This is a genomic window from Bradyrhizobium sp. Kon69 (assembly GCF_055807515.1).
Genome location: NZ_JBVVOS010000031.1, coordinates 54,732 through 95,803 on the forward strand (window position 1 = coordinate 54,732; position 41,072 = coordinate 95,803).

The 41,072-nt window shown below is 64.7% G+C and carries 47 protein-coding genes (1 of these 47 only partly in view); 24 read left to right on the top strand and 23 right to left on the bottom strand.

Going from position 1 to position 41,072, the window contains the following annotated elements:
• A protein-coding gene (locus AC0L3U_RS32075; RefSeq protein WP_473287044.1) for a DMT family transporter crosses the window boundary here: on the top strand, positions 1 to 340 show its 3' portion. Its footprint begins 5 nt before the window's first position; the window shows 340 of its 345 coding nt (coding positions 6-345); its start codon lies beyond the left edge, outside the window; its stop codon occupies positions 338 to 340.
• Positions 341 to 407: 67 nt separating this feature from the next.
• Here the strand turns inward: AC0L3U_RS32075 and AC0L3U_RS32080 are convergent, their stop codons facing one another.
• Complete coding sequence (locus tag AC0L3U_RS32080; protein WP_473364390.1) at positions 408 to 722, bottom strand: hypothetical protein; 315 nt, start codon at positions 720 to 722, stop codon at positions 408 to 410.
• Positions 723 to 807: 85 nt separating this feature from the next.
• Positions 808 to 987 carry a hypothetical protein gene (locus AC0L3U_RS32085; protein WP_027517643.1) on the bottom strand — a complete coding sequence of 60 codons (180 nt, stop codon included), beginning with the start codon at positions 985 to 987 and terminating at the stop codon, positions 808 to 810.
• A gap of 138 nt (positions 988 to 1,125) precedes the next feature.
• On the opposite strand from AC0L3U_RS32085, the gene AC0L3U_RS32090 reads away from it, so the two are divergent.
• Complete coding sequence (locus AC0L3U_RS32090) at positions 1,126 to 1,404, top strand: DUF3551 domain-containing protein (protein WP_473364391.1); 279 nt, start codon at positions 1,126 to 1,128, stop codon at positions 1,402 to 1,404.
• Between the two features lie 19 nt (positions 1,405 to 1,423).
• Here AC0L3U_RS32090 and AC0L3U_RS32095 read toward each other — a convergent pair whose 3' ends face one another.
• The 3 genes from AC0L3U_RS32095 to AC0L3U_RS32105 all read right to left on the bottom strand — a co-directional run bounded on the left by AC0L3U_RS32095 (position 1,424) and on the right by AC0L3U_RS32105 (position 4,948).
• On the bottom strand, positions 1,424 to 1,702 hold the full coding sequence (locus AC0L3U_RS32095) for a hypothetical protein (protein ID WP_456764566.1): 279 nt from the start codon (positions 1,700 to 1,702) through the stop codon (positions 1,424 to 1,426).
• Positions 1,703 to 1,876: 174 nt separating this feature from the next.
• Positions 1,877 to 2,860, bottom strand: coding sequence for an SH3 domain-containing protein (locus AC0L3U_RS32100; protein WP_473364392.1), 984 nt, complete (start codon positions 2,858 to 2,860; stop codon positions 1,877 to 1,879).
• Positions 2,861 to 3,025: 165 nt separating this feature from the next.
• Positions 3,026 to 4,948, bottom strand: a complete 1,923-nt coding sequence (locus AC0L3U_RS32105; RefSeq protein ID WP_473364393.1) for an FAD-binding monooxygenase — start codon at positions 4,946 to 4,948, stop codon at positions 3,026 to 3,028.
• A 104-nt stretch (positions 4,949 to 5,052) separates the two neighbouring features.
• On the opposite strand from AC0L3U_RS32105, the gene AC0L3U_RS32110 reads away from it, so the two are divergent.
• Positions 5,053 to 5,517 carry a MarR family winged helix-turn-helix transcriptional regulator gene (locus tag AC0L3U_RS32110; protein WP_473364394.1) on the top strand — a complete coding sequence of 155 codons (465 nt, stop codon included), beginning with the start codon at positions 5,053 to 5,055 and terminating at the stop codon, positions 5,515 to 5,517.
• Between the two features lie 122 nt (positions 5,518 to 5,639).
• The gene (locus tag AC0L3U_RS32115) at positions 5,640 to 6,068 is read left to right on the top strand and encodes a COG4315 family predicted lipoprotein (RefSeq protein WP_473364395.1); all 429 of its coding nucleotides are present in this window, start codon (positions 5,640 to 5,642) and stop codon (positions 6,066 to 6,068) included.
• Positions 6,069 to 6,075: 7 nt separating this feature from the next.
• On the opposite strand, the gene AC0L3U_RS32120 is transcribed toward AC0L3U_RS32115, so the two are convergent.
• On the bottom strand, positions 6,076 to 6,672 hold the full coding sequence (locus AC0L3U_RS32120; RefSeq protein WP_473364396.1) for a L,D-transpeptidase: 597 nt from the start codon (positions 6,670 to 6,672) through the stop codon (positions 6,076 to 6,078).
• A 374-nt stretch (positions 6,673 to 7,046) separates the two neighbouring features.
• On the opposite strand from AC0L3U_RS32120, the gene AC0L3U_RS32125 reads away from it, so the two are divergent.
• The 4 genes from AC0L3U_RS32125 (at position 7,047) to AC0L3U_RS32140 (ending at position 9,513) form a co-directional block, all read left to right on the top strand.
• Entirely contained in the window at positions 7,047 to 8,066 is a 1,020-nt protein-coding gene (locus tag AC0L3U_RS32125) for a hypothetical protein (RefSeq protein WP_473364397.1), read from the top strand.
• A gap of 373 nt (positions 8,067 to 8,439) precedes the next feature.
• Entirely contained in the window at positions 8,440 to 8,670 is a 231-nt protein-coding gene (locus AC0L3U_RS32130) for a DUF6894 family protein (protein ID WP_007591727.1), read from the top strand.
• A gap of 92 nt (positions 8,671 to 8,762) precedes the next feature.
• Complete coding sequence (locus AC0L3U_RS32135; protein WP_106943383.1) at positions 8,763 to 9,152, top strand: hypothetical protein; 390 nt, start codon at positions 8,763 to 8,765, stop codon at positions 9,150 to 9,152.
• A 109-nt stretch (positions 9,153 to 9,261) separates the two neighbouring features.
• Positions 9,262 to 9,513 carry a hypothetical protein gene (locus tag AC0L3U_RS32140; protein WP_473364398.1) on the top strand — a complete coding sequence of 84 codons (252 nt, stop codon included), beginning with the start codon at positions 9,262 to 9,264 and terminating at the stop codon, positions 9,511 to 9,513.
• A gap of 13 nt (positions 9,514 to 9,526) precedes the next feature.
• On the opposite strand, the gene AC0L3U_RS32145 is transcribed toward AC0L3U_RS32140, so the two are convergent.
• The 5 genes from AC0L3U_RS32145 to AC0L3U_RS32165 form a co-directional block, all read right to left on the bottom strand.
• Positions 9,527 to 9,712 (bottom strand): hypothetical protein, encoded by a 186-nt coding sequence (locus AC0L3U_RS32145; protein WP_027517632.1) that lies wholly within the window; start codon positions 9,710 to 9,712, stop codon positions 9,527 to 9,529.
• Positions 9,713 to 9,883: 171 nt separating this feature from the next.
• Positions 9,884 to 10,165, bottom strand: coding sequence for a cell division topological specificity factor MinE (gene minE, locus AC0L3U_RS32150; protein WP_007609560.1), 282 nt, complete (start codon positions 10,163 to 10,165; stop codon positions 9,884 to 9,886).
• Positions 10,162 to 10,977 carry a septum site-determining protein MinD gene (gene minD, locus AC0L3U_RS32155; RefSeq protein ID WP_007591740.1) on the bottom strand — a complete coding sequence of 272 codons (816 nt, stop codon included), beginning with the start codon at positions 10,975 to 10,977 and terminating at the stop codon, positions 10,162 to 10,164. The genes minE and minD overlap by 4 nt, the downstream gene beginning before the upstream one ends.
• Positions 10,978 to 10,996: 19 nt before the next feature.
• Entirely contained in the window at positions 10,997 to 11,695 is a 699-nt protein-coding gene (gene minC, locus AC0L3U_RS32160) for a septum site-determining protein MinC (protein WP_027569772.1), read from the bottom strand.
• Positions 11,696 to 11,980: 285 nt separating this feature from the next.
• On the bottom strand, positions 11,981 to 12,997 hold the full coding sequence (locus AC0L3U_RS32165) for an ABC transporter substrate-binding protein (RefSeq protein ID WP_473364399.1): 1,017 nt from the start codon (positions 12,995 to 12,997) through the stop codon (positions 11,981 to 11,983).
• 100 nt (positions 12,998 to 13,097) lie between these two features.
• Here AC0L3U_RS32165 and AC0L3U_RS32170 point away from each other — a divergent pair, with 100 nt between their 5' ends.
• From AC0L3U_RS32170 to AC0L3U_RS32195, 6 genes are all read left to right on the top strand, one after another.
• Entirely contained in the window at positions 13,098 to 13,745 is a 648-nt protein-coding gene (locus tag AC0L3U_RS32170) for a TetR/AcrR family transcriptional regulator (RefSeq protein WP_007609554.1), read from the top strand.
• An 84-nt stretch (positions 13,746 to 13,829) separates the two neighbouring features.
• Positions 13,830 to 14,600 (top strand): ABC transporter permease, encoded by a 771-nt coding sequence (locus tag AC0L3U_RS32175; protein WP_473364400.1) that lies wholly within the window; start codon positions 13,830 to 13,832, stop codon positions 14,598 to 14,600.
• Positions 14,601 to 14,630: 30 nt separating this feature from the next.
• Complete coding sequence (locus AC0L3U_RS32180) at positions 14,631 to 15,668, top strand: NAD-dependent epimerase/dehydratase family protein (RefSeq protein WP_473364401.1); 1,038 nt, start codon at positions 14,631 to 14,633, stop codon at positions 15,666 to 15,668.
• The gene (locus AC0L3U_RS32185; RefSeq protein ID WP_473287062.1) at positions 15,655 to 16,476 is read left to right on the top strand and encodes a GNAT family N-acetyltransferase; all 822 of its coding nucleotides are present in this window, start codon (positions 15,655 to 15,657) and stop codon (positions 16,474 to 16,476) included. The genes AC0L3U_RS32180 and AC0L3U_RS32185 overlap by 14 nt, the downstream gene beginning before the upstream one ends.
• A 6-nt stretch (positions 16,477 to 16,482) precedes the next feature.
• Positions 16,483 to 17,538 carry a dihydrodipicolinate synthase family protein gene (locus tag AC0L3U_RS32190; protein WP_473364402.1) on the top strand — a complete coding sequence of 352 codons (1,056 nt, stop codon included), beginning with the start codon at positions 16,483 to 16,485 and terminating at the stop codon, positions 17,536 to 17,538.
• A complete protein-coding gene (locus tag AC0L3U_RS32195; protein WP_473364403.1) occupies positions 17,526 to 18,308 on the top strand; it encodes an ABC transporter ATP-binding protein in 783 nt (260 codons plus the stop codon). Before AC0L3U_RS32190 ends, AC0L3U_RS32195 begins: the two co-directional genes overlap by 13 nt.
• 9 nt (positions 18,309 to 18,317) lie before the next feature.
• Here AC0L3U_RS32195 and AC0L3U_RS32200 read toward each other — a convergent pair whose 3' ends face one another.
• From AC0L3U_RS32200 to AC0L3U_RS32215, 4 genes are all read right to left on the bottom strand, one after another.
• Positions 18,318 to 19,757, bottom strand: coding sequence for a YadA family autotransporter adhesin (locus AC0L3U_RS32200; protein ID WP_473364404.1), 1,440 nt, complete (start codon positions 19,755 to 19,757; stop codon positions 18,318 to 18,320).
• 208 nt (positions 19,758 to 19,965) lie between these two features.
• Positions 19,966 to 21,054: a TRAP transporter substrate-binding protein gene (locus tag AC0L3U_RS32205; RefSeq protein ID WP_473364405.1), complete on the bottom strand. Its 1,089-nt coding sequence runs from the start codon at positions 21,052 to 21,054 to the stop codon at positions 19,966 to 19,968.
• A gap of 157 nt (positions 21,055 to 21,211) precedes the next feature.
• On the bottom strand, positions 21,212 to 21,469 hold the full coding sequence (locus tag AC0L3U_RS32210; protein WP_275171839.1) for a hypothetical protein: 258 nt from the start codon (positions 21,467 to 21,469) through the stop codon (positions 21,212 to 21,214).
• 95 nt (positions 21,470 to 21,564) lie between these two features.
• Positions 21,565 to 22,515, bottom strand: a complete 951-nt coding sequence (locus tag AC0L3U_RS32215) for a DUF2778 domain-containing protein (protein WP_473364406.1) — start codon at positions 22,513 to 22,515, stop codon at positions 21,565 to 21,567.
• A 222-nt stretch (positions 22,516 to 22,737) separates the two neighbouring features.
• Between AC0L3U_RS32215 and AC0L3U_RS32220 the strand changes: the two genes are divergently transcribed.
• Together AC0L3U_RS32220 and AC0L3U_RS32225 are read left to right on the top strand one after the other, a co-directional pair.
• A complete protein-coding gene (locus AC0L3U_RS32220; protein ID WP_473364407.1) occupies positions 22,738 to 23,178 on the top strand; it encodes a DUF1810 domain-containing protein in 441 nt (146 codons plus the stop codon).
• 96 nt (positions 23,179 to 23,274) lie between these two features.
• Positions 23,275 to 25,356 (top strand): methyl-accepting chemotaxis protein, encoded by a 2,082-nt coding sequence (locus AC0L3U_RS32225; protein WP_473364408.1) that lies wholly within the window; start codon positions 23,275 to 23,277, stop codon positions 25,354 to 25,356.
• Positions 25,357 to 25,463: 107 nt separating this feature from the next.
• On the opposite strand, the gene AC0L3U_RS32230 is transcribed toward AC0L3U_RS32225, so the two are convergent.
• The 3 genes from AC0L3U_RS32230 to AC0L3U_RS32240 form a co-directional block, all read right to left on the bottom strand.
• Complete coding sequence (locus tag AC0L3U_RS32230; RefSeq protein WP_085353019.1) at positions 25,464 to 26,054, bottom strand: NADPH-dependent FMN reductase; 591 nt, start codon at positions 26,052 to 26,054, stop codon at positions 25,464 to 25,466.
• A 54-nt stretch (positions 26,055 to 26,108) separates the two neighbouring features.
• On the bottom strand, positions 26,109 to 26,312 hold the full coding sequence (locus AC0L3U_RS32235) for a hypothetical protein (protein ID WP_007591770.1): 204 nt from the start codon (positions 26,310 to 26,312) through the stop codon (positions 26,109 to 26,111).
• Positions 26,313 to 26,445: 133 nt separating this feature from the next.
• Complete coding sequence (locus tag AC0L3U_RS32240; RefSeq protein ID WP_027517616.1) at positions 26,446 to 27,123, bottom strand: nitroreductase; 678 nt, start codon at positions 27,121 to 27,123, stop codon at positions 26,446 to 26,448.
• A 131-nt stretch (positions 27,124 to 27,254) separates the two neighbouring features.
• Here AC0L3U_RS32240 and AC0L3U_RS32245 point away from each other — a divergent pair, with 131 nt between their 5' ends.
• Positions 27,255 to 28,217: an alpha/beta hydrolase gene (locus AC0L3U_RS32245; protein ID WP_473364409.1), complete on the top strand. Its 963-nt coding sequence runs from the start codon at positions 27,255 to 27,257 to the stop codon at positions 28,215 to 28,217.
• A gap of 46 nt (positions 28,218 to 28,263) precedes the next feature.
• Here AC0L3U_RS32245 and AC0L3U_RS32250 read toward each other — a convergent pair whose 3' ends face one another.
• On the bottom strand, positions 28,264 to 28,635 hold the full coding sequence (locus AC0L3U_RS32250; protein ID WP_473364410.1) for a nuclear transport factor 2 family protein: 372 nt from the start codon (positions 28,633 to 28,635) through the stop codon (positions 28,264 to 28,266).
• Between the two features lie 188 nt (positions 28,636 to 28,823).
• Between AC0L3U_RS32250 and AC0L3U_RS32255 the strand changes: the two genes are divergently transcribed.
• Positions 28,824 to 29,282 carry a TetR/AcrR family transcriptional regulator gene (locus tag AC0L3U_RS32255; protein WP_473364411.1) on the top strand — a complete coding sequence of 153 codons (459 nt, stop codon included), beginning with the start codon at positions 28,824 to 28,826 and terminating at the stop codon, positions 29,280 to 29,282.
• Between the two features lie 25 nt (positions 29,283 to 29,307).
• On the opposite strand, the gene AC0L3U_RS32260 is transcribed toward AC0L3U_RS32255, so the two are convergent.
• The gene (locus tag AC0L3U_RS32260; protein ID WP_473364412.1) at positions 29,308 to 29,772 is read right to left on the bottom strand and encodes a cupin domain-containing protein; all 465 of its coding nucleotides are present in this window, start codon (positions 29,770 to 29,772) and stop codon (positions 29,308 to 29,310) included.
• Positions 29,773 to 29,976: 204 nt separating this feature from the next.
• On the opposite strand from AC0L3U_RS32260, the gene AC0L3U_RS32265 reads away from it, so the two are divergent.
• Both AC0L3U_RS32265 and AC0L3U_RS32270 read left to right on the top strand, forming a co-directional pair.
• Positions 29,977 to 30,225 carry a hypothetical protein gene (locus AC0L3U_RS32265; protein WP_456764594.1) on the top strand — a complete coding sequence of 83 codons (249 nt, stop codon included), beginning with the start codon at positions 29,977 to 29,979 and terminating at the stop codon, positions 30,223 to 30,225.
• Between the two features lie 223 nt (positions 30,226 to 30,448).
• Positions 30,449 to 31,540, top strand: a complete 1,092-nt coding sequence (locus tag AC0L3U_RS32270; protein ID WP_473364413.1) for a type II asparaginase — start codon at positions 30,449 to 30,451, stop codon at positions 31,538 to 31,540.
• 14 nt (positions 31,541 to 31,554) lie between these two features.
• Here AC0L3U_RS32270 and AC0L3U_RS32275 read toward each other — a convergent pair whose 3' ends face one another.
• Positions 31,555 to 32,430 carry an MBL fold metallo-hydrolase gene (locus AC0L3U_RS32275; RefSeq protein WP_473364414.1) on the bottom strand — a complete coding sequence of 292 codons (876 nt, stop codon included), beginning with the start codon at positions 32,428 to 32,430 and terminating at the stop codon, positions 31,555 to 31,557.
• A 126-nt stretch (positions 32,431 to 32,556) separates the two neighbouring features.
• Here AC0L3U_RS32275 and AC0L3U_RS32280 point away from each other — a divergent pair, with 126 nt between their 5' ends.
• Entirely contained in the window at positions 32,557 to 33,540 is a 984-nt protein-coding gene (locus AC0L3U_RS32280; protein WP_473364415.1) for a glycerophosphodiester phosphodiesterase family protein, read from the top strand.
• On the opposite strand, the gene AC0L3U_RS32285 is transcribed toward AC0L3U_RS32280, so the two are convergent.
• Positions 33,537 to 35,159 carry an ABC-F family ATP-binding cassette domain-containing protein gene (locus tag AC0L3U_RS32285; RefSeq protein WP_473364416.1) on the bottom strand — a complete coding sequence of 541 codons (1,623 nt, stop codon included), beginning with the start codon at positions 35,157 to 35,159 and terminating at the stop codon, positions 33,537 to 33,539. The genes AC0L3U_RS32280 and AC0L3U_RS32285 overlap by 4 nt on opposite strands.
• Positions 35,160 to 35,280: 121 nt before the next feature.
• Positions 35,281 to 36,888, bottom strand: coding sequence for a multicopper oxidase family protein (locus AC0L3U_RS32290; RefSeq protein ID WP_473364417.1), 1,608 nt, complete (start codon positions 36,886 to 36,888; stop codon positions 35,281 to 35,283).
• A gap of 235 nt (positions 36,889 to 37,123) precedes the next feature.
• On the opposite strand from AC0L3U_RS32290, the gene AC0L3U_RS32295 reads away from it, so the two are divergent.
• From AC0L3U_RS32295 to AC0L3U_RS32305, 3 genes are read left to right on the top strand one after another with little or no spacing between them, the layout of a single operon-like run.
• Positions 37,124 to 39,895: a xanthine dehydrogenase family protein molybdopterin-binding subunit gene (locus AC0L3U_RS32295; protein WP_473364418.1), complete on the top strand. Its 2,772-nt coding sequence runs from the start codon at positions 37,124 to 37,126 to the stop codon at positions 39,893 to 39,895.
• Positions 39,892 to 40,416 (top strand): (2Fe-2S)-binding protein, encoded by a 525-nt coding sequence (locus tag AC0L3U_RS32300; RefSeq protein WP_473364419.1) that lies wholly within the window; start codon positions 39,892 to 39,894, stop codon positions 40,414 to 40,416. The genes AC0L3U_RS32295 and AC0L3U_RS32300 overlap by 4 nt, the downstream gene beginning before the upstream one ends.
• 8 nt (positions 40,417 to 40,424) lie before the next feature.
• Positions 40,425 to 41,042 carry an Isoquinoline 1-oxidoreductase subunit gene (locus AC0L3U_RS32305; protein ID WP_473364420.1) on the top strand — a complete coding sequence of 206 codons (618 nt, stop codon included), beginning with the start codon at positions 40,425 to 40,427 and terminating at the stop codon, positions 41,040 to 41,042.
• The last annotated feature ends 30 nt before the right edge of the window (positions 41,043 to 41,072 follow it).

Sequence of the window (41,072 nt, forward strand, 5' to 3'; positions counted from 1 at the left end):
TTCCGCCTTCAATGCCTACGCAGCGCTTGCCTTCGCTATCGTCCTCGAGGTCACGGCGTCCGCCTTCCTCCAGCAATCCATGCAGTTCACGCGGCTGTGGCCGACACTGGCGATGGTGCTGTTCTATGTCGCCTCGTTCTACGCGCTGTCGGTCGCGATCCGGGTCATACCCCTGAGCATCGCCTATGCGATCTGGGGCGGGGTCGGCATCATCCTGACTGCAACGGTCTCCTTCGTGCTGTTTCGCCAGATGCTCGACGCTGCGGCCTTCGTCGGCATCGCGCTGATCGTGTCCGGAGTGGTGGTCATCAACCTGTTCTCGGCGACCACGGTGCATTGATGCCGGCAAGCACGGTGTCACCGGCAAGGTCTTGCTTCGCGACGCCCTGCCAGTGGCCGGCTCACGCCTACTGGCTTTGCGACGGTTTGGGATTACGCGGCCCGGATCGCTTCGCGCCAGGCTTGGCCGCAGCTCGCGGCGGCGCTGTATCGACCGATTCCAGATAGGCGGCAAGCGCCTTCGCTGTGTCCGAACTGGTTGCGTAATGGTCCTTCAGGAACCAGGACAGCGTCAGGTTGAAGCGCCCCTTGGCAAGGCCGCGCGGGCTGCGATGGCAGGTCGCGCATCCATCGGCGAAGAGCTTTTGCGGCGACTTACCGGCATCGAGATTTTGTGCGGCGGCAAATGTCGCTGTCAGGACGGCCGCGGCTGCAAGACTCATCGTTGGAAGAGTCATCAGGGGCGCGATCAGGTCGCGCCCCGGTCGAAAGTGCGAAATCAATGTCGTCCCCTGCCCGGTCTTGCGGTCAGGCCGCCAATAGCTGATCGAATTCGGGCGGCGCGTAGGCCTTGCCGTCCTGGTCGGTGATGACGACCTTCCACCCCTCGCTTGCCCAAACCTTCGCCTTCGCCACGATGAGCAAACGGCTCTCGCGGGCAAAACTGCACTTCTCGTTATCGCGTTCTGCGATCATCTTGTAGGCCAATGCGCATCCCCTTAGCGTTGCCCGCACCCACTCTCGTCGTGGCAGCGGGCTTTGGCCGCAATTCGCCGGGAGCGTGGCATTTTGGTGCCATCCGCGGCAGCATTGTGCCTGGTTCCGGCCGAACGATGGAGGTTGATCGTGCGTCGCATCATGAATGCGATTCTGCTTGTCGCGGGCTTGATTGGTCCGGGCCTGCTTGGCTCGGCGCCCACAGCGGCGCAGACCTACGATCCGCGCCATCCCGTCTGCATCGAGATCTACACCATCGACGGCCGCAGCATCGATTGCAGCTTTGCGACGATCGCGCAGTGCGCTGCGACCGCCTCCGGGCAATCCGCCCAGTGCTACGCCAATCCCTATGCCACGCAGAGCCGGCAGCTGAGCCCGGTTCCGTCGCCGCCGCGACGAAGCCGATAGCATCAGGTCTGCGCTCCGATCAGTGGACGCGAATGATGTGGGGGCGGCCAAGATCGATCAGCCCCTGCACCGCCGAGAGGCGGTCGTCGAGGGCTGCGATGGTCAGCAACAGATTGTTGCGGCGTTCGTCGAGAAGGCCCATCTCGGCGCCGGAGAGTTTGGTGCTCGATCGCTCCTTGTGAATCACCTCGAGAGATTGGCGCAATCCGGCAATCAGGCCGGACAGCTGCTTGGCTTCCCTGGTCATCGACCGCTTCGCGACATTGTGGCGGCGCGTCTCCGCCTGGTTCTGTCTCATCGTCGTCATCCTCCCGTGCCCCGCTGCCCCGAGTGGAATGCTTACAGCTTTGAGTAGACATCTTACGATCGATGAAATCTGCCCGCGAAGAACCTTCTTAAATTGTATGGGCAGGGAACCCGCTCCGGCCTCAGCAGAAAGCCCGGCGCGAGGGCCGGGCTTTCGTTGGCAACCCTAGTGCTTCTGGTGCCCGGCGCCGGGACCGCCGGCCGGCGCACCGCCGCCGTGCGGCGCGGCGTTGATGTGAGGTGCGCCGCCGCCACCCCCATGAGGCATGGCAGGCGCAGCCGCGCGCGGCGCCGGCATTTGGGCATGAGCGTTCATCGGCGAGCCGTGGCTCAAATTGGGTTGGGCCACATGCGGCATCGTGGGTCGGCTTACAGGAGCGGCTGATACACGCGGCGCCTCATGCGGGCGCGCCATCGGCTGCGCACGCACAGCCGCGCGCTGTGCGGCCTGCTCGTGCATCATGCGGGCTTGTGCATCGTGCGGATTGCGGCCCTGAAGATTGGTCCGCTCATGCGCGAGGTCGCTTCGTCCCGCACGGCTCCGGTCCGTCGCAATAGCACTCTCGTGCCTGGCTATCGCGGCGTCGTGCCGTGAAGTTGTGGCATCACGTCCGGAGACCGCAGCCGCGCCCTTCGCATTTTCCCTGACATTCGCACCGTTGCGCCCGAGTGCGACCGCCGCATCGCGCGTTGCCGCGCGGCCGATGCGAGCCGCGCGCGGGTCGATTGTCATCCGCATCGCGTCGCGCTGATGCGAAGTCCAGTAGCTATTCCAGTGGGCATGCCGCCGATACCAGGGCCGCCCCTGATAATAGCTCGACCAGTACGAGGTCAGCACGAAGGGGACGATCGGCACGTCGATCTCGTCGACATAGTCGGGGAGATAGACGTAGTGATTGCGGTAGAGATATTCGAGATACTGCGACGACACCCAGCCGCGGTCATCCGAGAAGCTCACGTCGCACCAGGCATTGCCGCGCAGGCAACCATGGATGTCGACGCGGGCGCCCTCGGGGATGCGATCGACCAGCGGAAAGCCCGGACCCGGCCCGGCCCGCAGGCCGGTCGAGACGGTGACCATGCCCGGTGCGGCCAGCGCGGCCGTCGGGGCAAGCAGCAATGCGGCTAACAACACGCTTCGGAATTTCATGGCGTAGTCCTCCTCTTTCGAGTCGGAACGCGCCAGCGGAACGGGCGTTCCGCGTACGAAGGCCTCATCCGTCAAAAGATCGAGACGGATGCCGCGCGCGGTTCAATATTCATTCGCCGTTCATCGGCACCGCGCGCACGCGAGAGAGTGTGCGCCGCCGTCCCGTCAGTTTACTTGCTGCATAAAACCGTCGAAGTACGCAGCAAGCGCAGCAAAATCATCGAGCGGCAGCACGGTCGCGACATACTGATCCGGCCGCACGACGACCATGCAGCCCGCCTTGCGATCGATACCGCGCATGGTGAAAACGTCTTGACCATTCTTGAGGTCCGGACAGAACATCTTCTCGTAGTCGATCAGGCCGTACCGGCCCTTGCGTGGAAGCAGCAGCACGGGCATCGCCTCCATGGCGAGCTCGCGATGATCCTGCTGGAAGATTGCCCGCAGATCGATCACGCTGTCGATGTCGGCGGCCGCCGGCGTGTAACGCCGGACCGGCGACTCCCGCGCCTCGGAGAGAAAATGGCACAAGGCGCGAATGGCCGAGGCGGCTGCTGCCGGATCTTCAGCGCCGGAGAAAGCGTAGATGCGGAAGCGGCCATCCGCCGGCGCAGCGTGACCGAGATGCACCGGCTTGGCATCCGCAAGCCGGATCACCGGTGCGGAATGAAAGCGCGTGCCGATGCCGAAGCCTTGCGCGAGACGCTGGTGCGACGTCGCTCCGGTCAGAACGGACGGGCGATAATGCGTGGCCGTGCCCGCGGTGTAGCGACCGTGCCTGACGAAATAGTCCTGCGTCCTGGCGGCATCGGCGCCGCCGGCCTTGGCGGCGGACGCAAGAATCCCAGCCCATTCGCGGTCGAAGTCGATCAGCTCTTTCGCAACGGCCTGGCGCTCTGCCGAATAGGAATGCAGCAGGCTCGGCGCGGACTGCTTCCGCAAAACGGCAGCGAGCTTCCAGCCGAGATTGAAGGCGTCCTGCATCGAGACGTTCATGCCCTGCCCCGCCTTCGGGCTGTGGGTGTGGCAGGCATCGCCGGCGATGAAGATCCGCGGCAGACGCGTAGCGATCTCGGTCTCCGGCACGTCGTCGAACTTGTCGGTCAGTCGTTGGCCGATCTCGTACACCGACCACCACGCGATCTCCTTCACATCGAGCGTATGCGGCTTCAGGATCCGCTGCGCCTTCGCGATCACGTCATCGGCGGTGATGTTGCGATTGGCGACGCGCTCGCCGATGTCGAGCTTGGCGAGCTCGACATAGAGGCGGACCATGTAGCCGCCCTCGCGCGGAATGATTAGCAGGCTGCCGTCCTTCGCCGACTGGATCAGGGCCTTGAAGCGGATGTCCCGAAAATCGGTCACCGCCAGCACGTCCATCACGCCCCAGGCACGATTGGCGGAATCGCCGAGCAACTCGCGGCCGATCGATTTGCGCACCATGCTGCGGGCGCCGTCGCAGCCGACGACATAGCGCGCCTTGATCGTCTCCACCTTGCCCTCGTTCTCGGCATCGCCCCGTTCGAGCCGCGCCGTCACGGCATGGTCGGCGGGCCCTGCGGCCGGATCGACCTGAAGCTCGAGCAGGCGCCGGCTGTAATGGGGCTCGAGCCTGGCCGGCGCCTTGCGCATGACGTCGAGGAAGCCGTCATGGATGCGCGCCTGGTTGAGGATGACGTGCGGGAATTCCGACAAACCGTCCTCGACGTCCTGCACCCGGCCGCTGCGGACGATATGTTCCGGCATCCGCTCGTCCGGCTTCCAGAAAGTCGTCTCGTTCACCCAACAGGCTTCCTTCAGGACGCGCTCGCTGAATCCGAAGGCGTGAAACATCTCCATGGTGCGGCAGGCGATGCCGTCGGCCTGCCCGACCAGCAAGCGGTCCGGCTTCTGCTCGACGATGCAGGTCTTGATGTCGGCAAACTGCGCAAGCTGGGCCGCGAGCGTCAGGCCCGCAGGGCCACAACCGACGATGAGGACGTCGACCTCGTCAGGCACAGCGCCCGTTACGCCCGACGCAAGAATGCGCGCGGCGGGATCGGCGATTTCGGGGTCGCCCGGCTGAAATCCATTGAGATGGAATTGCATGAGCACCTCTCCCGGAAACGTTCTGTTTGGATATTGCTCAGTATGCTGACTATCAGTATACTTGTCAACGACCCCGGCCGTCCCGCCCCCAACGGAGAAATTCGGTGAAAGACAACAACGACATGCCCGGACATCTGGCGCGCCGATTCCAGCAGATCGCGGTCGCGGTGTTTCTGGCCGAAGTCGGGGATGCCGGCTTCGACCTTACCCCGGTGCAATACGCCGCGCTCGCAACCATCAAGGCCAATCCGGGACTCGACCAGGTGACGCTCGCGGGATTGATCGCCTACGACCGCACCACCATCACCGGCGTGATCGACCGCCTCGTGCAGAAGGGGCTCGCGGAGCGCCGCGCCTCGCGCCGCGACCGTCGTGCCCGCGAACTCGGGATCACCGACGAAGGCCGCCGCACGCTGCGCAAGATCACGCCGGCCGTCGAATCCGCGCAACGCATCATGCTGCGCGGCCTCAGCGCGAAGGAAGGTGAGGATCTGATGCGCCTTCTGCACAAGGCCATCGCCGCCGGCAACGAGCTCAGCCGCGCCCCGCTGCGCGGAGTGCAGGCCTAATCCCCCGTAATTCTACCCGTCATTGTCGCAGATCCGCGAAACCAGGAACTAACCTTCGGCTGTTAGGCTCGGCCGCATTCGGCGTTTAACGCGCGATTAACTTTGCCGGTCTGGAGTTTCGGATGTTCAGGTTCCTCATTGCGGCGGCGGCCATCGCACTCTCGTCCGCTCCGTCGCTGGCGAACGGCCATGGCGGCGGCGATGCCCCTCCTCCGCCGAAGCCCGCGACGTCACCGGCGAAGGTCATCCTGACCAAACAGGGCCCCACGCTCGTCGACCTCAACGGCATGACGCTCTATTATTACGAGCGCGATACCACCGGCAAGACGTCGAACTGCAACGGGAAATGCGTCGAGAGCTGGGTGCCGCTGTCCGCAACGGCCGATGCCAAGGCGATCGGCGATTTCACCGTGATCAACCGCAACGACGGCAGCAAGATGTGGGCCTATCGCTATCGTCCGCTCTACACCTCGCCGGCCGACAAGGCGCCGGGCGAGGCCAACGGCAATGCCACGACGCTGCAATGGCGTATTGCCCGTCCCGAGAATTAGGGCGACGTCACCCGCGCCAGCTGGGCCGCGCCTCGACCTGCGCGTTCTGTCCGGGCGGCAGCACCACGACCGTTGAATTGAGCTTCACCCGGTCATAGAGATCGATCACGTCCTCGTTGCGCATCCGGATGCATCCGGACGAGATCGCCTGCCCAATATATTCCGGCTGGTTGGTGCCGTGGATGCGGTAGAGCGTGTCCTTGTTGCCGGCATAGAGATAGATGCCCCGCGCGCCGAGCGGATTGGCGGGACCGCCGGGCACGCGCGCCGGATAGGGTCCGAGCCGCGCCTGAATGTCCGCCGTTGGAACCCAGTCCGGCCATTCTGCTAGACGGCCGACCCGCGCGACCCCGGAAAACGCCATGGCTTCCTCGCCGACCGCAACGCCGTAGCGGATCGCCTTGCCGTCGGGCAGCACGAAATAGAGATAGCGCGCATCGGTATCGACCAGGATCGTGCCCGGCTGCTCCTTGCGCGGATAATCGACGATATGACGGAGATATTGCTCGGGCACGTTCGCCTGCGCGTAAGGCGTATGCGCCAGCAACTGCCGGTCCCGCGGCGTCATGCTCGCATCTGTCGATGGCGAAAGCGTTGTCTGCATGCAGCCGCCTAACGGAAGCATGGCAAGGACGAATAGAACGAATAAGGATCTTGGCACCGCCGGCCCCGATAGCGATAGCAGCACCCCCAGCAACGCCAGATGCTGCCAAAATCGTGCTGAAAACAAGGCATTGCGGAACAATTGCGCGTGTTTGATCGACCGGGTTCCATCACCACAAACGGCGCAAGAGCGTCGCACAGTCTCCATCCCCTCGCCTTGCTTTGGTCAAACCCGGCTGGACTCGTGCGTCGTGGCTTGGCCTCGGGGAATTGGATGGCCTCACCTCACGGATCTGCTCGCGCGAATGCGGACGGCCAACACTTCAACTACTCAACACCTGGGCTTCAAAACACCCGGACTTCAAAGGAGCTGCGATGCTCGCGACGCTGAACTCTCGGCAAATCGTCGATGAGATCGTGAAGGACACGGTCACGAACAACGACCCGCACGACGCGGTGCAGATTTCGCCTGACATTGTGCTGGCCTCGCGGCCTCTCAGCGTCGCGCCCGCGCTCGCGCCTGAGATCAAGAGCCGACCGGAACCCAAGATAGATCCGGCGTTCACGCTGAAGTCCAGAATGGATCCGGAGCCGAAGTTCAGTCCCGTCCGCGAGCCGCAGGCGGCAGCGCCCTCGGTCGACACCGCGGTGCACGTCGCGCCCGGTGATGGTCTCAGCCGGCAGAAGCGCTCCTCGGCCGGAAAATGGCTGCGCGGTGCGTTCGTCACGATGCTGTTTGCGGGCGGAAGCGCGGCCGCCACTGTCGCCTGGGAAAAACATGGCGACACCGCAAAACAGATGCTCGCCGAATGGACGCCGGCATTGGCGTCGCTACTGCCGTCGACCTCGCAGACGGCACCGGTCGCCGCCGCGCAGGCCGCGCCGCCTGCCGACCAGACCGCAACGGATCAAGCCGCGACAGATCAAGCAACCGATCAATCGACGACTCCGCCCGCAACCCAGGTTGCAGCAGCAGTGCCCACGGCAACACAATCCGATCCTGCGTCATCAGTGCAGTCGATGACGCGCGATCTCGCCGCGATGGCGCAACAGATCGAGCAGCTCAAGGCCAACATCGCCGAATTGAAGGCCGGGCAGGAGCAGATGGCACGCGAGATGGCGAAGCCGCCCGCGCCGAAGCCGGTGGCCGATGCGAAGCCGCGCGTCGATCCGCGCGCGCAAATGTCGGCGCTGCCGCCGCGACCCGCGGCGCCGCCGGTTCGCAAGCCCAAGCCGGTCGTGTCGCACACCTACATGCCGGCTTATTCGCCCGCGCCGCTCGCTCCGCCGCCGCCTTCGCAGGCTGCCGCAGTCCCACCGCCAGCTGCCGTGACGACGCAAGCCGTTGCCGACGACGACGGACCTGTCGTACGCCCGCCAATGCCGCTGCGCTGAACTATCGTCACGCGACGACACGAAAGCGTCGTGCCAGCGATGCTGTCCGAGTCGATGTGATGCGTTGACTCCGGGTGACTACGGGAAGCGGCGCTTCGATCGTTTTCGATCAAGAGAAAAGGCCGTCGGGATTTATGCCGGCGGCCTTCTCTTGCAGCTGCCGGTTCCCGGAGCCCGGTTCTGCTGCAATTCCATGCCTCATGATCACGCCGACATATTTAATAAAATCTTAACACGCTTGAATGCTGCACATCATTTCTGCGCCATAAGCACAGAGATTGCGCGCGCCGTTCATTCGATAAACATCGACTCAGTGGTACCATCGCTCATGTGTTGAAAGCCGAAGCTCAATTCGTCACACCGGGGAATTCGGATGCCTTACTATTCCTTTGATCTCGTGGTTGGTGAAGAGTTCAAGAACCAGGGCGGCATCATCCTCGAAGACATCGAGGTCGCCTCCGATCGCGCCGTTCAACTGGCCACCGAGCTGTCGCAGGTGAAGCCCGAGTTGCAAAGCAAGGGCTGCGCTGTGCGCGTCACCGACCGCGATCACAAAGAGGTCTATCGCACGCCGCTCGATCCGGTGCCGGCCTGGCGGCGCTAGCCCGCCGGCCGTCTTTGCAGCCGCACGCTATCCCCATTGCGGAGCGGCGCGCCAGCCGCTAGCCTTCCCAAAAATCCGGGGAGGTACCAAGGATGCGCACTGGTTTTCTGATGACGGCCCTGTTGCTGCTGGCGGCGCCGGCCCAAGCGGCCGACCATCCACGTTCGACCTATGTCACGCTGGTCTTGCAGGCCTTCGCCGCCAAGGTCGAATGTCCGGGCACGGATGTCGCCTACCAGGATCTGGTGCAGAAGGCGGAGCAGATGCAGCTGCCCGAAGGTACCACCGAGAAGGTCCGCAAGGCGATCGCCTGGATGCACACCGGCGGCAAGATGGGCGAGAAGCAGGACGACGATCTGATGGCCGAGGTCGCAGTGGCCACCCAGGCGACCGACCTCAACCAACGCCGCCTCGGCATGCCCAGCTGGTGCGAGGCCCAGAAGACCAACCTCGCCGGCCTGATCCGCAGCAAGGGCGGCTAGCGTTGTTCGCGGCGTTAAGCACGCCGCGCCGGAACTTTTGCTTCGGCCAATAATCGTCACAATCCTCGCCAGCATGCGGCTCTCTTCGAAACTCGAACAGGGGAGCCCCATGCGGATCAACCATGTCCTTTTCGCCGTCGCGTTTGCCGTCGCCACGATCTTGACCGCGCCCGTGCTGGCGAAGAATTCAGACGCCCAGAAGGGCGAGGACAAGTCGACCTCGTCCTCTTCGTGCAGCGCTTATCAGCAGGCGCCGGACGGCTCGTGGGAGCCGCTGCCCTGTAAGGAAACGGGCGAGCACTCCCAGCCGCAGACGCAGCATCGTACGTCGCCGCAGGGCGCCGACCGCGGGGAGCGTTGAACGCGCAGGAGTATCAGCTCTGGTGCGGACCGCGGATGATCTTCATCGCGTCGGCGAGGTGACGCCACTCTTTGGCCTCATCGGCCTCGCCGCGGCCCTCGCAAGCCCTGGCCTGTTCCGCGGCCTTCGCGATCGCCGCAAAACCGTGCTGTTCCAACATCTGGCGCGCGACGGTGTGGACCTGGACCTCGGTCATCATGGGCGTTCTCCCGTTTGGCGAAACCGCGGTGCATCGCGCCGCCGCGGGTTGTTCACAACGATTGAGCCCCGGACCTCGTTCCGTTCACGTCAGCACGCAAAAGGCGGCCCGCTATGCCCAGCGGACCGCCTTCTCACCCACCCCAAATTCGAAGCGTCGCGGCCGAAATCCCTACCCGGCCGCCGCGCGCCTGCGCTCGAAATCATTGGGCACCTCGATATCGACCTCGAGGGTCGAGACCTCGTCGCCGCGATCGAGCCGGACGATGACCTTGGTCGGGTCCAGCGTGACGTGCCTGGAGACGACCGCGAGAATTTCCTCACGCAGCACACCGAGCAGATCGGGCTGGCCGCGCAGTCCGCGTTCATGAGCAAGCAGGATCTGCAACCGTTCGCGCGCGACGGGTGCAGAGGCCTTGTTGCCGCGGAGAAGCCGAAGCAAACCCATGCTCATGCGGCCCTCCTTCGCAGCAGGCGGTCCATGAAGCCCTTGCGCTCGGTCGGCACCTGCATCGGCACGGTGTCGCCGCACAGCCGCCGCGCCGCGTCGATATAGGCCCGCGCCGGAGCACCTTCAGCGTTCGACAGCGTCACCGGCGTGCCGACATTGGAGGCGCGCAGCACGTCCTGGCTCTCCGGGATGATGCCGAGCAAGGGTGTTGCAAGAATTTCGAGGATGTCCTCGATGGTCAGCATCTCGCCGCGCGCGGCGCGCGAGGGATCATAGCGGGTGATGAGGATGTGCTTCTCGACCCGCTCGCCCTTCTCGGCCCGCACCGTCTTGGAATCGAGCATGCCGATGATGCGATCTGAATCGCGCACCGAGGAGACTTCGGGATTGGTGACGATCACGGCTTCGTCGGCAAAGCGCATCGCCATGGAGGCGCCACGCTCGATGCCGGCCGGGCTGTCGCAGATCACCCAGTCGAAACGGCTGCGCAGATCGTCGATGACCTTGCCCACGCCCTCTTCGGTCAGCGCGTCCTTGTCGCGGGTTTGCGAGGCCGGCAGCAGCCAGAGGTTCTCCAGCCGCTTGTCCTTGATCAGCGCCTGCGGCAGCTTTGCGACACCCTGCACCACGTTGATGAGGTCGAACACAACGCGGCGTTCGGCGCCCATCACGAGGTCGAGGTTGCGCAAGCCGACGTCGAAATCGACGACCACGACCTTTTCACCACGTTGCGCGAGCGCAGCTCCCAGCGCGGCGGTCGTCGTGGTCTTGCCGACGCCCCCCTTGCCTGACGTCACGACCAGTACCTTGGCCATCTCTCAAATCTCCTTCTGGTCAGTTCAGCGCGGTAATTCGCATGGTGTTGCCCTGCAGCCAGGCCTGAGCCGGCTTGCCGCGCAGGGCCGCGTCGATATCGTCGGCGGTCTGGTAAAAACCATCGATTGCAAGCAGTTCGGCCTCGATCTTCTGACAATAGATGCGTGCGCTCGTGTGACCGTTCACGCCCGCCATGGCACGGCCGCGCAGCGCGCCGTAGATGTGAATGGAGCCGCCGGCAACGACCTCGGCGCCGGAGCCAACAGACCCCAAAATGGTGACGTCGCCTTCGGGAAAGATCACGGTCTGGCCGGAGCGCACGGGGCTTTCGAGCAGCAGCGAAGTCGGCTTGGTCTCGACCTTTGCCTCAACCTTCTTGGGCGCACTCGGCTCGACCACGCAGCTCCGCCCGCCCGACAGCAGCGGCGGCATCATGGGGGTCAGCCGACCCTCCTCCACGCCCTCGATCCCGAGCACGCGGATGTTGCGGTCCTGAAGGCTGGTGAGCAGATGGCCGATGCCGGACTGGCTGAGATCGACCGAGGACAGGTCGATCACCACGGGGCGGCCGGCGAAGAAGCCGGGCGAGCGCGCGATGGTGGTGTCGATCTCCTGCAGCCAGTCCTGGATGGGAACCGTCGGCACGAACACGAAGGCCACATAGGAGCGCCCGCGCAGGCGAACCATTTGGCGTTGAGGTTTTACTGCAGCCTCCATAGCGGCCGACTCGTTCCCTGTTATTGAATGGTTAACGATGCCGCCGATATGGTTAATGGCCGGTTAATTTCTCCGTGGGGTTACGTGGAGTGGTGGGCGTCGGGCCGTGGCTCTCGGCGACGGGCAGCCGCCCCGATCTCCAGTGTCGTCCTGGCGAAAGCCAGGACCCATACCGCGGAATCCATCGATGCGGAGGGTGGGAGTACCGAACCACGAGTCTTCGCCAAACCGCGCCCTGGGGTAATGGGTTCTGGCTTTCGCCAGGACGACAATAAGGAAGCCCCCCTACTTCTTCACCTTGCTCGCATCCATCTTGATGGCGGGATCGAGCATCTTGGTCGTGAACGCCGTCGTGACGTCGAACGGCTTCTCCATGCCGAGATAGGTCTGGACCAGATCGTAGTCCTTCTTCATCCGCTCGCCGTCGATCCAGCCGAGCGCCTTCGTCGTCGTGAATTCGTCCGTCATCAGGAATTTGATGCGCTCCCACTGGCGCTCCTGGTTCTCCTTGTCGAGACCGGAGACTTGGTCGAGCAGCGCCTTCAGGCAGGGCGCGGCGTCGGCGACGCAAGTCGCGAACGCCTTCTGCGTGACGCGGACGAACTCCTCGACCAGCTTCGGATTCTTCTGCAGATAGCCGCCGTTGACGATCAGCGAATTGCCGTAAGGATTGAGCCCGATGTCCTTCCAGTTGACGTAGCCGAGATCGCTCCCGAACTCGATCACCTTCAAATCGTGCTCGTTGTAGAAGTCGCTGATGATGTCGACGGTATGGCTCTTCAGCGCGGCGATCTTCGCCGTCGGCCCGACATTGACGAAGCCGACGGAGTCGGGGGCAAGCCCTGCAGCCTTGGCGAAGGCCGGCCACATCACGCGCGAGGCGTCTCCGGGCGGATTGCCGATCTTGTGGCCGGCAAACTCCTTCACCCCGTTCACGCCGTAGCTCTTCAGCCAGTAGAAGGTCTGGCCGGTGTTGGCGTAGACGCTCATCACGGCAACAGCGTCGGCGCCCTTGCTCTTCGCCACCAGCATGGTGGCGAGATCGGCGACGCCGAAGGGCGAACCGCCGGAGCCGACCTTGGCGGCGGAGACGCCGGAGCCCTTGCCGACCTCAATGGTCAGATCGATGCCCGCCTTCTCGTACCAGCCTTGCGCCTTGGCGTAATAATAGGGCGAGTGATCGGCCGTCGGCGCCCAGTTCAGGATCAGGTTGACCGCCTCGCCCGCGGTCGCGGGCACGACTGGTGATCCGAGCATCAGGGCCACAGCCAGAGCCGAGCCCGCCGCCTGCAAACGCTTCATCGCATCTCTCCTCGTTGCCCGCGACCGGCTTGTCGCTCTCCCCCTGTGAGGATACCAATGCAACAAGGCCGCCCTCAACTTGTCAACTGTTTGGTTGGAAATGCCCGCAAAACGTTCAGGCGACACCGTGCCGCAGCGGCGCGACCCGGTCGCCACCCGCAAGAAGCTGCTCACCGCGGCGCGCGAGGAGTTCGCCCGGCACGGCTTTGCCGGCGCCCGCGTCGACGAGATCGCGGAGCGCGCCGGCGTCAACAAGCAGCTCGTCTACCATTATTTCGGCGACAAGGACGCGCTCTATCTTGCCGTGCTCGAATGGGTTTACGCCGATATCCGCGAACAGGAGCGCCAGCTCAATCTCGAAGGCCTGCCGCCTGAAAAGGCGATCCGGAAGCTGATCGAGGCCTCGTTCGATTACCTGGCGGCAAACCCCGATTTCATCGTGCTTCTGAACGACGAGAACCGCGGCGGTGCCCGCCACGTCCGTGGCTCGACGCGGCTGGAGGCGATGCATTCGCCGCTGGTGAAGAGCGTGTCCCACATCCTTCACGAGGGCGTCCGCGCCGGCATGTTCCGCAAGGGGATCGACCCGATCCAGCTCTATATCTCCATCGCGGGCCTCAGCTATTTCTATCTCTCGAACACGCCGACGCTGTCGGCGATCTTCGGCAAGGACCTGTCGAGCCGGGCCGCGCGCCGTGCCCGCCGCCGGCATGTCGCCGATCTCGTGCTGCATTCGCTCCGACCGTAATCAACCAACTGGTTGAAACTTCCCTCAAGGACGGTTAGGCTTGAGACCAGGCGGCAAGGTGGCCGCTGGCACAGGGAGCAACCGGTGACAGGAGACGGCGCCCGCAATACGCGCAGCTTTGCGATCGTCCTGATCGTGCACCTCGCCGTGCTCCTGCTCTGGCAGGTCCTGGTCGATGCCTTCCACGTGCCAAAGTTCATCCTGCCCTCGCCGCTCGCGACAATCCAGACGCTGGGAACCGCGAGTTACGCCTGGGGCGCCAATACGCTGGTGACGGCGATCGAGATCCTCGGCGGCTTTGCGCTCGGCGCATTCGTCGGCGTGGCGCTGGCCGTCATCTTCAGCTGGGCGCCGCTGATCAGCCTCGTGCTGCTGCCGCTGTTCGTGACGCTGAATATGATTCCGAAGGTCGCGCTCGGCCCGCTCCTCATCGTCTGGTTCTCCTACGGCATCGTGCCGAACATCCTGATCGCCTTCAGCATCTGTTTCTTTCCGATCCTGCTCACCACCGCGCGTGGCTTGCGCGAGGTCGAGCCGGATCTGCTCGATCTCGTCAAATCGCTGCGCGGCTCGCGCTGGACGCTGTTCCGCAAGATCCAGCTGCCGGGATCGCTGCCTTACATTTTCTCCGGCATGAAGGTCGGCGCCATCCTCGCGGTCGCCGGCGCCATCGTCGGCGAGTTCATCGCCTCCGAGCGCGGGCTCGGCTACCTCATGATCCAGGTGCAGTCGTCGCTCGACACGCCCGCGATGGTGATGGCTGTCGTGCTGCTGACGCTGCTCGGCGTCGCGCTTTACGGCTTCGTGCTCGTCCTCGAACGCATGTTCGTGGTCGGTGACGCAACACCGACTTGAACGGCAAAGCCAAGACCAAGGACCACAACCATGCTCCTGACCCGCCAGACACTGCCGAAGACCATCCCTGATATCGCTGCGCTCGACGATCTGCTGTGCCAGCCGACCCAGGCATTGGTCGACGACCTCGCCAGGGTTGACGGCGACATCATGATCCTCGGCGTCGCCGGCAAGATGGGGCCGACGCTGGCGGGGCTTGCCAAAGCCGCAGCGCCCGATCGCCGCGTCATCGGCGTCGCCCGCTTCAGCGACGCCAGCGTCAAGGACTGGCTGCACGCGCGTGGCGTCGAGACCATCAATTGCGACCTGATGGACGAGACCGCGATTGAGGCGCTGCCGAAGGCGCCCAACATCGTCTTCATGGCTGGCCGCAAATTCGGCGCGGAGGGCGACCTCTCGCTGACCTGGGCGATGAATGCGCACGTGCCAGCACTGGTCGCGCAGGCCTTCCCATCATCGCGGATCGTGGCGTTCTCAACCGGCTGCATCTATCCTTTCGTCCCCGTCGACGGCAAAGGCTCGCGCGAGGACATGGCGCCCAATCCGCCCGGCGAGTACGCCCAGTCCTGCGTCGGCCGCGAGCGCATGTTCGAATATTTTTCGCGCAAGTTCGGAACGCCCGGGCGGCTGTTCCGCCTCAACTACGCGATCGACATGCGCTATGGCGTGCTCCACGACATCGCATCGAAAGTGCTCACGGGCACGCCAATCGACGTCAGCATTGGCCATGTCAATTTCATCTGGCAGGGCGATGCCTCGTCCCAGGCGCTGCGCTGCCTCGCGCATTGCACGGCGCCGACCTCGCCGATCAATGTCAGCGGCCACGAGATTTTGGCGGTGCGCGACCTCGCAGCGAGATTCGGCGCGAGGTTCGGCCGCGCGCCGGTGCTGACAGGAAACGAACAGCCGACGGCGTGGCTGACCGACACGTCCAAGGCCGTCGAGCTGTTCGGCCTGCCGGTCGTCGACACCGAGCAGCTGATCGCCTGGACCGCGGATTGGGTGTCCCGCGCCATGCCGAGCCTCGGCAAGCCCACCAAATACGAGGTGCGCGATGGACGCTACTGACGATCCGGCCATCATCAAGCTCGGCGCCGACGATGCGATCGCCGGGCTCGTGCTGTCGACGGAAGCACACTGGAACCAGACCGAGGAGGACTGGCGCATCTTCCTGCACGATGGAATCGTATTCGGCATTCGCGACGGCAGACGGCTGGTGGCAACCGCGGCCCTGCTGCCCTACTCCAGCAAAAACGCCTGGATCAGCATGGTGCTGGTATCAGGCACCCATCGCCGTCGCGGCCTGGCAACGCGCCTCGTCGATGCCTGCCTCGAAACTGCCCGCAGGAACGGCCTGACGAGCTGGCTCGACGCAACACCCGACGGTGCTGCCGTCTATGGACCGCTCGGGTTCACGCCGACGCTGCAATTGCGCCGTCTCAAGCTGGTGAAATCCGCGTTCGCGTCCGCGCAGCCACCTTCATCCGCGACGCTCGACGCGCTCCGCGCGCGTGACCGGCGCGCTACGGGCCTCGATCGAACCGCCCTGCTCTCCAACTTCGCTCAGCGTCCCGGCTCACGCATCGTTTCCGCGAACGGCGCCATCGCGCTGGTTCGCGACGGACGCACCGCGCGCCATATCGGTCCGCTGTTTGCCGACGACACGGCAGCCGCGCTGGCCCTGGTCGATGCCATCGCGCGATCGGAGACCGGGCCGCTGCTGCTCGACGCCGTCGCGTCGCACGCCGCGTTCCCTGAAGGATTGACCGCATCGGGCTGGAGCATCGAACGGCCGTTCCAGCGCATGCGGTTCGGCCCCGCCATAGCCACGGGTGAGGACATGCCATTCGCCGTTGCCGGCCCTGAATTCGGATAGGACATCATGCACCACAGCCAGATCAACAGCGAGATCCGCAAGCTGATCGCCGACGGCACCGTGCTGCCGGCGCATCCCCTCGCGCTCACCGCCGAGCGCCAGCTCGACAAGAAGCATCAGCGCGCGCTGACGCGCTATTACGTCGACGCCGGCTCCGGCGGCCTTGCGGTCGGCGTGCATACCACGCAGTTCGCGATCCGCGATGTCGGCCTCTATCGTCCCGTGCTCGAGCTCGCCGCCGAGACCGCGGCGAACTGGACCAAGCGTCCGCTGGCGCTGGTCGCGGGCCTCGCCGGTCCGACCAGGCAGGCGACCACCGAATCCCGCACCGCGCGCGACATCGGCTATCACGCAGGGCTCCTCAGCCTCGCTGCAATGAAGAGCGCGTCGGAAGACGAGATCATCGCACATTGCACAGCGGTCGCAGCCGAAATTCCGCTGGTCGGCTTCTATCTTCAGCCGGCAGTCGGCGGCGTGGTCCTGTCGAGCCGGTTCTGGCAGCGCTTTGCCTCGATCGACAATGTCATCGCGATCAAGATCGCGCCGTTCAACCGCTACCGGACCCTTGATGTTCTGCGCGGCGTCGCGGCAGCCGGCGCACTCGACCGCGTCGCGCTTTACACAGGCAATGACGACCACATCCTGCTCGATTTGATGCTGCCGTTCGACCTCCGCGACAACGGCGTCACCACGCGGACCTACTTCAAGGGCGGTCTGCTCGGCCATTGGTCGGTGTGGACGGCGAGCGCGATCAAACAGTTCGAGCGCTGCAAGGCGGCACGGCACAAGGACAGCGTCCCGGCCGAACTGCTCGCGCTCGATGCCCGCGTCACCGATTGCAACAGCGCCTTCTTCGACGTTGCCAACGATTTTCACGGTTGCATCGCCGGCTGCCATGAGGTGCTGCGACGGCAGGGCCTGATGCAGGGTCTGTGGTGCCTCGATCCGAACGAGGGCCTCAGCCCCGGCCAGAAGGACGAGATCGATCGCGTGTACCGCGAGCACTCCGACCTCAGCGACGACGCGTTCGTGGCCGCAAACTTGAACAAATGGCTGGCATGAGCTCAGACCCCTTCATCAGCCTGCAAGGCGTCCGCAAGGTCTATCGCAGCGGCGGCGCCGAATTCCTGGCGGTGTCCGACGTCACCATGGACGTGCAGGAGGGTGAGCTTGTCTCGCTGGTCGGCCCGTCCGGCTGCGGCAAGACCACCGTGATGAAGATCTTGGCCGGCCTGCACGACGCCGACGGTGGCACGGTGAAGATCGGCAATGCCAAAAGCCCGTTCGATCCGACCCGCGACATCGGCATGGTGTTCCAGCAGGCGCTGCTGCTGAAATGGCGGACCATCCTGGACAACGTGCTGCTGCCGGCGGAGATCGTCGGTCTTCCCATGAAGGCCGCGCGCGAGCGGGCGCGCGATCTGCTCAATCTGGTGGGACTTGCCGGCTACGAGCAGAAATATCCGCGAGAGCTGTCCGGCGGCATGCAGCAGCGCACCGCCATTGCGCGCGCCTTCATTCACGACCCGAAACTGATCCTGATGGACGAGCCGTTCGGCGCGCTCGACGCCTTGACGCGCGAGCAGATGAATTTGGAGATGCTGCGGATCTGGCACGAGAGCGGCAAGACCATCATCTTCATCACGCACTCGATTCAGGAGGCCGTGTTCCTGTCCTCGCACTGCGCCGTGCTGACGGCCGGTCCGGCAAAGATGGCCGATTATTTCCCGATCGACCTGCCCTTCCCGCGGGATCTGCCGCTGAAGACGACGGACGCGTTCGGTGCCTATGCGCGGCGCATCTATGCCAAGCTGGGTCTCGGCTCGGCGTGAGGTGAACGCTCAAAACTCCCCGCCGACGCCGACATAGGCGGTGTGCTCGGTGCCGCCGCCGTTGCCATAGCCGCCCACGACGGTGAGGGGCATGGTGGTGTTGAGGCGATGTGCGAAACCAGCACCGAAACCGCCTTCGCCGTGAAACGCCGAGCCGCGCACCTGCCAGGTGGTCTTGCCCGGCGCGGACGGCATCGGCGCGCTGGCGGCTGCAACCGCGGCGGCGATGCCGCGTCGCGCCTCGGTCAGATTGTTGCCGATCTGCGCCTGGAGCGAACCAATCTGCGACTGAAATCCGGCGGTGATGCCGGTGAGCTGGCTCATGTTGACCGCGTCGGTCGGCGCGACGCCGGCGGCGACATTGGTCAGGCGCCGCTCGTTGCCAGACGTACCGAACGACACGGTATTGGCCAGCGTTGCGGTCGAGCCTGCGCCGATCGCGACGGAATTGGCCCCAGATGCGGTCGCATTCATACCGAGCGCCAGCGAATTGGTGCCGTCCGCCCGTGAACTGTTGCCGAGCGCGGTGCCGCCGGTGACGGCCACGGCCGAAGCGCCGAGCGCGGTGGCGTTGGTCGCACCTGCATTGCTCGAATTTCCGACCGCGACGGTCCCCTCGCCGTTGGCGGAGCTGAAAGCACCCACCGCCACCGTAACGTTGCCAATGGCATTGCTGTTGTTGCCGAGCGCGGTCGCGAAATTGCCTGTGGCGGTGCTGGTTTCACCGATGGCCACGGCGTTGCTGCCGGTCGCGGTGCTGCCTTGACCGTAGGCCGTGGCAGCGGCGCCATTCGCCTTGCTGTTGGTGCCGGTCGCGGTCGCGAACTGGCCGCTGGCGTTGCTGTTCTGGCCTGTCGCCGTCGCAAAGTCGCCGTTGGCCAGGCTGCCGGCGCCGGTCGCGGTTGTGTTGTTGCCGAGGGCGTTGCTGCCCTCGCCCGTTGCGGTCGCTGCGGTGCCAAACGCGCTACTGTGGGCGCCCGTCGCCGTGGCGGTTGCCCCGCTTGCGAAGGCGTTGCCGCCGAACGCCGCGGCATTCGCACCAATGGCGCTGGAGTGCGTACCAGTCGCCGTGGCGCCGGTGCCAGTTGCGGTGGCGTTGTCACCGAAGGCGCTCGCCGATATTCCGGTTGCAGCGGTGCCGATGCCGATCGCGGTTGCATTATCGCCGATCGCCTTGGACACGGTGCCCACGGCAAGCGCGGTTTCGCCGGTTGCAGTGGACAAGGCGCCATAGGCGGTGGCGAACGTGCCCTCCGTCGTCGCCGTCTGGCCTACCGCCGTCGCCTCGCCGGATGGCCCGTTGATGACGCCGCCGCCGGCCGCGTAGTCGGCGGCCAGCGCGGAACCGGCGTGGAGGAATGTGGTTGCAAGGAGGATAGCCAGGCAGGACGCGATCGGGCGAAGGTTGCTCCTGCCAGCGGTTCCGCCAATGCTGTTCAGTAAGGTCATTTTCGACTCCATTCCCTGCTTCAACAAGGTCTGGAGGAACGGCCAAAATCCCACATCAACCGTTAGGTTGAAGAAGCATGGACGGCATCATCCCACCATCGGTTTTCGGCGGTATGTTGCAGGAATGCATCGTCATCAGTCTGACGCAACGACGGGCGGCCGGAGGTGGGCGCAAAGCAATCCGGCCGCCCGTCGCGGTGGCCTGAGATCAGCCCTTGCGCATCTTGCCGAGCAGATAATTGTCGTAAAAATTCTCCGCGATCTGCGTGTAGAACAGCAGCTCTTTCATATAGGCGTCGTGGCTTTCCTTGGTGCGCTTGAACAGGTCGCTCTTGGTGGCGAGCTCGTTCAGATGGTCCTGGGTCGCGGCATAGCAGGCCTCCAGAACCGGCTGCGGAAACGCCTTCAGCTCCGCGCCATTGGCGATCAGCCGCTTCAGCGCCGCCGGATTGACGCTGTCGTATTTCTCGAGCATCCAGGCGCCCGCCGCCGAGGCGGCCTGGTTGACGATCGCCTGGTACTGCTTGGGCAGCGACGCCCACTTCTCGTCGTTGACGATCATGTGCAGCATGGCGCCGCCTTCCCACCAGCCGGGGAAGTAATAGTATTTTGCGACCTTCTGGAAGCCGAGCTTTTCGTCGTCATAGGGACCGACGAATTCGACCGCGTCGATCGTGCCCTTCTCCAGCGCCGGATAGATGTCACCGCCCGCGATCTGCTGCGGGACCACACCGAGGCGCGCCAGCACATGGCCGCCCATGCCGGCGATGCGGAATTTCAGACCCTTGAGATCGTCGACGGTCTTGATCTCCTTGCGGAACCAGCCGCCCATCTGGGTGCCGGAATTGCCGCAGAGGATGGCATGCGCCTTGAACGGCTTCAGCGCCTCGTTGGTCAAATCGGCGCCGCCGCCGAAATGCCACCAGGACTCCTGATGGCGATGGTTCATGCCGAACGGCGCGCCGGTCGCATAGGCCAGCGCCGGCTCCTTGCCGATGTAGAAATAGAGCGGGGTCTGCGCCATATCGACAGAGGCTGTGCTGACGGCATCGAGCGCCTGCAGGCCGGGGACGAGCTCGCCGGCCGCAAAGGTCTGGATCTGGAATTTGTTGTCGGTGGCCTCGGCAACATATTTCGCAAACGTCTGCGCGGTGCCGTAGATGGTGTCGAGCGACTTCGGGAAGCTCGAGGTCAGGCGCCATCTGATCTCGGGCGCGCTCTGCGCGATCGCAGGTGCAGCAACCAGCGTCGTCGCGCCGGCAACCGCGCCGCCCTTGAGGAATGTACGGCGTTTCATGATGGGTCTCTCCCTGAACTATGTTTCAACGTATCGGCTTGAGCGCGATCTTCGCGAAGCTATTGCCGTTCCTATAGCGGAGTTCAAGTCGTGAGCGGTAGCCCGGATGGAGCGCAGCGCAATCCGGGACTCTTCCCAAATATCTGCCGTGTCGCTCTCAGAGCAGCTTTGCGCTCACGAACAGCGCGCGCACGGCGTTTGTCGCCTGCACGACGAGCATCGCGTTCTCGGCGGCGCCTTCGAGCGCCGCGACCGCGTCTTCGTGCAGCGAGCGGAATTCCATCCACTCGACCGATTTGAAGTTGGTGAGGAATTGATAGGCCTGGCCGACGGTCGCGATCGCCAGCGTGTCGCCGTTCAGCTTGATCTTGAACGTCGTGCGCAGCGGGGTCTCGGAATTTTGCGGATCACTCACTTTGCGGATCACTCATGGGCTGCTTCTGGACGATGACGGCTTAACGAAGGGAAAACGGCAGCCCCGCCGTGGCAGGCAAATATCAGGAGCAGATATCAGGACTCGGTGCTCGCGCGCTGCGAGGCGGTCGCCGATGGGGTCAGCCTGGGCACCACGACCAGACGGTTGAACTCACCGTTGTCGTAGGCCTTCATGAACCGATCATAGTCCTTGATCGACACGCAGCCGTTGGAGTCGCCACGGGGCCCGAGCATGTAATTGTGGGTGAGCAGGCCGACGCGGCCGAGCGCGCTGGTGCCCTCGGTGGGAGTCAAGCGCAGTGCGCGGACGCCGTGAAACAGTTTTTCGCGCGGCTTCAGGTCGTAGGTCGCGGGCGGGGTCGCGCCAACCATGCGCTGGTCGACGTGCTCCGGATCGTCCATCAGCGCGCCCATTCCGGAATGCGCTTCCAGCGCGAGGCCGCTCGGCAGGTAAAGCGCCTTGGCCGAGATGTCGTAGACCGCGGTGCGCGAATCGTAACCGAGCGCGGCGAGATCCGGCGCCTTGCCGAACAGGCCGCTGTCGGGCGTCAGCGAGGCTAGCCTGATCTTGTCGGTGAATTTTTCGAAGAAGTTGCGGTTGTCGATCCTGGGATTGGTCTCGGCATAAGCCTGGCTCGAGGCTATCTGGGCGGAGATGTCGGCCTGGGGCGGGCGCGAGCGCGGCATCGGGATGGCGTCAGCACGCTGCGATTGTCTCGTCTCCTCCGACATGTGCCGGTCGTCGTCGGTCAGGGTCGAGCGCCAGTCGTCGCCCTGGAGCTTCTGGGCAAGCATCGCCTTGGCGTCGCGCAATTTGAGCTGGACTGCACTCACCGCGGAGCGCTCCAGCGTCCGCAGGCCGAGCTCGCGGGCGGGCGGACTGCTGGAAGCGGAAGCGAAACGATCGTCGAATGAAGGCGCATTGGCCGGCGGCAGCGCGGCGGTGACCAGCGAGGCCGAACCGCCGATGTCCGCGACCCAGGCGGCGGCGCCCAGCGCCAGCGCGACGGCGGCCAGAGACAGCAATATCGTCTCGGCTCGCCCAATACGGCGGCGCGACAATAGCCTCTCGGCTTGTGCCCGGTCGGAAACCATCAGCTCCCCAAAATCGATCCCCGGGGGGACCCACCCCCACCCGGAGATTCTATACCAGCTACCACATTGGGAGCCAAAAGTTAGGCATAATCGCGGCCGGCAGGGGTCTGGCAAGGCTCCGGCAAGCCATTCCGGGGTATCCTAAGGTATCTTATGACCGATCCGTTCGACCTCCAACGCTTTGTCCGGGCCCAGGACCCGGTCTACCGCGACATCCAGGGGGAGCTGACCCGGGGCCGAAAGCAGAGCCACTGGATGTGGTTCGTCTTTCCCCAGGTCGCCGGCCTCGGCTTCAGCGCCATGTCGCAGCGCTATGCCATCGGCTCCCGCGCTGAGGCCAAGGCCTATCTCGCCCACCCCATCCTCGGTCCGCGCCTGATCGAATGCACCCGCCTCGTGCTCGCTGTCGAGGGCCGGACCATCAACGCCATCCTCGGCGCGCCCGATGACGCCAAATTCCGCTCGTCGATGACGCTGTTCGACGCGGTGTCCGATGAGCCCGTTTTCGACGAGGCGCTCGCCCGGTATTTTTCGGGCGGGCGCGATCAGGCAACGCTCGATATCCTCGCCGCCCTCGACCGCAAGGCTAGGTGACCGCGACTGCTGGCGGCCACCAGCGTAAACCCGGGATTAACATCGCCTGCCTATTGTCCGTGCAATAATTTCCCGCGCCAGTTGCCGGATAGACTCATGAAAATCGGTACGCTCCTGACCACCGCCATCGTCTCGCTCTCGACCGTGGGCGGCGGCCTCGCCGTCTACGTCGCCGTAACGAAATACCAGACGATGGAGCGGATCACCGAAGCCCAGGGGCGGCTCGCGATCGTTCGCGCCGTCAGCGACATCCCGCGCTACCTCAATCCCGAGCGCGGCTTTTCCACCAACATCCTCTATGGCCCTCCCGCCGTCGACCCGGCGCTGCTTGCCGAGCAGGGCAAGCTGCGCAAGCAGACCGACGCCGCCCGCGACACGATGAACGCGTTGCGCAAGGACCTGCCCGGCCCATTCGACGACGGCAACACCACCGGCGGCAACATCGACGCCATCAATTCGAAATTCACGTCGCTGCGCGAGGCCATCGACAAGGCGATGTCGGGCCCACCGGACGCGCGCAAGGACGCGGCCAAGAAAATCGTCGCCGACAACGCCGTGCTCAACGCCAGCGTGACTGCGCTGCTCAACGAGCAGGTCCGCCGCATGGCGATCCTCAACGGCGATGCCTACCGGCAGGCCAGCTACGCCAACATCGCGATGACCTTGCGCGACGTGGGCGGCTTCAACTCCAGCCTGCACAAGAATCTCGTCGGCGGCAAGAAACCGGCGACCGACACCGAGAAGGCCGAGATCAGCCGCTCGCAGGGCCGCAACGATCAGATCGTGATGTCGCTGCTGGAGTTGCGCGGCAATCCCGCAACGCCGGCGAACATCGCCGCCGCGCTGGAGAAATTCAACGCGATCTACATCGAAGAGTTCGGCCGCGAGCTCAAGCTGGTGAAGGAGGGTGCGGTCAGCGGCAAGTACGAACACGACATGGACACCTATTACACCGCCACGCAGCGGGGCCTCAGCACCATCATCGAGGTCCGCGACGCCTTCTACGACAACGCCGAGCAGATTCTCGCCGGTGCCTCCACTGCGGCCCACACCAGCTTCACCATCGCACTCGCGGGCCTTCTCGCCGTGCTGATCGCCAGTGCCGGCCTCATCGTCACGGTCCGCCGCCGCGTCTGCGCCCCGATCGTCAATCTGACGACGCGGATGTCGCGGCTTGCCGACGGCGAGGTTGCGGAAGAGATTCCCGGCGCCGAACGTTCCGATGAAATCGGCGCGATGGCCGCGGCTGTCCGGGTCTTCAAGGACAACATGATCCGGGCCGACCGCCTTGCGGCAGAGAAGCAGGCCGAGAACGACGGCAAGATGCGCCGCGCACAGGCGCTCGACGGGATCACCCGCGCATTCGAAGCCAAGGTCACCGAGCTCGTCGGCGGATTGTCGAAAGCCTCCTCCACCATGGAAACCACGGCGCAGTCGATGACCTCGACGGCGGCGCAGACCAACAGCCAGGCCGCGGTCGTCGCCGCCGCCTCACAGCAGACCTCGAGCAACGTGCAGACCGTCGCGAGCGCCACCGAAGAGCTGACCTCTTCGATCTCGGAGATCGGCCGTCAAGTGGCCCAATCCACCGAGATCGCCGCCCGCGCCGTCGACAACGCCCGCCGCACTGGCGACACCGCCCGTGCGCTGGCCGAAGGCGCGCAGAAGATCGGCGACGTCGTCACGCTGATCCAGAGCATCGCCGAGCAGACCAACTTGCTGGCGCTGAACGCGACCATCGAGGCCGCCCGCGCCGGCGACGCCGGCCGCGGCTTCGCGGTGGTTGCTGCCGAGGTGAAATCGCTGGCGGGCCAGACCGCCAAGGCCACCACCGAAATCTCCGAGCAGATTTCGGCGATCCAGGCCGCGAGCGACGAGACCGTCACCGCGATCCGCAACGTCGCCGACGTGATCGGCGAGATCGACCAGATCGGCACCGCGATTGCGGCCGCGATCGAGGAACAGGGTTCGGCGACCAAAGAGATCGCCCGTAGCGTCCAGGAGGCCGCGCGCGGCACCCAGGAGGTCAACACCAACATCTCAGGCGTGCAGCGCGCCGCCGACGATACCGGCACGGCCGCAAGAGAGGTGCTGGGCGCAGCCGAACAGCTCTCGACCCAGTCGCGCGATCTCGCCGGACAGTTCGACCGTTTCCTCGGCGAGGTCAGGGCGGCCTAGCACTCCACATTCGTAGCCCGGATGGAGCGAAAGCGTAATCCGGGAATCGTGCCGCAAACACCGACGGCCCCCGGATTGCGCTGCGCTCCATCCGGGCTACGGGACCGTCAATAAGGCGGCGCCTTGCGCGCCCGCTGCGCCTTGGCCGCCTCGATCCACCAGGCGAGATCGTCGGCGAAGCGCGGGAATGAACGTTCGAGCGCCTTGCCGCCCTCGCCGATCGGTTCACCCGCCTCCGACAGCGTCTGTGCGATCGGGCCGACGCCGATGGTGCTCGACACCACCACCATGCCCATCTCCGACAACGTGCCGTGCCAGGCGGTCGAGGCACGCGCGCCGGACAGGCGGCCAGCCGAATAGCTCACGATCGCGGCCGGACGCCAGAACCACTCCTCGAGGAAGTGGTCAGTGAGATTTTTCAGGCCTGGTTGAATGCCCCAATTGTATTCGCCGGTGACGAAGACAAAGCCATCGGCGCCGCGGATCTCTCCGGCCAGCTTCTCCAGCGCCTCGGGTGCGGAGCCCTTGGGATATTCCTTGTACATGCGATCGAGCATCGGCAGGCCGATCGCCTTGGCGTCGATGAACACGACGTCGTCGCCGCGGGCGCGCAGGCGATCGATGACGAAATTCGCAAGGCGGATGCCCATGCGGTCGGAACGGTAGGAACCGTAGAGGACGAGGATGCGATTGCTCATAGGCGGCAGTCTAGCACGAGTGAGGAGGCTCGGAGCGGCTTCCCTTGCGGCGTCTCAGTGCGCGGCGCGATGTCTGGTGCGGCGCGGAACGGTCCGGCAGGCGAGCCCTTCGGCCAGCAGCTTCATGTCCTCGTGCCGGCCGCTACGGATCATCCGGCCGAACTCTTCGGGTGTGAAAGGAAGACTTGGATCATCATCGATCGGACGCCGCACTCGCGGGCCGAAGAACCGTCGAACCAGGCTAGCGAGCCGCCGCATGTCAATTCCCTCGCGCCAGCATCAAACCTTTCAGTCCGTACATTGTTCCTCCTGCACGATAGAGATTGCAAGAGGCCGCCAAGGGGTCCGCACCAAAAAAATTCCGGCGAGAGAATAATCTCCTCTGCCTGCGTTACTCGGCGAATCCGACGTAGCGCACGAAATCGTCGTTGCCCTCGCGATCGGAGCGAACGGCGTTCGCGGCAAAGTTGTCGTCGGGATAGCCCATCGCGACGCAGGTCATGATCACCTCGTCCTCCGGAATGTTTGCGACCTCGCGCACGATGTCGGAACGCATGATGCCCTGCCCGTTGATCACCGAACCGAGACCACGGTCCCAGGCCGCGAGCACGATGCCGTAGCAGAGCGCGCCCAGGTCGAAATGGCAGACCGCGCCGGGATCGAGCACGCGGTCATAGGTCAAGACCAGCGAGACCGGCGCGTCGAACTGGCGGAAGCCGCGCAGCACCCAGTCCTGGCGCATCGGCTTGTCGTCGCGCGCGATCCCCATCGCGCCGAACAGTTTCTTGGCGACGTCGACTTGCCGGGTGCGGTGCACGCCCTGGTATTCGCCGTGGCTGACGATGTCGCGCTTGACCTTGGCGCCGGCAACCATCTCCTCCATGTTGCGTCGGCGCAGCTGTTCCAGCGGACCGCCTGTGAGCACGTGGACATGCCAGGGCTGGGTGTTCATCGACGACGGCGCACGCTTGGCGCTGTCGATGATCGCCTCGATCACCGCGCGCGGCACCGGCTCGTTCCTGAAGCCGCGCACGCTGCGGCGCGACTGGACCAGCGTTTCGAATTCCACCTCAAGACCTCCCTGCCCGTTCATCCCGTGGCATTGCATTCCCCGGCATCGCCACATGCGAGCGGTTGCCGATGCGGCGCGCAATATCTATGCTAACCCGCAAGCAAGACCAAGAACCGTGTGAGGATTCCATGGCCGTACCGCTCGATCCCGTCATCGCCCAGATCATTCCACTGCTGCCGATGCGCGATGCCACGACGATGACGCCACAGAGCGCCCGCGATTCCTTGCGCGCACTGGCTGCCTCGCGCGCGGCCATAGCGCCGCCACCGGTCGACATCGTCGCGGATATCAAGGTGAAAGGTGGCGCCGGACCGCTCGATGCACGTGTCTACCGGGCCGGCACCACGCCGGCACCTACCGTGGTGTTCTTCCATGGCGGCGGCTGGGTCGCGGGCGACCTCGAGACCCACGACCGGCAGGCACGCAACCTTGCGATCGAGACCGGCGCGGTCGTCGTCTCCGTCGACTATCGCCGCCCGCCCGAAACGCGCTTTCCCGGCGCGTTCGAGGATGCCTTTGCCGCGGTCCGCGACGTGTTTGGCCGCGTCGCGGAATTTGGCGGCGATGCAAAACGCCTCGGCGTTGCCGGCGACAGCGCCGGCGGCAATCTCGCCGCCACCACCGCGATCGCCTGCCGCGACGCCGGCATCAAGCTTGCCGCGCAACTGCTGGTCTACCCCGTGACCGACGTCCTCGGCAGTTATGCGGACGCGCGCGAAAACGCACGCTTCCCCTCGCGCGCCGAGAATGCCGAAGGCTACTTCCTCTCACGCGCCGTGATGGAGTGGTTCTGCGGCCATTATCTTGCCGATCCCTCGCACGCCACCGACTGGCGCGTTTCACCGCTGCGCGCGACTTCGCTCGCCGGCGTCGCGCCCGCGATCGTCACCACGGCCTGGTTCGATCCTCTGCGCGACGAGGGCGCAGCCTATGCACGGGCGCTGGAAGCCGCCGGTGTGCCGGTAAAGCACCATGAAGGCCCCGGCCTGATCCACGGCTATTTCGGCCTCGGCGACGCCTCCGAGATGGCGCGAGCCGAAGCGCGGCGCGCACGCGCGGACTTCAAGGCACTTCTCGCGCGCGGCGTATGAGGACGATGTCAGGAGCGGCAGGATCGACCGCCGCGCCGGCCGGCGTTCAGGCCTTCGCAGCGGGCACGTCGAAGAAGCCGGTCGCCTGAACGAGGCGGCCATCGTCGCCGAAGCGGCCAAAACTCTCGCCCGTGACGAACACGCGACCGGCGCCGTCATACATGGTCCAGCGAAAAAGCCCCTGATCATGGTGCTCGAGGAAGCTGTCATTCCTGAAATGCGCGCCAGGAAACTTAAGCTGGGTTTGACCGATGCGCGCCATCAAGGCGTCACGTCCCTCAATCTGCGAGCCCGGATCGGTATAGACGCAGTCCGCGGCCACGCTTTGCTCGAGCAGCCGACGCCGCTCGTCCTCATCGATGGGTCCCCACGCCGCCTGATAGGTGTTCCAGGTCATCAGTCGCGCTTCATCGTTCATCTCGCAGAACCTCTCGTGGCCTCATGCCGCTTCCGTCAAATTGACAATTATTGATATTTTGTCAGTATGGCCGACGTTCCGTTCCGACGCCCGTGAGGCTCATGGCTCGTTCTAGCATTTCGAAAGAGGAGCGTGCCGTCGCGGCTGCAACGGAGGTCTTCGCCCGCTACGGCCATGCCCGCACGACGATGGGCGACATCGCCGCCAAGGCGGGAATGTCGCGGCCGGCGCTCTATTTGCTCTTCCCCGACAAGGACGCTGTGTTCGCGGCGGTGATCCAGCGAATGGACGAGCAGAAGCATCAGGAGATCAGGGCCGCAATCGCGCGGCTCGACGGCCTTCACGCCAGGCTGCTCCACGCCTGTAAATCCTGGGGATCGCATGGCTTCGACCTGATCGAGGCGCACCCCGATTCGGCAGATCTCTTCGACCTCCGTTTCCCGGCAGTTCGGAAGGTCTACGACAACTTCCAGTCTTTGGTCGCCGACCTCATCCGCAATCAGGTTAAGGCCGCTGGGATCGCGGACGATGCTGGCACGATGCCTGGTGTTCGGCATGCGGGGATTGCGCGAAACCGCCAGGAACGGCAAGGAAATGCGGCGGCTGATCGCCGTTCAGGTCACCGTGCTCGTCAGAAGCATCGATGATGGCACTTGAACTGCGAAGAGCCGCCTATCTCCCCGCCCGTTGCGCGTCGGTGTGCCCCCATGTTTGGTCCCAATCCTGACCGGCGGCATCGACGACACGGCCGTCGGCTTCGAAGAACTTGTTCGGCACCTGGAAGATCGCCAGGATCAGGGCGCCCTCCGGGCACCAGGCAGCATGCCGGCTGCCCGCCTCGCGCCAGATGAATTCGCCGGCCTTGCAGGCAATCCCCTTGGCCGGCCCTTCGCTGTCGACGAGAGCGCCCTCGATGACATAACTCTGCTCGACGCCGACATGCTCGTGATCGGGCAGCACCGATCCCGGCGCAAAGCGCATCAACGCGGTCATCAGACCGCTGCTGCGATCGAACAGCAGCGTCTTGGCCTCGCAGCCGGGAAAGCGCGTCTTCTGCCATTCCATGTCTTGCGGCCGAACCAGGTGAGAATGCCGGTCGGAAGCGGCATCCGGCATGTTCGCAATCAGGGTCTCCATCACGATGCTCCCTTCGGCTAAACTCGCCCGAAGCTAGCAGGATCGCCCGTCCCGGTCAGCGAGCAGTGCAGCAGGCCGTCGGCCCTTTCGTACCCGCGGTCGGAAAATCGCCAGGAAGACCGGGCGGCAGGCGCTCATGCAGCTTGATTGCGCCACGATTCCCGGCTCCAATCCGCGCGCCATTTCTGGTTTAGGGAGACAATCATGATGAAGCGGATTTTCCTGGCTGCGATCGTTGCCACGTTTGCGGCGGGTTCGGCCTTCGCGGAGGACACCTGCGAAAGCAAGGCCGTCGGCAAGGACGGCAAGGCCCTGGCTGGCGCCGCCAAGACCTCGTTCATGAAGAAGTGCAAGGCCGACGCCTGCGCGCCGAAGGCCGTCAGCGCCGAGGGCAAGCCGCTCGCCGGCGCCGCCAAGAACAGCTTTATGAAGAAGTGCGAGATGGGCGCGTAAGGCGCCGCGAATTCACTGCTGCTTTAGCGAGCAATCGCCAGACGAACTGCCACATGGCCGGGCCTGTCCCGGCCATTCGCGTGCGTGTTTCTGTGTACCGGTTTCCAGACCAAATCATCCGAAAGCAGCGTCGCCCTAGACAGGAGCTCTCGACTGACCGATCATGCGGTGCTGAGCGAAGCGGGGCGCATCGATAAGGCTTTCTATGAAAGGGAACGTCAAGATGTGGCAACCTCGAGTGCGTCATCACTTCATCGCGGCAATGAGCTTGCTCTTCGCGCTGCTCATCGGACTTGAAGCCGCGAACGCGCGGGGCCCGGGACTGCCCAACGTCATGGTGCTCGCAACCGGCGGCACGATCGCCGGCAGCGGAGCGAGCAGCACCACCGTGGTCGGTTACACCGCTGCCACGGTAGGCATTGAGACCCTCCTGAACGCCGTCCCCGAACTGAAAACAGTGGCTAACGTCAAAGGCGAGCAGGTTTTCCAGATCGCCAGCGAGAACATGAACAATGACTACTGGCTCAAGCTCGCAAAGCGCGTCAACACGCTGCTCGCACAGGACGACGTCGATGGCATCGTGATCACGCACGGGACCGACACGATCGAGGAAACCAGCTATTTCCTGGACCTCGTTGTCAAGAGCAAGAAACCTGTCGTCGTCGTCGGCGCGATGCGGCCGTCGACGGCGATCAGCGCGGACGGGCCGATCAACCTCTTCAACGCGGTGATCCTCGCGGGTAGCGACGAGGCTGTCGGCAAGGGCGTGCTCGTTGCTCTCAACGATCAGATCAACGCGGCTCGCGATGTCACCAAGAACAACACCTCGACGGCAGACACCTTCCGCACGCCTGAACTCGGCTTTCTCGGCTACATGCAGGGCAACAAGCCGTTCTTCTATCGGCAATCGACGCGCCGGCACACCGCGGACTCCGAATTCGACGTCTCCAGCCTCGATGTCCTGCCGCAAGTCGACATCGTCTACGGCTACGCCAACATGAACCGGGTTGCGATCGACGCGTTTGTCGCCGCCGGGGCCAAGGGGATCGTGCATGCCGGCGTCGGGGACGGCAGCCTGGCTCGGCCCGCAGTCGAGCCGGCGCTCGACGAGGCCCGCAAGAAGGGTGTCGTGATCGTGCGCAGCAGCCGTGTCGGCAACGGCATCGTCGCGCGCAATGGCGAGGCCAAGGACGACGAGCACGACTTCGTCGTCTCGGATACGCTTAATCCTCAAAAGGCGCGTATTCTGCTGATGCTGGCGCTGACCAAGACGACCGACACCAAGGAAATCCAGCGGATGTTCTACACTTACTAGAGCGTCCGTTCGACCTACTCCCGCTTGAAACGGTAGTCAAAGGCGGCGCCGAACGGCTTGATCAGTCCGACCGTCGGCGCCGGAAAATGGACAGGCAGGATCAGCGTGTCGGTGTCGGCGACGGAAGCAAAAAACTTTCGCCGCGACACCGCCGACTGCTTCGCATCCCAATCCGGCTTGGCCGACCAATCCGGCTCGCGGCACTGGATCTGGTGATGCATAAGATCGCCGGCGACCACCGCGCGTTGCCCCTTGGAGAAAATGTTCACGCAGCAATGGCAGGGCGAATGCCCCGGCGTCGGCGTCAGCGTGACGGTGTCATCGAGCGCGTAGTCGTCATCGACCAGCAGCGCTTGGCCTGCCTCGACGATCGGCAGGCAATTGTCGCGAAACACGGTACCGGGCGGGTTGCTGCCCTTGGCGTGCTCGGCCTCCCAGGCCGCATATTCACCCTTGTGGAAGACGTATTTCGCATTCGGAAAAGTCGGCACCCAACGGCCGTCGCGCAAGGTCGTATTCCAGCCGGTGTGATCGATATGCAGATGCGTGCAGAAGACGTAGTCGATCTGCTCGAAAGAGATGCCGAGCGCGAACAGCTCGTTGCGCCAGCGCGCCTTGCCGGGAAAATCGAACGGCGGCGGATGGCCCTTGTCCTCGCCGGTGCAGGTATCGACCAGGATGGTGTAGCGCGGCGTGCGCACCACGAAGGTCTGATAGGTGATCACCATCATGCCGCGCGCGGCGTCGAACACCTCAGGCTCCATCGTCGGCAGATGGTGCCTGAACACGCCCTCGTCATAGGCCGGGAAAAAATCCTGCGGCCGCCGCCACGGCCCCTCCCGCTCGATCACCGCGTCAATGGTGATGTCGCCGATCCGCAGCTGCTTCATGCGCGTTCCGCTCCCGATTTTTGAAGCAGCGTAGCGGGCGCCGTCGGACGGTTCAAGCCGGACGGCGATTGCCGCAAATCAACCCCAAACGCCGCCGACGGTGATCACGGAATGGGGGAGGAATCGGTGGGCACGAAACTGAGAGTCGCCACGGCCGCCATCATCGCCGTCGCATTGGGCGTCTACGTCAACAACACGAGTCTGCTGGCGCGTCGTCCTGATGGCAAGCCAGTGCTGCTTGCCCATCGCGGCATGGCGCAGCGCTTCGATGAGCGCGATGTGAGGAACGACACCTGCACCGCCGCAAGAATGTTGCAGCCGACACACGATTATCTGGAGAACACCATACGTTCGATGCGAGCAAGCTTCGACGCCGGCGCAGATGTGGTCGAGCTCGACGTGCACCCGACCACCGACGGCGAGTTCGCCGTATTCCATGACTGGACGCTCGATTGCCGCACTGATGGCCACGGCGTGACGCGCGAGCAAAGCATGGCGAGGCTGAAGCTGCTCGACATCGGCTATGGTTACACCGCCGACGGCGGCAAGACGTTTCCGTTTCGCGGCAAAGGCATCGGGATGATGCCGACATTGTCGGAGGTGTTCGCCGACTTCCCTGACAAGAAGCTCCTCATCAACGTGAAGAGCCGCGACGCGTATGAAGGCGAGAAACTTGCCACGGTGTTGAACGCGCTGCCGGCCGAGCGCCGCCGGACGATCATGGTTTATGGGGGCGACGAGCCCATCGACATGATCCGTCGCCTTACCCCGGAAGTTCGCACGATCTCGCGCGCGGCAATCCGAAGCTGCCTGATCGGCTATCTCGGCTACGGCTGGACCGGCTTGGTGCCGGCAGCCTGTCGGAACGCGATGGTGCTGGTGCCGATCAATATCGCGCTCTTTCTATGGGGCTGGCCTGACCGCTTCCTCGCGCGCATGGAGGGCGCAAACAGCGCAGTGTTCGTGCTCGGTCCCTACAGTGGAGGCGAATTCTCCACCGGCGTCGATACGCCCGAGCTCTTCGCCCGGCTCCCGCAAGGCTATTCCGGCGGGATCTGGACCAACGAGATCGAGGCGATCGCCACGATCGCGGGCAAGGACAAGAACTAGCTCCGCAATCCCGGCGCTTCCTGCCCCGTGCGCGCGACATATTCGGTATAGCCGCCGCCGAACTGGTGGATGCCCTCGGGCGTCAGCTCCAGCACGCGGTTCGACAGGACGCTGAGAAAATGCCGATCATGCGAGACGAACAGCATGGTGCCCTCGAAATCCGACAGCGCCGCGATCAGCATCTCCTTGGTGGCGAGGTCGAGATGGTTGGTCGGCTCGTCCAGCACCAGAAAGTTCGGAGGATCGAACAGCATCTTGGCCATCACCAGGCGCGCCTTCTCGCCGCCCGAGAGCACACGGCAGCGCTTCTCGACGTCGTCGCCGGAGAAGCCGAAGCAGCCGGCGAGCGCGCGCAAGGAGCCCTGCCCCGCGGTCGGAAACGCATATTCGAGTGACTCGAACACCGTCTGCTCGCCGTCGAGCAAATCCATCGCATGCTGCGCGAAATAGCCCATCTTGACGCTGCCGCCGACCGCCACGGTGCCGTCGTCCGGCTCGCTCGCACCCGCGACGAGCTTGAGCAGTGTCGATTTTCCGGCGCCGTTGACGCCCATCACGCACCAGCGTTCTCGGCGGCGGATCATGAAATCGAGCCCGTCATAGATCCGCTTGCTGCCGTAGCCCTTGAACACCTTCTTGAGCGCAACGACGTCCTCGCCCGACCGCGGCGCCGGCGGAAAGTCGAATGCCACCGTCTGGCGGCGGCGCGGCGGCTCGACCCGCTCGATCTTGTCGAGCTTCTTCACCCGGCTCTGAACCTGAGCCGCATGAGATGCGCGCGCCTTGAAACGCTCGATGAACTTGATCTCCTTGGCGAGCATGGCCTGCTGGCGCTCGAACTGCGCCTGCTGCTGCTTCTCGCTCAGTGCCCGCTGCTGCTCGTAGAACTCGTAATTGCCGGCGTAGGTGGTGAGCGATCCGGAATCGATTTCGACCACTTTCGAAATCACGCGGTTGATGAACTCGCGATCATGCGAGGTCATCAGCAGCGTGCCTTCGTAGTCGTGCAAGAACTTCTCCAGCCAGATCAGGCTTTCGAGATCGAGATGGTTGCTCGGCTCGTCGAGCAGCATGACATCGGGACGCATCAGGAGAATACGCGCCAGCGCCACGCGCATCTTCCAGCCGCCGGAGAGCTTGCCGACGTCGCCGTCCATCATCTCCTGGCTGAAGCCAAGGCCGGACAGCGCCTCGCGCGCGCGGCCGTCGAGCGCATAGCCGTCGAGCTCCTCGAACGTGTGCTGCACCTCGCCGTAGCGGGCGATGATCTCGTCCATCTGGTCGGCCTTATCAGGATCGGCCATCGCGGTCTCGAGCTCGTGCAGCTCGGCCGCCACCGCACTCACCGGCCCAGCCCCGTCCATGACCTCGGCCACGGCGCTGCGGCCGGCCATCTCGCCGACGTCCTGGTTGAAATAGCCGATGGTGATGCCGCGATCGGTCGAGACCTGCCCCTCATCGGGCGGTTCCTCGCCGGCGATCATCCGGAAGAGCGTGGTCTTGCCGGCGCCGTTCGGGCCAACGAGGCCGATCTTCTCGCCCTTGTTGAGGGCGGCGGACGCTTCGATGAACAGGATCTGGTGGCCGGCTTGCTTGCTGACGTTGTCGAGGCGGATCATGGGGTCTTTTTGGGGGATTGTTGCGTTGCAGCGTCATAGGCCATGCGGGCCGTCAGGGGAAGCCCGGCCGGACCCGGATCAGCCCCGCGCGCCGCCGAATTCGCCCAATTCGACCCGCAGCTTAAGCCTTGTAGACCTCCACGGTCTGCATCATGCCCATCTCCTCATGGTTCATCATGTGGCAGTGAAGCATGTAGACTCCGGTGAAATCGATGAAGCGGGAGCGGAACACGACCACGCCGCCCTTGCGCTCCACGATCACGGAATCCCGCCATTCCGGCACCGCCAGCGCCTTGCCATTGGCCGAGATCACCTGGAACGGGTTGGTATGGATGTGGAACACGTGGTCGTCATGCTCATGCGTGTTCACGATGGTCCACTCCTCGACCGCGCCGAGCTTCACCCGCTGATCGATGCGGCCGGGGTCGAACTTCTTGCCGTCGACGAAGAACTCGAATTCCTGCCAATGGCCGGCGGCATCGGCCTCCGGCGCGGTGGCCGACAGCACCACCTTGCGGCGGTTGGTGATCTCGGAGTCCTTGATGGTCGCGAGCGGCGCCGGCGGCAAAGCGCGCGGCAGCTTCATGTCCATCGGCGCGCCTGACACCACGACCCGCGCCAGCGGTCCCACCGGCGAAGGATGGCCCTGGTCGTACTGCGCCGCGTTGAAGGCGTAGGTGCCGGGGCTCCCTGCCTTCACCAGAATGTCGGCGCGCTGGCCGGGCGCGATCAGGATCTGCTTGAGCGGCTGCATGGCGCCGAGCTGGATGCCGTCATAGGCGATCGCTTGCAGATCGTGCTTTTCCAGGTCGAGCAGCATGTCGTCCTGATAGGCGGCATTGAGGATGCGCCAGCGCTGCACCTCGCCGGGCCGCATCTCGATCATTGGCCGGCGCTGGCCGTTAATGGCGAGAAAGCGCGTCGCAGTCTCGGGAAACAGCGTCTCGAAATTCTCGACCATGCCGTTGGCATCGTAGACCACCTGGGTCAGCACCATGAGGCGCTCGCGGGCGGTCGCGATCTCCGGAACGTCGGCGAAATCGCCCTCGATGACGATGGCGCCGACCATGCCGGAGGACATCTGGATATCGGCGCTGCCGTGGTGATGCGGGTGATACCAGTAGGTGCCCCTGGTGTGATCGGCCGGCAGGGTGATTTCGATGTTGTAGCTGCGGCCCGGAGCCATCGAGCGCATGACGTTGTCGGAAATCCCGCTCGGGCTGGTATGCGCGCCGTGGAAATGGAAATTGGTGTTGTTGAACTGGTGCGGATGGCTGATGTCGGCCGGCAATCCATCGCGGTTCGGCGGCAAATCGTTGATCATCTTGATGCGCAGCGTATCGCCGGGCTTCATGCGCAAGGTCGGGCCGGGGCTGCCGCCTTCATAGGATCTGACGTAGAGCCGGACGCCGCCGATCTGGCGATAGGCGTAGCCGACGCGCAACGTCGTGCTCAGCACGCCATTGACGGACCGCCGCACCTCGGGCTCGACCAGCGCTTGGTCCATAGCGGGAACGGGCGTTTCAGCGACCATCCCCATGGTCGGCGACATGTCCGCGGTGTGGGACGTGCCCGCATGGTCGTGCACGGCGTGCTGGGCATTCGCTGCACCTGCGAACAGGGACAACGCGCCCGCTTTGAGACCGCAATCCAGCAATTGGCGGCGCGACAATGTCGTCGTGCCCATGGTGCTGGTGACTGAAGACGCACCGTTCGGATCGTGCTGCATTTGAATTGCGCCCCCTGTTGCCGGACCGTCTTCCGTTCGATTCGACTCTAAAGCAAGCACGAAACCACAATTCGATCTGCGAGCGCACGACATTCAGCGGTTGTAAACCTCCTCACCCGTTCTATCGTCGCATGATGCATCGTGACGGATTCGCGCTGGCGCTCGCCTATGCCCTCTGGACATCACATGCTGGCCGCATCCCGATGTTCTCGAAACTCTGTACAAGGATATGATCATGGGGCCTTCGCGACGTGAGTTCGTGAAGTGGTTGTCGGCGGGAGGCATCTCGGTCAGCCTGTCACATCTGGCGTCCGCGGCGGGCGTGCCCTTCGCAGCGCACGAGACGCTGCCTGGACGCGGCAAGTTCAATCCCGCGACAATGGGCGCCGGCCGTGTCGACGGCGTCGCCAAGGTCACCGGCGCAAAACTTTACGCCTCCGACTTCCGCGCCAACGACCTGCCGGGCTGGCCGCAGGCCACCTCGCACGCCATCCTGGTCCGCGCCAACGATGCCACGCATGTCTATACCGGACTCGACCTCGCCCGGCTTGGCGGCGCGCTCAAGCCGTCGGTGGTGGTGACTGCCGCCGATCTCGATCGTATCGGGACGCAGGTGCCGGAATTCTATGCGGGCGACCTGTTCTGTCCGATCGGCAAGACACCGCTTTATCTCGGGCAGCCGGTCGCGCTTTTGATCTTCGAAAAGTTCGACGCCTTCGACCAGGCGCGTCTCGCGCTGCGCGACGGCACATTCGTCCAATTCGGTGAGGAGACCGGGCCTGTCGTCGTCCCGGATTACGGGGCCTTCCGCTTCACCCGCGTGGCAGGTCCCTCGCCTGACCAACCGGATGTCTATTCGCCGCTCCAGGCGGGTTGGGTCTCGCCCAAGAAGGTGCAGAGCGCGGCGCTGCCGGTGTGGTCGCCGCTCGCGAAGGACATGCCGGCGGACTACGCCAAGGCGGCGAAACATGGCGAGCAGATCCGCGCCGAGCTTGCCGCGGATGACGCCTCGATGCTGGTGCTCGACCGCGAGTTCGAGACGCAATCGGTCGACCCGATGTTCCTGGAGCCGGAATGCGGGCTCGCCTGGTACGACGGCAAGGGCGGCAATCTCGAACTGCTGCTCGGCGTCCAGTCGCCCTACGAGGCGGCGGAGTCGATCGCGCATCTGTTCGGCAAGGCCCGCGCGCCCTACAAGCCGGCGCACATCAACGCGCAGTTCGCCCATGTCGGCGGCGGCTTCGGTGGCCGCGATCACACGCCTTTCATTCTCTATGTTGCGCTCGCGGCGGTCTGCTTTCCCGGCAAGCCGGTGCGGCTGGCGCATGACCGCTACCAGCAATTTCAGGCCGGCATCAAACGCCACGCGATCAAGATGCGCTCGCGCATCGGCATCGATCGCGCGACCGGCAAGATCAAGGCGTTCGCTGCCGATCACGTGCTCGACGGCGGCGGGCTCGCCCATTTCTCGGCCAGCGTCGCCGTCGTCGCAGGCACCGGCGCGATCGGCATCTACGACATTCCGAAGGTCGATGTCAGGACCGTCGCGGTGCACTCGCGCGGCGTGAGCGCGGGCTCGATGCGCGGCTACGGCATCCTGCAAGCCATGACGGCGCTGGAGGTCCTGATCGACGAAGCGGCATCCGAGCTCAAGCACGATCCGATCGATTTCCGGCGGCGCAACGCGCTACCGCAGAACGGTCGGACCATGACGGGCAATCCCTACATCGTCTCGGTGCGCACGCCCGAAATCCTCGACAAGCTCGAGAAGCACCCGATCTGGCAGCAGCGGGCGCAGTTCAAGCAGACATCGTCGGATCGGCTGGTCGGCACCGGCGTTGCCTGCGTGACGAAAGACTATGGCTCCGGCGCGGACGGCTCGCTCGGACGCGTTGAGCTCGGCCCCGACGGCAAGATCGTCATCTTCTGCGATCATGTCGAGATGGGCAACGGCATCGGGACGGCGCTGGCCAACCGGGTCGCCGGCCATCTCGGCGCCATCGCCGACGAGGTCTCGGTCGCCCGCGTCGACAGCTATGACATGCTCGGGCTGGTCACATCCGGCGATCCCTCCACCATGGACCAGAAGACCCAGGATGCCGCGGAGAAAAACCCGCGCTGGGTGCCCGCGATCAGCTCGCCGACAAGCTCCTCGATCGGCGCGCATGTCGGCACGCATTCCGCCGCGGAAGCCGCCCGCGTGATTTTCCGCTTCGGCCTGTGGCCCGCGGCGCTTGAGCTGTGGCGCATCGCCAAGACTGATCCGCGCGCGGGGCAATGGGCCAGCGCAAGCTGGCAGAACGGCCAGCTCACCATGCCCGGCCTGGAGCCGCTCGCCCTCCCCGCGCTCGCGGCGACAGCTCATTCGCGCGGCTTCGTCACCGGTGCGGTTGCGCACAGCTTCTCGCGCTGGGCGTGGTCGCGGGCACGCTTCCCGCTGTCCGGCGAGCAATACCGCGCCGAGATCGACGCGCTGGCGATCCGCAAAGGCAACGGCAAATTCGCGCGGATCAACCGCACCAGCGTCAAGTTTCCGCCGACCGACAACAACCGGATCGGCACCGCCTACACCTCGATGTGCGGCACGGTCGTCCGCGTCGAGATCGAGCGCGCAACCGGGAGCTTGCGCATCGCCAAGGCCTATAGCGTGCTCGAATGCGGCACCGCGCTGGTGCCCGAGGTGGTGATGGGCCAGGCCCAGGGCGGCTTCGCCATGGGCGTCGGCTATGCGCTGCTCGAAACCCTGCCCCCGTTCGAGGGCGGGCCGGGCAACGGCGAATGGAATCTCGGGCGCTATCTGGTCGCACGCGGCTCCGACCTGCCGCTCCGCGATCTCGAGATCGAGATGCTGAAGCCGCAAACGGCGGACGAAGCGCCGAAGGGTATGGCGGAGGTCGTGATGATTCCGATCGTGCCGGCGCTGATCAACGCCATCCACGACGCCACCGGCCATCGCTTCCGCGCGCTGCCGGTCACCGCAAGCCTATTGAAGGGAGTGCTCGCGTGACGACCCTCAGCCTCACCATCAACGGCCAGAAGCACGGTCCGATGGACGTCCGCGACGATCTCTCGATGAACGATTTTTTGCGCGAGATGCTGGGCATGACCGGCACCAAGTTCGGCTGCGGCGCCGCGCAATGCCTGAGCTGCGCCGTCATCATCGATGCGCCCGACGGCACCAGCACCACCAGCCCGACCTGCGTCGCGCCCGCCGTGAATTTCGACGGCAAGTCGATCCGCACCGTCGAGGGGCACGCCAGGGACGGCGAGCTCTCGACCCTGCAAAAGGCCTTCATCGCGCATTTCGCCTTTCAGTGCGGCTATTGCACCGCCGGCTTCCTCAATGAGGGCCAGGTCCTGCTGGAGCGCCTGTCGCGGACACCGGTCGCGCGCGAGGCGCTGGAGCAGACCATCGCGGACGCGCTCGACGGTCATCTCTGTCGCTGCACCGGCTACATCAAATATCACGAGGCGGTGCGCGACGTGATCCTCGCCGACTCGAAGCGCTACCTCATGGCCACCAAGTGACACGCATCATGATCTCCGACGTGCGGTTCAAGATGATTGCCGTGGTCGCCGCCCTCGCCGGCAGTCTCGGTGCGGGCTACGCGGCGTCGGAGACGGCAAGCCACGCCCTCGCCTCGCCCGAGAGCTTTGCTTCGATCGGCGACACCGAAAAGCGTTCGGCCGCAATCTTCACCGAGCTCGGCAAGGTGCTGACGCATCCGCGCTGCACCAATTGTCATCCGGCCGGCGACAGGCCGCACCAGGGCGACAATGCCCGCCTGCATCAGCCGCCGGTCACGCGCGGCGCCGACGGCCATGGGCTCGAGGCGATGCGTTGCAACACCTGCCACCAGAAGGCCAATTTCGAGCCCGGCCGCATGCCCGGCCATCCCGACTGGCATCTCGCCCCGCGCGAGATGGCCTGGGAGGGCAAGACCGTCGGCGAGATCTGCGAGCAGATCAGGGATCCCGCGCGCAATGGCGGGCGCAAGGTGGAAGACCTGATCGACCATATCGGCAAGGACACCCTCGTCGGCTGGGCCTGGAAGCCTGGCTTCGGCCGCTCGCCCGTGCCGGGCACGCAAGCGCAGGCCGGCGCGCTGGTCGAGGCGTGGGTGAAGACGGGAGCGGCGTGTCCGGCGCCGTGACGACGTCGAAGCATGACGCAAAAGCTCCAG

Bases quoted from the DNA above. Each gene is read 5' to 3' on its own strand.
- AC0L3U_RS32235 (WP_007591770.1), bottom strand. From the start codon at position 26,312: ATGCGGCGGCTCGCTAGCCTGGTTCGACGGTTCTTCGGCCCGCGAGTG.
- AC0L3U_RS32105 (WP_473364393.1), bottom strand. From the start codon at position 4,948: ATGCAATTCCATCTCAATGGATTTCAGCCGGGCGACCCCGAAATCGCC.
- AC0L3U_RS32125 (WP_473364397.1), top strand. From the start codon at position 7,047: ATGCTCGCGACGCTGAACTCTCGGCAAATCGTCGATGAGATCGTGAAG.
- AC0L3U_RS32100 (WP_473364392.1), bottom strand. From the start codon at position 2,860: ATGAAATTCCGAAGCGTGTTGTTAGCCGCATTGCTGCTTGCCCCGACG.
- AC0L3U_RS32255 (WP_473364411.1), top strand. From the start codon at position 28,824: ATGGGCGACATCGCCGCCAAGGCGGGAATGTCGCGGCCGGCGCTCTAT.
- AC0L3U_RS32230 (WP_085353019.1), bottom strand. From the start codon at position 26,054: ATGAGCAATCGCATCCTCGTCCTCTACGGTTCCTACCGTTCCGACCGC.
- AC0L3U_RS32165 (WP_473364399.1), bottom strand. From the start codon at position 12,997: ATGAAGCGTTTGCAGGCGGCGGGCTCGGCTCTGGCTGTGGCCCTGATG.
- AC0L3U_RS32245 (WP_473364409.1), top strand. From the start codon at position 27,255: ATGGCCGTACCGCTCGATCCCGTCATCGCCCAGATCATTCCACTGCTG.
- AC0L3U_RS32265 (WP_456764594.1), top strand. From the start codon at position 29,977: ATGATGAAGCGGATTTTCCTGGCTGCGATCGTTGCCACGTTTGCGGCG.
- AC0L3U_RS32295 (WP_473364418.1), top strand. From the start codon at position 37,124: ATGGGGCCTTCGCGACGTGAGTTCGTGAAGTGGTTGTCGGCGGGAGGC.
- AC0L3U_RS32305 (WP_473364420.1), top strand. From the start codon at position 40,425: ATGATCTCCGACGTGCGGTTCAAGATGATTGCCGTGGTCGCCGCCCTC.
- AC0L3U_RS32080 (WP_473364390.1), bottom strand. From the start codon at position 722: ATGAGTCTTGCAGCCGCGGCCGTCCTGACAGCGACATTTGCCGCCGCA.
- AC0L3U_RS32270 (WP_473364413.1), top strand. From the start codon at position 30,449: ATGTGGCAACCTCGAGTGCGTCATCACTTCATCGCGGCAATGAGCTTG.
- AC0L3U_RS32135 (WP_106943383.1), top strand. From the start codon at position 8,763: ATGCGCACTGGTTTTCTGATGACGGCCCTGTTGCTGCTGGCGGCGCCG.
- AC0L3U_RS32095 (WP_456764566.1), bottom strand. From the start codon at position 1,702: ATGAGACAGAACCAGGCGGAGACGCGCCGCCACAATGTCGCGAAGCGG.
- AC0L3U_RS32190 (WP_473364402.1), top strand. From the start codon at position 16,483: ATGCACCACAGCCAGATCAACAGCGAGATCCGCAAGCTGATCGCCGAC.
- AC0L3U_RS32205 (WP_473364405.1), bottom strand. From the start codon at position 21,054: ATGAAACGCCGTACATTCCTCAAGGGCGGCGCGGTTGCCGGCGCGACG.
- AC0L3U_RS32275 (WP_473364414.1), bottom strand. From the start codon at position 32,430: ATGAAGCAGCTGCGGATCGGCGACATCACCATTGACGCGGTGATCGAG.
- AC0L3U_RS32130 (WP_007591727.1), top strand. From the start codon at position 8,440: ATGCCTTACTATTCCTTTGATCTCGTGGTTGGTGAAGAGTTCAAGAAC.
- AC0L3U_RS32170 (WP_007609554.1), top strand. From the start codon at position 13,098: ATGCCCGCAAAACGTTCAGGCGACACCGTGCCGCAGCGGCGCGACCCG.
- AC0L3U_RS32225 (WP_473364408.1), top strand. From the start codon at position 23,275: ATGAAAATCGGTACGCTCCTGACCACCGCCATCGTCTCGCTCTCGACC.
- AC0L3U_RS32250 (WP_473364410.1), bottom strand. From the start codon at position 28,635: ATGAACGATGAAGCGCGACTGATGACCTGGAACACCTATCAGGCGGCG.
- minC (WP_027569772.1), bottom strand. From the start codon at position 11,695: ATGGAGGCTGCAGTAAAACCTCAACGCCAAATGGTTCGCCTGCGCGGG.
- AC0L3U_RS32115 (WP_473364395.1), top strand. From the start codon at position 5,640: ATGTTCAGGTTCCTCATTGCGGCGGCGGCCATCGCACTCTCGTCCGCT.
- AC0L3U_RS32145 (WP_027517632.1), bottom strand. From the start codon at position 9,712: ATGATGACCGAGGTCCAGGTCCACACCGTCGCGCGCCAGATGTTGGAA.
- minD (WP_007591740.1), bottom strand. From the start codon at position 10,977: ATGGCCAAGGTACTGGTCGTGACGTCAGGCAAGGGGGGCGTCGGCAAG.
- AC0L3U_RS32185 (WP_473287062.1), top strand. From the start codon at position 15,655: ATGGACGCTACTGACGATCCGGCCATCATCAAGCTCGGCGCCGACGAT.
- AC0L3U_RS32195 (WP_473364403.1), top strand. From the start codon at position 17,526: ATGGCTGGCATGAGCTCAGACCCCTTCATCAGCCTGCAAGGCGTCCGC.
- AC0L3U_RS32220 (WP_473364407.1), top strand. From the start codon at position 22,738: ATGACCGATCCGTTCGACCTCCAACGCTTTGTCCGGGCCCAGGACCCG.
- AC0L3U_RS32285 (WP_473364416.1), bottom strand. From the start codon at position 35,159: ATGATCCGCCTCGACAACGTCAGCAAGCAAGCCGGCCACCAGATCCTG.
- AC0L3U_RS32260 (WP_473364412.1), bottom strand. From the start codon at position 29,772: ATGGAGACCCTGATTGCGAACATGCCGGATGCCGCTTCCGACCGGCAT.
- minE (WP_007609560.1), bottom strand. From the start codon at position 10,165: ATGAGCATGGGTTTGCTTCGGCTTCTCCGCGGCAACAAGGCCTCTGCA.
- AC0L3U_RS32180 (WP_473364401.1), top strand. From the start codon at position 14,631: ATGCTCCTGACCCGCCAGACACTGCCGAAGACCATCCCTGATATCGCT.
- AC0L3U_RS32120 (WP_473364396.1), bottom strand. From the start codon at position 6,672: ATGCAGACAACGCTTTCGCCATCGACAGATGCGAGCATGACGCCGCGG.
- AC0L3U_RS32200 (WP_473364404.1), bottom strand. From the start codon at position 19,757: ATGACCTTACTGAACAGCATTGGCGGAACCGCTGGCAGGAGCAACCTT.
- AC0L3U_RS32290 (WP_473364417.1), bottom strand. From the start codon at position 36,888: ATGCAGCACGATCCGAACGGTGCGTCTTCAGTCACCAGCACCATGGGC.
- AC0L3U_RS32140 (WP_473364398.1), top strand. From the start codon at position 9,262: ATGCGGATCAACCATGTCCTTTTCGCCGTCGCGTTTGCCGTCGCCACG.